This window comes from Paenibacillus graminis (assembly GCF_000758705.1).
Taxonomy (GTDB): domain Bacteria; phylum Bacillota; class Bacilli; order Paenibacillales; family Paenibacillaceae; genus Paenibacillus_AQ; species Paenibacillus_AQ graminis.
On record NZ_CP009287.1, the window covers coordinates 5643413 to 5701083 of the forward strand.

At 51.5% G+C, this 57671-nt stretch carries 49 protein-coding genes, 7 tRNA genes, 3 rRNA genes and 1 other annotated feature (2 of these 60 running past the window's edge); of the genes, 2 read left to right on the plus strand and 57 right to left on the minus strand.

Annotated features, from left to right (window positions below; all coding sequences use genetic code 11):
• The 54 genes from kdpC to PGRAT_RS24615 all read right to left on the minus strand — a co-directional run.
• Positions 1-309, minus strand: partial view of a potassium-transporting ATPase subunit KdpC gene (gene kdpC / locus PGRAT_RS24360; RefSeq protein WP_025703714.1) — the 5' portion only. It extends 264 nt beyond the left edge of the window; the window shows 309 of its 573 coding nt (coding positions 1-309); its start codon is at positions 307-309; its stop codon lies beyond the left edge, outside the window.
• 16 nt (positions 310-325) lie between these two features.
• The gene (gene kdpB / locus PGRAT_RS24365; protein ID WP_025703715.1) at positions 326-2353 is read right to left on the minus strand and encodes a potassium-transporting ATPase subunit KdpB; all 2028 of its coding nucleotides are present in this window, start codon (positions 2351-2353) and stop codon (positions 326-328) included.
• A gap of 23 nt (positions 2354-2376) precedes the next feature.
• Positions 2377-4044, minus strand: a complete 1668-nt coding sequence (gene kdpA, locus PGRAT_RS24370) for a potassium-transporting ATPase subunit KdpA (protein WP_025703716.1) — start codon at positions 4042-4044, stop codon at positions 2377-2379.
• Between the two features lie 32 nt (positions 4045-4076).
• Positions 4077-4157 carry a K(+)-transporting ATPase subunit F gene (kdpF, locus tag PGRAT_RS34990; RefSeq protein ID WP_081758585.1) on the minus strand — a complete coding sequence of 27 codons (81 nt, stop codon included), beginning with the start codon at positions 4155-4157 and terminating at the stop codon, positions 4077-4079.
• 120 nt (positions 4158-4277) lie between these two features.
• On the minus strand, positions 4278-4616 hold the full coding sequence (locus tag PGRAT_RS24375; RefSeq protein WP_025703717.1) for a hypothetical protein: 339 nt from the start codon (positions 4614-4616) through the stop codon (positions 4278-4280).
• Between the two features lie 203 nt (positions 4617-4819).
• Entirely contained in the window at positions 4820-5527 is a 708-nt protein-coding gene (locus PGRAT_RS24380) for a response regulator (protein ID WP_025703718.1), read from the minus strand.
• A complete protein-coding gene (locus PGRAT_RS24385; protein WP_025703719.1) occupies positions 5520-8219 on the minus strand; it encodes a sensor histidine kinase in 2700 nt (899 codons plus the stop codon). The genes PGRAT_RS24380 and PGRAT_RS24385 overlap by 8 nt, the downstream gene beginning before the upstream one ends.
• Positions 8220-8714: 495 nt before the next feature.
• A tRNA-Leu gene (locus tag PGRAT_RS24390) sits at positions 8715-8793 on the minus strand.
• Positions 8794-8815: 22 nt separating this feature from the next.
• Positions 8816-8892, minus strand: a tRNA-Arg gene (locus PGRAT_RS24395).
• Between the two features lie 6 nt (positions 8893-8898).
• Positions 8899-8973: transfer RNA gene (locus tag PGRAT_RS24400), tRNA-Gly, on the minus strand.
• A gap of 51 nt (positions 8974-9024) precedes the next feature.
• Positions 9025-9102 (minus strand) — tRNA-Asp (locus tag PGRAT_RS24405).
• Positions 9103-9177: 75 nt separating this feature from the next.
• A tRNA-Met gene (locus PGRAT_RS24410) sits at positions 9178-9251 on the minus strand.
• A gap of 30 nt (positions 9252-9281) precedes the next feature.
• A tRNA-Val gene (locus tag PGRAT_RS24415) sits at positions 9282-9357 on the minus strand.
• Positions 9358-9434: 77 nt separating this feature from the next.
• A tRNA-Glu gene (locus tag PGRAT_RS24420) sits at positions 9435-9506 on the minus strand.
• A gap of 94 nt (positions 9507-9600) precedes the next feature.
• The gene (locus PGRAT_RS24425; RefSeq protein WP_025704785.1) at positions 9601-10200 is read right to left on the minus strand and encodes an AAA family ATPase; all 600 of its coding nucleotides are present in this window, start codon (positions 10198-10200) and stop codon (positions 9601-9603) included.
• Positions 10201-10692: 492 nt separating this feature from the next.
• Positions 10693-10809, minus strand: a 5S ribosomal RNA gene (gene rrf / locus PGRAT_RS24430).
• 146 nt (positions 10810-10955) lie between these two features.
• A 23S ribosomal RNA gene (locus tag PGRAT_RS24435) occupies positions 10956-13882 on the minus strand.
• Positions 13883-14258: 376 nt separating this feature from the next.
• Positions 14259-15817: ribosomal RNA gene (locus PGRAT_RS24440) — 16S ribosomal RNA — on the minus strand.
• The 16S, 23S and 5S rRNA genes sit together here, the layout of an rRNA operon.
• A gap of 517 nt (positions 15818-16334) precedes the next feature.
• On the minus strand, positions 16335-17957 hold the full coding sequence (locus tag PGRAT_RS34100; RefSeq protein WP_025706164.1) for a LysM peptidoglycan-binding domain-containing protein: 1623 nt from the start codon (positions 17955-17957) through the stop codon (positions 16335-16337).
• A 357-nt stretch (positions 17958-18314) separates the two neighbouring features.
• Positions 18315-19196 carry a branched-chain-amino-acid transaminase gene (gene ilvE / locus PGRAT_RS24450; RefSeq protein ID WP_025706163.1) on the minus strand — a complete coding sequence of 294 codons (882 nt, stop codon included), beginning with the start codon at positions 19194-19196 and terminating at the stop codon, positions 18315-18317.
• Positions 19197-19200: 4 nt separating this feature from the next.
• Positions 19201-20088, minus strand: a complete 888-nt coding sequence (gene pheA, locus PGRAT_RS24455) for a prephenate dehydratase (protein WP_025706162.1) — start codon at positions 20086-20088, stop codon at positions 19201-19203.
• Positions 20085-21065 (minus strand): homoserine kinase, encoded by a 981-nt coding sequence (thrB, locus tag PGRAT_RS24460; RefSeq protein ID WP_025706160.1) that lies wholly within the window; start codon positions 21063-21065, stop codon positions 20085-20087. The genes pheA and thrB overlap by 4 nt, the downstream gene beginning before the upstream one ends.
• A gap of 56 nt (positions 21066-21121) precedes the next feature.
• Positions 21122-22408 carry a homoserine dehydrogenase gene (locus PGRAT_RS24465; RefSeq protein ID WP_025706159.1) on the minus strand — a complete coding sequence of 429 codons (1287 nt, stop codon included), beginning with the start codon at positions 22406-22408 and terminating at the stop codon, positions 21122-21124.
• A 143-nt stretch (positions 22409-22551) separates the two neighbouring features.
• The gene (locus tag PGRAT_RS24470) at positions 22552-22989 is read right to left on the minus strand and encodes an ACT domain-containing protein (RefSeq protein WP_020429271.1); all 438 of its coding nucleotides are present in this window, start codon (positions 22987-22989) and stop codon (positions 22552-22554) included.
• A gap of 350 nt (positions 22990-23339) precedes the next feature.
• On the minus strand, positions 23340-23786 hold the full coding sequence (locus tag PGRAT_RS24475; RefSeq protein WP_025706158.1) for a helix-turn-helix domain-containing protein: 447 nt from the start codon (positions 23784-23786) through the stop codon (positions 23340-23342).
• Between the two features lie 115 nt (positions 23787-23901).
• Complete coding sequence (locus PGRAT_RS24480; RefSeq protein WP_025706157.1) at positions 23902-24315, minus strand: hypothetical protein; 414 nt, start codon at positions 24313-24315, stop codon at positions 23902-23904.
• 2 nt (positions 24316-24317) lie between these two features.
• Entirely contained in the window at positions 24318-24647 is a 330-nt protein-coding gene (locus PGRAT_RS24485; RefSeq protein ID WP_025706156.1) for a hypothetical protein, read from the minus strand.
• 12 nt (positions 24648-24659) lie between these two features.
• Positions 24660-24743, minus strand: a complete 84-nt coding sequence (locus tag PGRAT_RS34995; RefSeq protein WP_420329522.1) for a zinc ribbon domain-containing protein — start codon at positions 24741-24743, stop codon at positions 24660-24662.
• Positions 24740-25069, minus strand: coding sequence for a double zinc ribbon domain-containing protein (locus PGRAT_RS34110; protein ID WP_025706155.1), 330 nt, complete (start codon positions 25067-25069; stop codon positions 24740-24742). Before PGRAT_RS34110 ends, PGRAT_RS34995 begins: the two co-directional genes overlap by 4 nt.
• Before the next feature lie 187 nt (positions 25070-25256).
• Complete coding sequence (gene obgE / locus PGRAT_RS24495) at positions 25257-26567, minus strand: GTPase ObgE (RefSeq protein ID WP_025706153.1); 1311 nt, start codon at positions 26565-26567, stop codon at positions 25257-25259.
• A 15-nt stretch (positions 26568-26582) separates the two neighbouring features.
• Positions 26583-27323: a Spo0B domain-containing protein gene (locus PGRAT_RS24500; protein WP_025706151.1), complete on the minus strand. Its 741-nt coding sequence runs from the start codon at positions 27321-27323 to the stop codon at positions 26583-26585.
• Between the two features lie 182 nt (positions 27324-27505).
• Positions 27506-27817 carry a 50S ribosomal protein L27 gene (gene rpmA, locus PGRAT_RS24505; RefSeq protein WP_019908993.1) on the minus strand — a complete coding sequence of 104 codons (312 nt, stop codon included), beginning with the start codon at positions 27815-27817 and terminating at the stop codon, positions 27506-27508.
• Positions 27818-27835: 18 nt separating this feature from the next.
• Complete coding sequence (locus PGRAT_RS24510; RefSeq protein ID WP_025706150.1) at positions 27836-28171, minus strand: ribosomal-processing cysteine protease Prp; 336 nt, start codon at positions 28169-28171, stop codon at positions 27836-27838.
• 12 nt (positions 28172-28183) lie between these two features.
• Entirely contained in the window at positions 28184-28495 is a 312-nt protein-coding gene (gene rplU, locus PGRAT_RS24515; RefSeq protein ID WP_020429286.1) for a 50S ribosomal protein L21, read from the minus strand.
• A 14-nt stretch (positions 28496-28509) separates the two neighbouring features.
• Positions 28510-28595: a sequence feature (ribosomal protein L21 leader region), on the minus strand.
• Positions 28596-28697: 102 nt separating this feature from the next.
• Entirely contained in the window at positions 28698-29939 is a 1242-nt protein-coding gene (locus tag PGRAT_RS24520; protein ID WP_025706149.1) for an Rne/Rng family ribonuclease, read from the minus strand.
• Positions 29940-30006: 67 nt separating this feature from the next.
• Entirely contained in the window at positions 30007-30849 is an 843-nt protein-coding gene (locus tag PGRAT_RS24525; RefSeq protein WP_025706148.1) for a M50 family metallopeptidase, read from the minus strand.
• Positions 30842-31702, minus strand: a complete 861-nt coding sequence (locus PGRAT_RS24530) for a M23 family metallopeptidase (protein WP_025706147.1) — start codon at positions 31700-31702, stop codon at positions 30842-30844. The genes PGRAT_RS24525 and PGRAT_RS24530 overlap by 8 nt, the downstream gene beginning before the upstream one ends.
• A 322-nt stretch (positions 31703-32024) precedes the next feature.
• Entirely contained in the window at positions 32025-32258 is a 234-nt protein-coding gene (locus PGRAT_RS24535; protein WP_025706146.1) for a hypothetical protein, read from the minus strand.
• A 128-nt stretch (positions 32259-32386) separates the two neighbouring features.
• The gene (minD, locus tag PGRAT_RS24540) at positions 32387-33181 is read right to left on the minus strand and encodes a septum site-determining protein MinD (protein WP_025706145.1); all 795 of its coding nucleotides are present in this window, start codon (positions 33179-33181) and stop codon (positions 32387-32389) included.
• A 5-nt stretch (positions 33182-33186) separates the two neighbouring features.
• Positions 33187-33846 (minus strand): septum site-determining protein MinC, encoded by a 660-nt coding sequence (gene minC, locus PGRAT_RS24545; protein ID WP_025706144.1) that lies wholly within the window; start codon positions 33844-33846, stop codon positions 33187-33189.
• Positions 33847-33927: 81 nt separating this feature from the next.
• A complete protein-coding gene (mreD, locus tag PGRAT_RS24550; protein WP_025706143.1) occupies positions 33928-34458 on the minus strand; it encodes a rod shape-determining protein MreD in 531 nt (176 codons plus the stop codon).
• Positions 34458-35336, minus strand: a complete 879-nt coding sequence (mreC, locus tag PGRAT_RS24555) for a rod shape-determining protein MreC (RefSeq protein ID WP_025706142.1) — start codon at positions 35334-35336, stop codon at positions 34458-34460. The genes mreD and mreC overlap by 1 nt, the downstream gene beginning before the upstream one ends.
• Before the next feature lie 58 nt (positions 35337-35394).
• Positions 35395-36429: a rod shape-determining protein gene (locus PGRAT_RS24560; RefSeq protein WP_042267339.1), complete on the minus strand. Its 1035-nt coding sequence runs from the start codon at positions 36427-36429 to the stop codon at positions 35395-35397.
• Between the two features lie 40 nt (positions 36430-36469).
• Positions 36470-37159 (minus strand): RadC family protein, encoded by a 690-nt coding sequence (gene radC, locus PGRAT_RS24565; RefSeq protein ID WP_025707605.1) that lies wholly within the window; start codon positions 37157-37159, stop codon positions 36470-36472.
• Between the two features lie 15 nt (positions 37160-37174).
• Positions 37175-37768 carry a Maf family protein gene (locus tag PGRAT_RS24570; RefSeq protein WP_036706084.1) on the minus strand — a complete coding sequence of 198 codons (594 nt, stop codon included), beginning with the start codon at positions 37766-37768 and terminating at the stop codon, positions 37175-37177.
• A 55-nt stretch (positions 37769-37823) separates the two neighbouring features.
• On the minus strand, positions 37824-38069 hold the full coding sequence (locus PGRAT_RS24575; RefSeq protein WP_020429308.1) for a DUF4321 domain-containing protein: 246 nt from the start codon (positions 38067-38069) through the stop codon (positions 37824-37826).
• Positions 38070-38355: 286 nt separating this feature from the next.
• Complete coding sequence (locus PGRAT_RS24580; RefSeq protein WP_025707603.1) at positions 38356-39651, minus strand: SPOR domain-containing protein; 1296 nt, start codon at positions 39649-39651, stop codon at positions 38356-38358.
• A gap of 77 nt (positions 39652-39728) precedes the next feature.
• Complete coding sequence (locus PGRAT_RS24585; protein WP_025707602.1) at positions 39729-40904, minus strand: glycosyltransferase; 1176 nt, start codon at positions 40902-40904, stop codon at positions 39729-39731.
• A 191-nt stretch (positions 40905-41095) separates the two neighbouring features.
• Positions 41096-42277: a glycosyltransferase family 4 protein gene (locus PGRAT_RS31860; protein ID WP_025707601.1), complete on the minus strand. Its 1182-nt coding sequence runs from the start codon at positions 42275-42277 to the stop codon at positions 41096-41098.
• Positions 42278-42535: 258 nt separating this feature from the next.
• On the minus strand, positions 42536-43912 hold the full coding sequence (murC, locus tag PGRAT_RS24595; RefSeq protein WP_025707600.1) for a UDP-N-acetylmuramate--L-alanine ligase: 1377 nt from the start codon (positions 43910-43912) through the stop codon (positions 42536-42538).
• A gap of 7 nt (positions 43913-43919) precedes the next feature.
• On the minus strand, positions 43920-45296 hold the full coding sequence (locus PGRAT_RS24600) for a bifunctional folylpolyglutamate synthase/dihydrofolate synthase (RefSeq protein ID WP_025707599.1): 1377 nt from the start codon (positions 45294-45296) through the stop codon (positions 43920-43922).
• 6 nt (positions 45297-45302) lie between these two features.
• The gene (locus PGRAT_RS24605) at positions 45303-47987 is read right to left on the minus strand and encodes a valine--tRNA ligase (protein ID WP_042268326.1); all 2685 of its coding nucleotides are present in this window, start codon (positions 47985-47987) and stop codon (positions 45303-45305) included.
• Between the two features lie 546 nt (positions 47988-48533).
• Positions 48534-49913 carry a LysM peptidoglycan-binding domain-containing protein gene (locus tag PGRAT_RS24610; protein WP_042267342.1) on the minus strand — a complete coding sequence of 460 codons (1380 nt, stop codon included), beginning with the start codon at positions 49911-49913 and terminating at the stop codon, positions 48534-48536.
• Positions 49914-50057: 144 nt separating this feature from the next.
• On the minus strand, positions 50058-51473 hold the full coding sequence (locus tag PGRAT_RS24615; RefSeq protein WP_025703081.1) for a glycosyltransferase family 4 protein: 1416 nt from the start codon (positions 51471-51473) through the stop codon (positions 50058-50060).
• Between the two features lie 163 nt (positions 51474-51636).
• Here PGRAT_RS24615 and PGRAT_RS24620 point away from each other — a divergent pair, with 163 nt between their 5' ends.
• Positions 51637-52878: a GGDEF domain-containing protein gene (locus PGRAT_RS24620; protein WP_036702733.1), complete on the plus strand. Its 1242-nt coding sequence runs from the start codon at positions 51637-51639 to the stop codon at positions 52876-52878.
• 923 nt (positions 52879-53801) lie between these two features.
• On the opposite strand, the gene ypfJ is transcribed toward PGRAT_RS24620, so the two are convergent.
• Positions 53802-54650, minus strand: a complete 849-nt coding sequence (gene ypfJ, locus PGRAT_RS24625; protein ID WP_025703076.1) for a KPN_02809 family neutral zinc metallopeptidase — start codon at positions 54648-54650, stop codon at positions 53802-53804.
• Between the two features lie 456 nt (positions 54651-55106).
• Here ypfJ and PGRAT_RS24630 point away from each other — a divergent pair, with 456 nt between their 5' ends.
• Positions 55107-55340, plus strand: a complete 234-nt coding sequence (locus tag PGRAT_RS24630) for a hypothetical protein (protein ID WP_025703074.1) — start codon at positions 55107-55109, stop codon at positions 55338-55340.
• 373 nt (positions 55341-55713) lie between these two features.
• Here the strand turns inward: PGRAT_RS24630 and PGRAT_RS24635 are convergent, their stop codons facing one another.
• Both PGRAT_RS24635 and hemL read right to left on the minus strand, forming a co-directional pair.
• Positions 55714-56766 (minus strand): RluA family pseudouridine synthase, encoded by a 1053-nt coding sequence (locus tag PGRAT_RS24635; protein WP_042268327.1) that lies wholly within the window; start codon positions 56764-56766, stop codon positions 55714-55716.
• A gap of 23 nt (positions 56767-56789) precedes the next feature.
• A protein-coding gene (gene hemL, locus PGRAT_RS24640) for a glutamate-1-semialdehyde 2,1-aminomutase (RefSeq protein WP_025706547.1) crosses the window boundary here: on the minus strand, positions 56790-57671 show its 3' portion. 420 nt of this gene lie beyond the right edge of the window; the window shows 882 of its 1302 coding nt (coding positions 421-1302); its start codon lies off the right edge, out of view; it ends in the stop codon at positions 56790-56792.

Genomic DNA, 57671 nt, shown 5'->3' on the forward strand with positions numbered 1-57671 from the left:
CTTCCAAGCCTCTACTGATGCCTTCGTGCGTTCAAGCATATCCGGATTAGAAGGCGCATAGTTCGGCGTACCTGAGGAAACCGCGTTATATTCAATACTAGAGATCCGGCCATGGAAGTAACCCGGGGACGTGAAATTCTGTCCGATCCATTTGGAGCCAATGACTTCATGTTTATCATTATAGATCAAGCTTCCATCTGCCTTATCAGGCATGACTGCCTGGGCAATTCCCGTCACAACCAGCTGATACGCCAGAATGACAATCATGAGTGCGACACTTGTTCTTATGGTAACAGCGATAGTCTTCATACCGCATTCATCCTCTCTATACCCAGAATTGGACTAGCAGGTCAATCAGCTTAATGCCGACAAACGGGACAATCACACCGCCCAGGCCATAAATGATCAGGTTGCGGCTGAGGAGCTGTGACGAGCTCATCGGCTTATAAGCCACCCCTTTCATTGCCAGCGGAATCAGCAGCGGAATGATCACTGCGTTAAAGATCAAGGCTGACAGGATGGCTGACAGAGGGGAATGCAGTCTCATCACATTCAAGACTTCCATTTCAGGAATCGCCACCATGAACATCGCCGGAATAATCGCAAAATATTTGGCGATATCATTCGCAATACTGAATGTAGTTAATGCTCCGCGGGTCATCAGCAGCTGCTTGCCGATAGAGACCACTTCAATAATTTTGGAAGGATCGGAGTCAAGGTCCACCATGTTGGCAGCCTCCTTGGCAGCAACCGTTCCGCTGTTCATGGCAATTCCCACATCGGCCTGGGCCAAGGCCGGTGCATCATTGGTACCGTCACCGGTCATGGCTACCAGCTTGCCTTCCGCTTGTTCGCGGCGGATGACAGCAATTTTATCTTCCGGTTTGCTTTCGGCAATGAAATCATCCACTCCGGCTTCAGCGGCGATGGTCGCAGCAGTCAGCGGATTATCCCCCGTACACATAATCGTCTTGATTCCCATCTTCCGCATCTGCTCGAACCGTTCCCGCATCCCCGGTTTTACCGTATCCTTCAGGTAAATGAGGCCGTATATCGTCTGATCAACAGCAACGGCAAGCGGTGTTCCCCCCGCCGAAGCAATCGCATTGCTGTTTGCCTGCAAGTCGTCCGGGATCATCCCGCCCTGGCCGGCGACCCATTGTTTTACCGCATCTACTGCCCCCTTGCGGATATGCCGTCCATCCGGCAGGTCAATGCCGCTCATGCGGGTCTCTGCCTTGAACTCTACAAATTCCGCACCATCAGCAACGGACTCCTGAAAAGACAGATTCTGATTCTTCAGCAGCTCCAGCACAGACCGCCCCTCAGGCGTCTCATCGCGAACCGAACTTAAGGCTGCCCAAGCCGCCACATCCTGCCGGGAGTGCTTGCCTACCGGGATAAATTCACTGGCCATGCGGTTCCCGTAAGTGATGGTTCCTGTCTTATCGAGAATGATCGTGTTGATATCCCCGGATGCTTCCACCGCTTTACCGGACATGGCCAACACGTTGAACTGTGTGACCCGGTCCATTCCCGCAATACCGATGGCCGACAGCAGCCCTCCAATGGTAGTGGGGATCAGGCAGACCAGCAGGGCAATCAGCACAGGCACTTCCAGGCGGATATCCAGATAATCGGCAAAGAAAGGCAGTGTAATGACTACGATCAGAAAAATAATGGTCAGACTGACCAGCACGGTATTTAGAGCAATCTCGTTTGGCGTCTTTTGACGTTTGGCCCCTTCTACCAGAGAAATCATCCGGTCCAGAAAAGACTCTCCGGGATCACTGGTAATGCGGACCTTAATCCGGTCACTGATTACCTTGGTTCCTCCGGTTACAGAGCTGAAGTCACCGCCAGCCTCTTTAATCACCGGAGCAGATTCGCCCGTAATGGCCGATTCATCGACTGAAGCCAGGCCTTCAATAACCTCACCGTCACCCGGAATCATTTCTCCCTGGGCCACAATAACAACATCGCCTTTGCGCAGTTCCGTGGAAGGCACTTGTTTGACTGAGCTTCCGCTCACCTTGTTTGCGGTGATCTCTTTTTTTGATTTTTTAAGGGAATCGGCTTGCGCTTTGCCCCGGCCTTCCGCCAGTGCTTCTGCAAAGTTGGCAAAGAGTACAGTGAACAGCAAAACGAACGCTACCGCAAGATTAAAGCCCGTGGATACATCCCCGCCAAATGCATCAGGCACAAATACAAGAAATAAGGTAATGATGAATCCGAGCTCCACCACAAACATTATTGGATTACGCAGCATAATGCGCGGGTCCAGCTTGATAAAGGACTGTTTGGCAGCCTGCAGGACAATATCTTTATTTATTGCACTCTTCTTTGTACTCATTTTTCTTCCTCCATCCATAGCCTCTAAGGTTTCAGCGTCAAGAATTCAGCAATCGGTCCCAGTGCAAGCGCCGGAAAGAATGTCAATGCCCCTACAATCAGTACCGTACCCAGAAAAACAGTACCAAACAGAGCCTTGTCTGTACGGAATGTCCCTGAGGTTTCCGGTACAGTTTTCTTGGCTGCCAGTGAACCTGCTACAGCCAGCATCGCGATCATGGAGAAATACCGGCCAAGGAACATCACAATTCCGGTGGAGATATTCCAGAATGGCGTTGCATCGCCAAGCCCCTCGAAGCCGGAGCCATTGTTGGCGGCAGCAGAAGTGAATTCATACAGCGCTTGTGTCAGCCCGTGAAAGCCGGGATTCGAAAGGGTATCGGACTGGGTGAGCAGCGCCAGGGCCGTAGGCAGCAAAATAAGCATCGGATTGATAATGAGCGTGACTGCGATCAGTTTCATTTCTTTACCTTCTATTTTTTTACCAAGAAACTCCGGTGTTCGCCCTACCATCAGACCCGATAAAAACACGGCAATCATCGTATACATGAGCACATTGACAAATCCCACTCCGACACCGCCAAATACTGTATTCAGCATCATGTTGCCGATCGTAATCAAACCGCCTATAGGCGTCAGGGTATCATGCATCGTATTGACTGCTCCTGTCTCAGATGCTGTCGTAACAACCGAGTACAGGGCAGACTGGGCAACGCCGAACCTGACTTCCTTCCCTTCCATGGAGCCTTGCTGATGCTGAATACCCAGGGCGTTAACGGCCGGGTTACCTGCATTTTCACTGGCCAGTGAAATTCCCAGGAAAACTATGAACATCATGGCCATCGATACGAACAGCACCCGGCCCTGTTTTTTATTGCCAACCATTTTCCCGTAGGTAAAAGGAAGCCCCGTACCTAGCAGCAGCATGAGCAGAATTTGCAGCAGGTTGCTGACCGCATCCGGATTCTCGAAAGGATGGGCAGAATTGACACCAAAGAAACCGCCGCCGTTGTTGCCCAGCTCCTTAATCGACAGAAAAGAAGCTACAGGGCCGCGCGCGATCTCTTGTGTCATCCCTTCCAGCGTATGGCCCAGAGCAGTAGGCTCCAGCGTTTGCGGCACACCGAGAGCCACAAAAACAAGTGCCAGGACAAAGGAGATCGGCAGCAGAATCCGGGTGATCCCCCGGACCATATCCACGAAGAAGTTCCCCAGGGGCTTCCCGGTTAAACCACGGATAATGGCGATTCCCACAGCAAGCCCGGTAGCGGGGGAGGTAAACATCATAAATACGATAGCCAGCATTTGCGACAGATAAGATAGTCCGCTTTCACCGCTGTAATGCTGAAGATTCGTATTCGCCATAAAGCTGATTGCCGTATTAAAAGCAAGTGTCGGCTCCATCGAAGCGATCCCGCTTGGATTTAACGGCAGCACACCCTGAAATCTGAAAATCAGATAGACCAGCAGCATCATCACTGCATTGCTGAGGACCGCAGCCAGAGCATATTGCTTCCAGCTATAGTTCTCTTTCCGTATGCCGCCAATCGCAAAGACCGGCTTCTCCAGCCAGCCGACCCAGCGGTCTAGCCCTGTTCTCTCATAATTGAAGACTTGAGCCATGTACAGTCCCGCAGGACGGGCAAGCAGCAAGGAGAGCAATAAGGTTACAGCAATTGCGATATAAGAAATCATGGTCACTTAAATCCCTCCTGAAATCGTTACTAGAATTTTTCCGGATTAATCAGTGCGTAAGTTAAATAGACAAAGAGAGCTGCTACGATCATTCCCAGTACCCACATCATCCTTGGTCACTCCCTTTATCGATGGTTCCGGAAGCCCATTGGCCCAGCCCGATCATGAGCAGGGTGAGAATGATAAATGCGGCAATCATATAAATGTCCAACATGTTAATAGACCTCCTTCTATTTAACGTAGTATCTGTCTTCGCCGAGCACCTGGTTCACAGCCTTGAGGAAACCTGCATAACCTCCATCCCTATCCTGCCGGGAGGCAAGCGCCAGCAGCATTGCCTGTCCGATTTGCCTGTCATCCAGCTCATAGCTGCCTGATAGAATTCCTTTAATCTCATCATCAGGCGCTCCCTGGGCGAACATTCGGGCTGCTTTATAAATCTCTTTATTTTCATACCAGCCTTGCATTCCCGCTTTCCGCATGTCGGCAACATCGTATATTTTTTTTATCGAATACAGCACTACCAGCAGAATTGAGATCAGCCCTGTGTTTCTTAACAATCCTTCCATCCCCCACCACCTCTTTCCTGATCAGCCAACCCGACTTATACTTGTGCTTCCGAGATTCAGAGTAACATTTCCCCCATAAGTTTAGGGTTAGGGTTTTCATGAAGGTATTAAGATCATCTAAAGATTCAGATTGTAAGCGCAGCACAAAAAAACCATGCCCTCAAAAGAGCATGGTTGGTCACGCAAGTTGAATTTTTAACCGTTCAGCTATCGTCACCCACCTGAAGCATCCGGTAGCCAATTCCGATATGTGTTTGAATGTACTTGAACTGCGCGGGTGTTTTTTCGATTTTTTTCCTCAAAGTTGCCATAAATACCCGCAGAGAAGGAATATCCACTGTTGGACTGCCCCATATCTCGTGCAAAATATAATTATGGGTTAGCACCTTTCCCACATTTTTGGCCATCAGGCACAGAAGCTTATATTCACTTGGAGTCAGATGGATTTCTTCATCACCGATCCATACGCATCCAGCGGCATAATCAATCTTCAGGTTTCCATTGACGAAGCTGGATGCATCCTTAAGAAGCTTGTCACTGTCATACCGGATTCTCCGCAGACTCACCCGCAGCCTGGCCAGCAGCTCCTCCACACTGAAGGGCTTGGTTAAATAATCATCTGCCCCCGCATCCAGCGCCTCTATTTTGTCCCGGTCTTCGCTGCGTGCACTGACCACGATAATCGGCAGATTTGACCAAGTGCGGATCTTTTTGATAATATCCACACCGTCCATATCCGGCAGTCCCAAGTCGAGGATCATCAAGTCCGGTTGGTTGGATACCGCTTCTAATATAGAGGCCTCGCCCGTCTCAGCCGTATGATATTTATACCCTTGGGTCTCCAGCGTGGTTGTAATCAGCTTGCGGATGGGCTTGTCGTCCTCCACGACAAGAATTAAAGGCTTATTCATGAATATTGACCTCCTCGGCGTGCAGGGTGAAATAAAATACCGTTCCTTTGGGGACATTGTCCATCACGCCTATAGTCCCTCCATGGGCATTCACAATCGACTTGCACAAAGAAAGCCCCAAGCCCAGGCCACGGCGGCCATCCCCGCGTATATTATCCACTGTATAAAACATCTCAAACAGCCTGGCCTTGGCTTCCTCAGAAATGCCCGGACCATCGTCGGAGATTTCCACAATAACTCTTTGTCCATCCTGTTTGGCCGAAACGGTAATGTGGGAACCCTGCTGGGTATACTTAATGGCGTTATCCACAATATTGATCAGAACCTGCACAATCAGCCGGGAATCCATCCGGGCCATAAGCAGCTCATCAGCAAGTTCTGTTTGAATTACATGTTTCTCACTGTTGCGGTTCACGTGAAGAAGAGCTTCAGAGATAACCTCCTCCAGCAATTCCGCCTGAAAGTTAAGATTCAGTGTCCCATTCTCAATCCGGCTAATCGACAGCAAATTTTCCACCAAATGAATCAGCCAGATGGAGTCATCATAAATATCCGTGTACAGTCCTTTTTTCTGCTCCTCGCTCAGGACCCCGGAATTCCCCACAAGTATTCCTGCGTTCCCCGAGATGCTGGTAAGGGGGGTACGCAGATCATGAGAGATCGAGCGGAGCAGATTGGCGCGGAGATGCTCCTGCTGAATTTGCAGGGAAATTTCTTTTTGTTTTTCGTTCAGCTTTTCTTTTTCCAGAGCAAGTGCACATTCCCCCAACATCGCAATCATCAGGCCCTTCTCAAAAACCTCTAATGGCTCTTCCTGTTCCATCACAATAGCGGCCACTGCAAAAACCGTATCGCCTCCGCGCACAGCATGGTACAGGCAATTCGCGCCAAAAAAGGTATCCGTGGTCGCTCCCGCGCGCTTGTTGTTCTTAAATACCCAATCTGCAACCGCACGTTCATTGCTGCCTGTGTACATATGCGGATCAGCTTCAGAGCCTTCCTTTGGAAAAATCAGCGGCTCGGTCAATGCCCCTTCCTGAACCGCATAAAAAATGACCGTCCTATCCAGCAGCTTTACCATCTGATGCGCCATTTCATCAATGATCGCCGGCGAATCTTTCGCCTGCTGCAGCTTCCGGCTGGTTTCCAGAAGAACCTCCGTCCGGTAGGCTTTTTGTGCAGATTGACGGGCCTGCTCGCTTACCCGCATGGTCAGTGTACTGGTTATGAACGAGGCCGTCAGCATCACCAGAAAAGTAACCGGATACCCTGAATCATATGCATTCAGAGAATAGTAAGGCTCGGTAAAAAAGTAATTGAACACAAGCACGCTCATTACCGACGAAACAGCGCTGTACACCCTTCCCTTGGTTACAATTGCGCTTAACAGAACCCCCAGAATATATACAGTAATAATATTGGATTCCAGAAACCCCAGATAGCGAAACCAGATGCCGATCAGTGTGCAAACCAATAAAATGGCAATAGTCTTGTTGGTGTCTGCCAGCGACAGCTTCGGATATCTCACGTATAAAGGTAATCTTTTGTAAAAGGAGGGGTGGGTGTAGGGAATAATATAGATTTCAATATTGGGAAGCAGAGTGGTGAGCTTATCCACAAGATTAGATTTAGCATACCCTCTCTTTTTAAAGGGAGAGCGGCCGAGGACAATTTTTGAAACCCGGCTCGTTTTGACATATTCCGCGATCTGTCCCGGCACATCCTCTCCATATACCGTCGCGATATTCGCCCCCATTTGCTCAGCCAGTCTTAAATTATCCCTCAGCTCGGTTTTGTTTTTGGGGGTTAATTTTTGGGTTTGCGGCGTTTCTACAAAAAGTGCCGTAAACTGTCCATGGAAAGCTTCAGCCATTCTCGCAGCCGCCCTGATCACTTTCTTATTGGAAGCAGCCGAGGATAGGCAGACCAAAATATGATCCTTGGTATCATAATCATTTTTCTTCGCCTGTTCACTGATTTGCACTGCGATCCGGTTTAACTGGCTTGCCGTATTGCGCAGGGCAATTTCACGCAGAGCGGTCAGCTTCTCCTTGGTGAACAACTGCTCAATTCCCTGTTCATCAGCATTTTCACGCTGAATTTTCCCTTTATTCAAACGGTCTATCAAGTCATTAGGTTCAATATCCACCAATTCCACCTGATCCGCACTATCGAATACGCTATCCGGTATGCGTTCCTGAACAGTCATACCAGTAATGGAGTAGACAATATCCGTCAGGCTCTCAATCTGCTGGACATTAATCGTCGTATAGACATGAATTCCCGCGCGGAGAAGCTCCTCCACATCCTGATATCTTTTTTTGTGGCGGCATCCGGCCGTGTTTGCATGAGCCAGATCGTCCAATAAAATAAGCTCAGGGCTGCGCTGGATTGCACGGTCCAGGTCAAATTCCGGAATGACAGAATCTTCATAGGACACTTTCATTGGAGGTACAAGCTCCAGGCCTTCCAGCATCGCCTGGGTATCCGGCCGGGCATGGGTTTCAATATACCCGCCTACCACATCCGTTCCCTCTTTTTGCTCCTCATGGGCCGCATTCAGCATCGCACAAGTTTTCCCTACACCCGGCGCATACCCAATAAAAATTTTCAGCCTTCCTCTTCGTTTTCCTGCCTTCATGCCTGTTAACTGTTCAAGTATGGAACCGTCACCGGTCTGATTGATCTCCATCCCCTGCCCGCTTTCTGTTTATCCCTGTGGTTGTACATGCTTTCATCTACTTAGTATAGCATGTACAAAATCAGCATCGTATTATGACTTTGACTGCCGCATTAAGATGGCATTAAGATTATTAAGAGTCCAACACATCAAATTCTTTGTCTTTAAAGTAATACTTCCGGTCCTCTCCGTAATCTCGCGGACAACCTTGCACGGGTTGTTCCCTTGTATTACAGCTTTAACAGTGTACCACTGATTTACAGCAGCTGTGAAAGAGGTACCGGATTCAAAGGGCATATATACCGATGAACATGAAATTCTGATCGGTCCACCATAACGCGCAATATGCACACAGCGGTTCTTTTGTAAGCGTCCTATAGACAAGGTGCTTACCCCCTCTTTTGCCGGAAACATTCACCAAATAAATAATGCATACCTCTGGTCACGCCACTATTAAAAAAGGCTTCTGAAATTGTGTAAAACACAATTTCAGAAGCCTTATACTAATACCGGCGAGAGGACTCGAACCTCCACGGTTTCCCACTCGATTTTGAGTCGAGCGCGTCTGCCATTCCGCCACGCCGGCAAATTTTGATATTTAAATTAAATGGCGCGCCCTGAGAGATTCGAACTCCCGACCTTTTGATTCGTAGTCAAACGCTCTATCCAGCTGAGCTAAGGGCGCAAATTATGGAGCGGACGACGGGAATCGAACCCGCGACCCTCGCCTTGGCAAGGCGATGCTCTACCGCTGAGCCACGTCCGCACACGGTATGTATAGCAGTTGATGCTTATGTTTCCTGAAGCTGTGCCTAAATGGCGGAACCGACGGGATTCGAACCCGCGATCTCCTGCGTGACAGGCAGGCATGTTAGGCCAACTACACCACGGTTCCAAATTAAGTACTATGAGCCCCCCGAAAAATAACCGGAATATACTACATAGTATATCTTCACTTTTTGGGGATAAATTGCGGGGGCAGGATTTGAACCTGCGGCCTTCGGGTTATGAGCCCGACGAGCTACCGGGCTGCTCCACCCCGCGTCAGTAAAAAAATATTCAATTGGAGCCTCATGGTGGAGGCTGAGGGGTTCGAACCCCCGACCCTCTGCTTGTAAGGCAGATGCTCTCCCAGCTGAGCTAAGCCTCCATGAAAGAAGCAACTTAATTATCATACCACAGTTAACCAGCAAAGACAAGTCAGAAAATCAATAATTCCAGAAGCAATGACCCGTATGGGATTCGAACCCATGTTACCTCCGTGAAAGGGAGGTGTCTTAACCCCTTGACCAACGGGCCATAATACAAGACTATCAATTGACAACAAATAATATTATATCAAACAAAGAAGAGTATAGCAATAGTTTATTTAAAAAACGTTGGGAGATCATCTCTATCTGTTAAAAAAACGGATGTGCTGATATTTCACTTTTAAACGCTGAATAAATTTCCTCATCCTGCCTTGTGCTGCAGGTAACAGCGAAATCTGAAGTTTGGCGGCTATGGCTTCTGCCATCTGCTCAATACTCATATTATCAGTAACCAGTTGCTCTGCAAATATAGGATGCTGGTGCCCTTTCAGGCATCTGTCGATCTGATTGGCCGCCCATGAGTGTTTTCCCTCTCCACGGCTTCTCAGCCGGGCCAGGAGCCTATCCCGCGACACACACAAGGTGTAATGATGAACTTTGATCCCCTCCTCTCTCAGTCGTCCTGCTATTTCCCTAAAGTAATCAGGCTCGACTATCGTCATTGGAACAATAATGATCCCCTCATATTCGGAGGCAATATATAGTAGCATGGAATAATTAAATTCACGCCACTGAGAGTAATTTTGAAAATCATTTTTCTTCAATGTGGAAGGTATATTCTTCTGTATGTAGTAGCCTGCATTTTCCGGGTCAAACACAAAGGAATGCGGGATTCTGCGACTTAGCTCAAAGGCCGTTTGAGTCTTTCCCGAACCAAAAGCTCCATTTAGCCAAAGAATCATAGGTATCACCTCCTGAAAGTTTTCTTCTTATTGCTCCCTCTATTATTAAAAGAACAAAATATCTCCCTCGTCCTTCAATGCTGAACGTAAGCGCTTGAGGTTTTAGTAGAATTTTGCTTCGAGGACCTCCCTGAACCCTAAGCCGATTCCAAGTGGAAAAAGGGTAACTAATTTGCTTCAATACCGTGTGCTCAACAGTTTAAGTGGAAAAAGGAAAACTAATTCGGCTAATTTCGTCTCTGAATCAGTATTATTACCCACCTAAGTTTACTTTTTCCACTTAAATCTCACGATTACTGATTTTCCGGGGAAATAAGTTCCCTTTTTCCATTTAGCCGCTTGCGAGGAGGAAAGATAAACAAGCACAAGCAGGAAAAGCTATCTCATCTGATTACAACTTCCACCTTTAAAGTAAATATCACTTTTATCGAAAATTATAATTTTCCACCAAACAAAAAAGCCATTGTCGATTGCTCAACAATGGCTTCATGTGCTTGGCGGCGTCCTACTCTCCCGGGACCCTTCGGTCCAAGTACCATCGGCGCTGGAGGGCTTAACGGTCGTGTTCGGGATGGGTACGCGTGGAACCCCTCCGCTATCGCCACCAAACGGGCACTTGCGGTACAAATGCGTAATTCAGGTCTCAGCATCGCCAAATGCTGAAAGCAAATCTTCATCATGTGGCCACTTGGACCGCACGACTTACAATTTGATTCCTGAAAACTGAATCCGAAACGAAATCTGCGTTTTACTTTTTGGATAAGCCCTCGACCGATTAGTATTGGTCAGCTCCATGCATTGCTGCACTTCCACCTCCAACCTATCTACCTCGTCGTCTTCAAGGGGTCTTACTAATTGGGAAATCTCATCTTGAGGGGGGCTTCACGCTTAGATGCTTTCAGCGCTTATCCCGTCCGTACGTAGCTACCCAGCCATGCTCCTGGCGGAACAACTGGTGCACCAGCGGTACGTCCATCCCGGTCCTCTCGTACTAAGGACAGCTCCTCTCAAATTTCCTGCGCCCACGACAGATAGGGACCGAACTGTCTCACGACGTTCTGAACCCAGCTCGCGTACCGCTTTAATGGGCGAACAGCCCAACCCTTGGGACCTACTTCAGCCCCAGGATGCGATGAGCCGACATCGAGGTGCCAAACCTCCCCGTCGATGTGGACTCTTGGGGGAGATAAGCCTGTTATCCCCAGGGTAGCTTTTATCCGTTGAGCGATGGCCCTTCCATGCGGTACCACCGGATCACTAAGTCCGACTTTCGTCCCTGCTCGACTTGTAGGTCTCGCAGTCAAGCTCCCTTCTGCCTTTGCACTCTTCGAATGATTTCCAACCATTCTGAGGGAACCTTTGAACGCCTCCGTTACTCTTTAGGAGGCGACCGCCCCAGTCAAACTGCCCGCCTGACACGGTCCCCGTACCCGTTTAGGGTACCAGGTTAGAACCTAGATACGATCAGGGTGGTATCCCAACGGCGCCTCCACCGAAGCTTGCGCTCCGGCTTCTACGGCTCCCACCTATCCTGTACAGATCGTACCCAAATTCAATATCAAGCTGCAGTAAAGCTCCATGGGGTCTTTCCGTCTTGTCGCGGGTAACCTGCATCTTCACAGGTATTAAAATTTCACCGGATCTCTCGTTGAGACAGCGCCCAAGTCGTTACGCCATTCGTGCGGGTCAGAATTTACCTGACAAGGAATTTCGCTACCTTAGGACCGTTATAGTTACGGCCGCCGTTTACTGGGGCTTCGGTTCACAGCTTCGGGTTGCCCCTAACCGCTCCCCTTAACCTTCCAGCACCGGGCAGGCGTCAGCCCGTATACTTCGCCTTGCGGCTTCGCACAGACCTGTGTTTTTGCTAAACAGTCGCTTGGGCCTTTTCACTGCGGCCCCCTCGGGCTATTCACCCTACCGAGGCACCCCTTCTCCCGAAGTTACGGGGTCATTTTGCCGAGTTCCTTAACGAGAGTTCTTCCGCGCGCCTTAGAATTCTCTTCTCGCCTACCTGTGTCGGTTTGCGGTACGGGCACCTTCTCCTGGCTAGAGGCTTTTCTTGGCAGTGTGAGATCATGACCTTCGCTACTATAATTTTCGCTCCCCATCACAGCCCAGCCTTACGGTGTGCGGATTTGCCTGCACACCAGCCTCACTGCTTAGACGGACATCCATCAGTCCGCGTCACTACCCTCCTGCGTCACCCCATCGCTCATAGCGGATTACGGTGGTACAGTAATTTCAAACTGTTGTCCTTCGACTACGCCTGTCGGCCTCGCCTTAGGTCCCGACTTACCCTGAGCGGACGAGCCTTCCTCAGGAAACCTTGGGCTTTCGGCGGATCAGATTCTCACTGATCTTTTCGTTACTCATACCGGCATTCTCACTTGTGTATTCTCCAGCGCTCCTTACGGTACACCTTCAACGTATACACAACGCTCCCCTACCCCAGATACATACGTATCTAGCCATAGCTTCGGTGGTGTGTTTAGCCCCGTTACATTTTCGGCGCAGAGTCACTCGACCAGTGAGCTATTACGCACTCTTTCAATGGTGGCTGCTTCTAAGCCAACATCCTGGTTGTCTGTGCAACTCCACATCCTTTCCCACTTAACACACACTTGGGGACCTTAGCTGATGGTCTGGGCTGTTTCCCTTTTGACAATGGATCTTAGCACTCACTGTCTGACTCCCGGCAAGAAGTCCATGGCATTCGGAGTTTGACTGAGCTTGGTAACCCTTGCGGGCCCCGCACCCAATCAGTGCTCTACCTCCACGACTCCATTCACCGAGGCTAGCCCTAAAGCTATTTCGGGGAGAACCAGCTATCTCCGAGTTCGATTGGAATTTCTCCGCTACCCCCACCTCATCCCCGCATTTTTCAACATACGTGGGTTCGGGCCTCCAGTGCGTGTTACCGCACCTTCACCCTGGACAGGGGTAGATCACACGGTTTCGGGTCTACGTCCACATACTTAGTCGCCCTATTCAGACTCGCTTTCGCTGCGGCTCCGGCTTCTCACCTTAACCTTGCATGTTAAACGTAACTCGCCGGTTCATTCTACAAAAGGCACGCCATCACCCATAGATCGGGCTCTGACTTTTTGTAAGCACACGGTTTCAGGTTCTATTTCACTCCCCTTCCGGGGTGCTTTTCACCTTTCCCTCACGGTACTGTTTCACTATCGGTCGCCAGGTAGTATTTAGCCTTAGCAGATGGTCCTGCCGGATTCATACGGGGTTTCACGTGCCCCGCACTACTCGGGATCCGTCTCGGAGGGAACAGGGTTTAGGGTACAGGGCTTTTACCTCTATCGCGGGCCTTTCCAGACCTCTTCGCCTACCCGGTTCCTTTGTAACTCCATGTGAGACGTCCCACAACCCCAAGGGGCAAGCCCCTTGGTTTAGGCTGTTCCGCGTTCGCTCGCCGCTACTGACGGAATCACTATTGTTTTCTCTTCCTCAGGGTACTTAGATGTTTCAGTTCCCCTGGTCTGCCTCTGCATACCCTATGTATTCAGGTATGAGTAACTGCGAATTACCACAGCTGGGTTTCCCCATTCGGACACCCCCGGATCAAAGCTTGCTTACAGCTCCCCGAGGCAGTTTCGTTGTTCGCCACGTCCTTCGTCGGCTCCTGGCGCCTAGGCATCCTCCGTGTGCTCTTATTAGCTTAACCATGCGTTTTCCCATAGGAAAATCGCTGTATCAACTAATAACTATTTCAACTTGCTTACACAAGTTTCAGCTAAAAGATGTTCTAAAACGCATTTTCGTTTCGGTATCCAGTTTTCAAGGATCAAGTTGCTGAAAGCTTACGGCGATCACTTATCGTGTCGCTGAAGGTTTCAGACAGTTGTTCCGGATTAACTCCGGAAGAAGATCATATCATGTTTCAGACTCGCTTGGCTACAAGCAAGTTCTGGAAACAAATATGCCTCTGAGAGCTTGGACTCTCAAAACTGAGCAACGAGTGAGTGTTCGAACCCAAGGGTTCTAATGGAAGTCAAGCTTCCGATTTGAATGTTTCCATTGCAGGAAACGATTCTCCATAGAAAGGAGGTGATCCAGCCGCACCTTCCGATACGGCTACCTTGTTACGACTTCACCCCAATCATCTACCCCACCTTCGGCGGCTGGCCCCCTTGCGGGTTACCCCACCGACTTCGGGTGTTGTAAACTCTCGTGGTGTGACGGGCGGTGTGTACAAGACCCGGGAACGTATTCACCGCGGCATGCTGATCCGCGATTACTAGCAATTCCGACTTCATGCAGGCGAGTTGCAGCCTGCAATCCGAACTGAGACCGGCTTTGCTGGGATTGGCTCCACCTCGCGGCTTCGCTTCCCGTTGTACCGGCCATTGTAGTACGTGTGTAGCCCAGGTCATAAGGGGCATGATGATTTGACGTCATCCCCACCTTCCTCCGGTTTGTCACCGGCAGTCACTCTAGAGTGCCCAGCCTTACCTGCTGGCAACTAAAGTCAAGGGTTGCGCTCGTTGCGGGACTTAACCCAACATCTCACGACACGAGCTGACGACAACCATGCACCACCTGTCTCAACTTTCCCCGAAGGGCACCTAATGCATCTCTGCTTCGTTAGTTGGATGTCAAGACCTGGTAAGGTTCTTCGCGTTGCTTCGAATTAAACCACATACTCCACTGCTTGTGCGGGTCCCCGTCAATTCCTTTGAGTTTCAGTCTTGCGACCGTACTCCCCAGGCGGAGTGCTTACTGTGTTAACTTCGGCACCAAGGGTATCGAAACCCCTAACACCTAGCACTCATCGTTTACGGCGTGGACTACCAGGGTATCTAATCCTGTTTGCTCCCCACGCTTTCGCGCCTCAGCGTCAGTTACAGCCCAGAAAGTCGCCTTCGCCACTGGTGTTCCTCCACATCTCTACGCATTTCACCGCTACACGTGGAATTCCACTTTCCTCTTCTGTACTCAAGCCACCCAGTTTCCAGTGCGACCCCAGGTTGAGCCCAAGGTTTAAACACCAGACTTAAATAGCCGCCTGCGCGCGCTTTACGCCCAATAATTCCGGACAACGCTTGCCCCCTACGTATTACCGCGGCTGCTGGCACGTAGTTAGCCGGGGCTTTCTTCTCAGGTACCGTCACTCCGGCAGCAGTTACTCTACCGGACGTTCTTCCCTGGCAACAGAGCTTTACGATCCGAAAACCTTCATCACTCACGCGGCGTTGCTCCGTCAGGCTTTCGCCCATTGCGGAAGATTCCCTACTGCTGCCTCCCGTAGGAGTCTGGGCCGTGTCTCAGTCCCAGTGTGGCCGTTCACCCTCTCAGGTCGGCTACGCATCGTCGCCTTGGTAGGCCGTTACCCCACCAACTAGCTAATGCGCCGCAGGCCCATCCTCTAGCAGCAGATTGCTCCGCCTTTCATCCCTAGCCCAGGAGGGTCAGGGAATTATCCGGTATTAGCTACCGTTTCCGGTAGTTATCCCAGTCTAGAGGGTAGGTTGCCTACGTGTTACTCACCCGTCCGCCGCTAACCTACTGGAGTGCAAGCACTCCAGTAAATCCGCTCGACTTGCATGTATTAGGCACGCCGCCAGCGTTCGTCCTGAGCCAGGATCAAACTCTCCAAATAGGTTTTTTCGAGCGGTTACTTCACCCGAATTACTCCGAGAAAATAACCATCCGAAAAAGATATTGAAAAGAGCGATTGCTCATTTTGAAACATCTGACGAGAATAAAATATTCTCTATTTTTGGATCTCACTTGCGTGAAATCCCACTCACTCGTTGTTCAGTTTTCAAAGATCAAGCTCGTCGTCGGTGTCGTTTATCTCGTCACCAGCAACTTTTATAATATATCATGTTCCTCGATCAATTGCAACTCTTTTTTATAAGAAAGTTAGCTTATTTAATCGAACCCCATGACTCCAATCCACAAACTTTCATATAACTTCGTGACTGGATATACAATATACCATGTATCCTCTACGAAATACAACCTCAAATATTACCAATTTAAAACAAATCCATATGCCTTCTTAAGCTTCACTATCCATGACTATTTGCCCAGCAGAAATCACAAGAAGCATGCAGCACTGCATTGTGATAATGCAGGCACTACATGCTTGATGAGCTTAGCTTATAATTAATTCAGTTCGAAATCCATGGATTTTTGCTTTTCTTTGCTGTGTTTTTACGGGCATTTTGATTGGTGCGCTGTTTCGCAGAAGTTTTGCTGCTGGTGTTGGCAGGCAGGCCTGAGGTCTTGACTTTTGCTGTGGACGATGTGGTACCGCCTTTACTGATCACCGCAGGTTCAGAACGTTCTGCCTCTGCAGGTGGAGTTGCCTCCTGCTGAAGAAATTCAGGCTCCTGAATTTCAGGTACCCGGTTATGCGCAAGATTCTCCACTCCTGGGTACATCGGATACGCCGGAATACTGGAGACCATAGGTGCCGCAAACGTAGTTGGCGCTGCTGCATAAGCCTGCGGACTCATATCTAAGCCATATGGAGACATCATGCCTGGCATCGGCTGCATATAGCCGGGATAATTGTTAAACATGGGCTGCTCATAGGAATAGGGTTGAACTGATTGTACCGGCCCCCCTGCACCGCAACCGCATGATGGCCACGGCAAATTCTGGGATGGTCCGCTGTATTGAGGCATTCCATATGGTGAATTTTCACTGACAGGACTGGTGTTCTCATATACCGGCGCTGTGTTCGGATACCAAGCTCCCGGGAACTCCGTTGCCGGATACAGGCCATATGGGGACGGGCACTCCTGCATATAGTTCATCGGCTGTACAAAGTTCGGGGCAGTGTTCATCCCCATTACAGCCATAGGCTCATACTGCGGATATGCCGGTGGAGAATCCATGATATATGGATTTGCGCTTAAACCCGGGTAGCCGAATGAATTATCGCACGGCGATGTCTTATTCTCATGCCAGGAAGCTGGCTGGACCTCTGATTTGGATTTCCCCTGAGGCATCTGATAGGTCATAGCTTCCTGAGGCGGAACTGAAATTTGCACAAATAAGCTTTGGGATTCGTGAATCATTTCATGAACTGGCAACACTTCCGGTGCCTTGTTCACGATAGGCGACACTTCCGGTGCCTTGTTCACGATAGGTGACACTTCTGGTGCCTTGTTCACGATAGGTGACACCTCTGGAGCGTTGTTCACGACAGGTGACACTTCTGGAGCTTTGTTTACGACAGGTGACACTTCTGGAGCTTTGTTAATTACAGGAGCTGCTTCAGGCTCTTTGGTTGGCTCAGGAGCCGGGGCAGGAGCCGGAGCAGGCGGCGTTGTTGAGACAGGTGATACTTCAGCAGGCGGCTGCTCTTTGACTCCGGTATAATCTTTAGCACCCAGCTTTGTTTTGTCAATTATAGCATTGGCATTGGACTGGGGTTCAACAGCAGCGGGACTTCCCTTTTTAGGGATATTGACAATTTCACCAACCATGAGGGCATTCGGATTCTTCAACTGTGTATTGGCATCAATCATATCTTTCAGTGTAATTCCCCATGCTTTGGACAGTTTCCACAAGGTGTCGCCTTGCTTGACAGTATGTTTGTAATAGACCTCATTGTTCTCGGGAACGGGTACTGTAGCCGCAGGAATTTTCACCTTATCCCCAACGGCAAGCACATCAGGATTGCTGATCTGGGGATTTGCCTCGATGATTTTTTGCAGCGGCACTCCGTACTTTTGCGATAGTGCATACAGCGTATCGCCTGATTTGACCATGTGTATTTTCACGCAGCAATAACCTCCTAAAAGTTTTGTTTGTGGGTATCAAAGCTTGCTTGGAAAGCATACGCCGGCGGTGTGGGCTTATACTTTTGTAAACGGCGTTGTACTAAAACAGCGTAGAAGCATATGCTCAAATCCCCTGAAGCCATGCATCCTGTACATCTATGCTGCAAACTCCAGTGCTGAAAGCCTTCCTCAGGTTATTCTGCTTCCAGCTTCTTGATATGCGTACAGCCGCCTCCTTCGTTACTACATCTTATGCAGCCCATAGGCGATTGACATCCCTCAAGCAAAAAAAATCCTCTCATGCAGGGCATGAAAGGATTTTTGCTTTTGAACTTGAGCTTGTACTGCAGTCCAGGATCACTCCCAAACCTTATAGCCGTCCTTATCTACAACGTTGCGGAACTCTTCAAGCAGCTGCAGCGTAATCGGGCCTGCATGCCCTGCGCCGATAATGCGGCCGTCGATTTCACGTGCTGCAATCACTTCGGCTGCTGTGCCGGTGAAGAAAACCTCATCGGCAATATACACGTCATGCATAGTGAACGGCTCTTCTTTCAGAGTCAGCCCCAGTTTGTCGCATAGCTCGATGATCGCCAGGCGGGTAATGCCCTCAAGTGCGCCCAGGTAACATGGCGGCGTGTAGACTATGCCTCTTTTGACAATAAAAATATTATCTCCCGAGCCCTCGGTTACATACCCCTGGGCATTCATCATGATCGCCTCGTCGGCTTCCGCCAGATTGGACTGGATTTTGACGAGGATGTTATTAAGATAGTTCAGTGATTTAATCTTAGGGTTGAGCGCATCCGGAATATTGCGGCGCTGGGAGACGGATACCGCACGAAGTCCGTTCAGATAGGCCTGCTCCGGGTAAATGGCCAGCTGTTCAACAATAATGATGACACTGGCGACAGGACAGCGGCGGGGGTCTAAACCCAGATTGCCAGGGCCGCGGGAAACGATCAGGCGGATATATCCATTGCGCATGTCATTGAGACGTATCGTTTCAGCCATAGCCTCCAGCATTTCGTCATACGTCAGCGGGATATCCAGCATAATGGATTTGGCTGAATCATACAGTCTGTCCAGATGCTCCTTGCATTTAAAAATATTGCCGTTGTAGATACGGATACCTTCAAATATACCGTCTCCGTATAGAAATCCGTGATCAAACACGGATACCTTTGCATTTTCCTTCGTTACATGTTGTCCATCCAGATAGATCCATTGCTCAGCCATGAATTTACTGCACCTCCGCTTTCTCTTCCTCATAGGTGTATGTGGGATAGGAACCCAGAATCCGCACCTGGCAGCCCAAGGCTTGGATCTCTTCAATCGCCGCAGGCAGCAGGACCGATTCGATCGGTTCCATCACATCAATATAAAAATAATAAGTACCCAATTTTTTCTTGGTCGGCCGTGACTCTATACGTGATAAATTCAGCCGCCGCCAAGCAAATGCAGCCAGCACCTGATGGAGCGCTCCGGGAAAATCCTCCGGCAGAGTCACCAGGATACTAGTCTTGTCTCCGCTGCTCTTCCGGGGAAGCTCCAGCTTCTGATGGCCAACAAGCACAAACCGCGTGTAATTGTTATTATGGTCTGTCACCTGCCGCTCTACAACCTCAAGCCCGTGCGTTGCAGCACCAAGAGCTGTGCCGATCGCAGCCCAGCCTTTGCCGGGATTGTTCGAAACAATCTCCACTGCCTCGGATGTGCTTCCGACGGACTCCAATTCGGCCCAGGGGGCGTGGTCGCGGATAAATTGCAGGCATTGCGCCATGGCAACGGGATGAGAAAGGATTTTGACCACTTTACTGTAATCCTTATGGCCCTCAGCATCCGTGAATTCCTTGGGATTACTGATCAGATTCTGTATGGAAGGGAAAATCCACTCTGCCTGCATGGGCAGGTTCACTTCATTAATGAGCCAGTCAATATGCAGACTAACCGAACCCTCGATGGTATTCTCAATGGGAATCACACTGTAATCCGTCACTCCATTGGCCGTAGCCAGAAAAACATTGGAGATTAGCTTATGATGCTCAATATTTACAGGCTCATCACCGAATAGATGCAGCAGCGCTTCATGCGACACCGAGCCCTGCGGCAACACTGCTATTGATTTCATAAATGTTTTTCTCCTTTTATCATATCCAAAAATGATTCGTTTTGCATCTGGTTTATTTCAATCCGTTCTGCGACCACACCTGATGAACTAGGCAGCAGCCAGCAGGTACGCGCGGGAATACCATGCTCCTCCATTGTTTGTTTCAGAAAAAGCTCCAGCTCCGGCTTGCGGCTCTCCTGCCGGTCAACCATGCATAGCAGGGTGGGCCCTGCACCGCTCAGTGCAATTCCCAGTGCCCCATGCCCTGTCGCCTCGGCCAGCAGCTTCTCCATCCCAGGCACCAGCGGTGCCCGGTAAGGCTGATGCAGCCGGTCCTGCATGGCGCGGCCGATCAGATCAAGCCGGCCTGCGGCCAGGGCAGCCGTTAACAGCGAAGTCCGGCTGATATTATGAACAGCATCTCCCACCGTGATCTGAGATGGAAGCACCCCGCGCGCTTTGGAAGTCGACAGCTCGAATTCAGGAATGACTACAAGAATCTCAAGCTCCTCAGGAGGCTCAATCCGGATGTAATCCGTATGCTCACCATCCCAGACAGCTGTGATAATGCCGCCGAAAAGCGAGGCTCCTACGTTATCCGGATGCTTTTCCAGGGCTGTGGCCATATCGAACAGCTGCGCGTTGCTCAAGGGGGAACCAATCATGGCATTGGCCGCCGCCATTCCGCCGACAATTGCTGAAGCGCTGCTCCCCAGACCACGGGTAAGGGGGATATCGGAGTACATGGTGATGGATAGCTCCGGAATGGTTACACCCGCTTCCGAAAAAACCATTTGTGCTACCTGGTAAAGCAAATTGCTTTTATCCTTGGCCACACCTGCCATCTCATCTCCGTAAAGATGAAATTCGGTCTCTGCAGATTCCTCCATTTCAATCCAGGCATATAGTGAAAGCGCCATGCCCAGCGTATCAAATCCCGGCCCCAGATTAGCGGTGCTCGCGGGTACTTTAACTCTAGACCTTCCGTACATACTCATAGCTGGTAAATCTCCTTCATTATTTTTGCGTGGAGCTGTAAGCAGGAATTCAAGGTTTAGCCTTCTACCCGATAGTGGCTCTTAATCCGGTGAATGACCTTAAGCTGCTCCAGATGCCGCATTACTTTATTCATACTCGCCTTGCTGGCATTGTGCGTCACGATAATAATCTCCGCATCCGGATTATTCGGATTGGCTTGCTGCACCACGGAATCAAGGCTGACATCATACTCCGCGAATACCTGTGTAATTTTTGCCAGTACACCGGCCTTATCATCAACATGCAGCAGCAGAAAATTCTTATAAAAGATGTCTTCGTCACGCTTAAGCTTCTTCTGTTTGTAAGGTACAATCTGCTTTAGCCCGTTAACGCCCAGCTTCAGGTTCTTAATAACGGCGACCAGATCCGCTACGATGGATGTAGCTGTAGGCATAGCGCCTGCTCCTGCACCATAGAACATCGTTTCTCCAACAGCCTGACCGTACACGTATACCGCATTATACACGCCGTTGACGGAAGCGATCGGGTGACCGGTCCGGATCATTGTCGGCTGCACGCTGATGCTGAATTCATCCTCATGACTCTCGGCAATGCCCAGCAGCTTCATTTCGTATCCAAGCCTTTTGGCAAAAGCAATATCCTCCTTGCTCACTCCGGAAATGCCGCTGACACTGACATCACTCAGCTCCACATTGGTCCGGAAGCCAAGTGTGCCGAGAATAGCCATTTTGCGTGCTGCATCCAGCCCTTCGACGTCGGAGGTTGGGTCCGATTCGGCATATCCGAGTTCTTGCGCTTCCTTCAGCACATCATGATAGGATGCGCCTTCCTGACTCATTTTGCTCAGTATGTAATTAGTGGTTCCGTTTACGATGCCCATAATCTTCACGATTTTATCAGAGGAAAAGCCTTCGATCAGCGTGCGGATAATCGGAATGCCTCCAGCCACACTGGCCTCATAAAACACATCGCATTGCTTCTCCTGCGCCTTCGCCAGAATCTCCGAGCCATGCAGCGCCATCAAATCCTTGTTGGCCGTCACGATATGCTTGCCGCGTTCCAGCGCCTCCAGGATGTATTCCTTCGTTCCCGCGATTCCACCCATCACTTCTACAATGACGTCAATCTCCGGGTCACGGATGACGTCCCAGGGATCATCGGTGATTACGGCTGCATCCACTTCAATATCCCGGGGTTTCTCAGTATTCTTAACGGCAATGCGTTCAATGAGAATCGGGGAGCCCACCTGGCTGCTCAGATCCTCCTGATTTCCTTCCACGATACGGACTACTCCCGTACCTACTGTTCCCAGACCCAGCAACCCCACTTTGACCGGCTTCATTTGAATCCTCCTAAAAGTTTTGTGAGCATGACTTTCCTGAATTCGCTTCGAACAAAACTACATCGAAAGCATAAGCTTAAGTTTTATGAAGCTGTATTACTTGAAATAACTTAGAATGCAACTTCCTAAGTTGAGAAGCGTCATTACCCTTGCCCGATAATCAAGGCCCGCTTCACTCCGGGAATCGCCTTCAGGCTGTCCAGCATGTCGCCCAGTTCTTCGTTTAAATGTGAAATTTCCACGGAGATAACCACATTGGCCCGCCCCTGCAAAGGAATACTTTGGTGAATCGTCAGCACATTGGCGCCATGAACAGCAACGGATCCCAACACCTTGGACAGCATACCTGATTCATGCTCCAGATCAATGGAGATCGTTACAATACGCTCTCGTTCCAGCTGATGGATTAAATGAATACCATCCTTGTATTTATAAAATGCACTACGGCTAAGCCCAACCTGTTCTACACCTTCATGTACCGTCTTGGCATCACCTGCCTCAAGCAGCTGTTTGACCTGCATGGTCTTCAATACAGCGTCAGGCAGTATATCCTCACGGACCAAATAATAGCGTTCTTTCACGAACGTCCTCACCCCAAAGACTTTTGTGTTTACATAGTGGACATTATACGGGATGACCGCTGTAGATTGCAATAACTTTTCACTTACTGAGCAGAAATACAGCAAAACCCCCGTACATCCGGGGGTAATCCTTTTAATGCACTATTGTCTGATCAGCTATAGGCTATTGTGGTTCCGCAGTAATCACAATTCTTCGCCTGGCCGGGCGAAACGGTATTTTGCGCTCCGCAGCCCGGGCAGCGGACAGATTTAGGCAATTGCGGCGGTGACGGTGCTGCCGGCTGCGGGACAGGCTGTGCCTGCCCGCCGGTTGAACCGAGGAGAGAAGATAAGCCTTCCCGAAAAAGCTCCTAAGGTACCGTTGCAGCGCGCCCTTCAATCATAACCAGACCAGCAGATAACGCACCGTGACTTTGAAGATACAGGAGATCCCGGCGCACATCACTTTCACTTTGTCCGGTCTGTTCGGAAAGATTGCCGAGGTAGCGTATGCCGCCATCATTGATCAGCTGCACATAGGCGTTGGCCAGCTGCGAAAATTTGAACCTGGCCTTAGCCGCGCTGGCAGCGAAGCCGGAAGCAGGGAGCAGCAGAAACACCGCAACCAGTACCAGCATAAAAATAAAGGTAACTGTATCGATAGGCTCCAAAGTTACCGTGTACATCACAAATACCATCATCTGTACAAAGCCGCCCATAAAAACATGGTATAACAGACTGATGTTGACTGGTTTTCGGTAATTTTTAAAGTGGCTGCCCATAAAACGCACTAAGGCAAGAATCAGCCCCAGCGGCATAAGAGGTAACTCATGATGATAATCGCATAATCAAATGTCGTCCGGTCATATTTTGGCAAGCGGAGCATGTCCTGCCCCTCTTCTCCAGTCAACATATTCATGTAGTGCAATCCTCCTATTTCAGTGCCGCAAGCTCCTGGTTACGCCGCTGAAGCGTGCCGGCAATACTCTCGGCCAAGCCTTCCGTCTGTTCTTTCCAGTCTGCCGGGGGTTCCTGCAACACAAGCAGCAGTGCTACATGATCATGCAGCAGGGAGATCTGCTGGCTGATGATATCCTCCGTCTCATACATTGCCGGGTCTGATATGGGGTCGCTGTACTTGAATTGTTCTTCCAGATCCATGAGCAGCTGTTTCAATTCTTCGGCCCCCGGGTTATTCCAGGTCCGGGCGGCCGTTTCAATTTCATTTATCTCCATCAGATGAAGGCGGAGACTTCGGCTGGCATCAGCCGTTCTCTGCTCCTGGACCCCGGCATTCCACCCATACAGCCCAATCTCCCCCAGCGCTATGGCACTCAGGATCAGCACGATCAACTGCCCCCAGCATACCAGTAAGGCCGCAGCGCCAGCATCCAGTCCAGCACAATTGCCGAAAAGAAGACTACTGCCGTATACACGGCCATAATTAAAGCCCCGCTCAAGAGGACTGGCGGAGTCCGCTTGGCGGTCCCGGCCGTCCGCAGCCAGAACAGGCTATAGGCATAGACTGCACTTTCTGCAGTAAGCAGGGCAATCATGGATACCACTGTACGGAATACAGAATCAGCTAAACCCAGCATAACCAGGGACAATAACGTGAGCATGACAACTGCGGCGTAAACCCCTGTAAACCAACTGGCATATTTTCTATTTCTATTCATGATACGCTCCTTTTATCCGGCCCTTGTTCCACATTCCGGACAAAACTTCTGACCCGGCTGCAGCACATGTCCACAACCTGCACAGGGTATAATCACACTGGTTCCGCATGTGGACAGAACTTGGCACCGGGCACGACCTGCTCCCCGCAACTCCGGCAAGACGCGGTGTCAGCTGAAGTGCTTTCTGCCTGCGGTTGCTGAAAGCTGCGGCCGCAGCCGCTGCAGAAACGGGCCTCAGCAGAATTGCCAATGCCGCAGCCTGGACATGCCTTAGCCGTGCTGCCCGCTGCAGAAGTCCCGCCATCCATGATGATGCCTCTGGTCATCCGGTTCATCATCTCGGAAGCCGGTCCGGCAAATCCAAGCCCCATTCCAAGACCCAAGCCTGTATTCATCATACCGGCACCTTCAATGATTGCCATCTGCCTATCCTTCTTTCCTGATCATAGGTATGTAGTTTATATATCGGTTGTTGACTTGGAAATTTCCCTACTTAATTGTATACGACTCAGGCATAATTTGGGTTCTTTTTGCAAAAAAACACCGACCATGCCCTCCCTTATCCGGGAAAGCATAGTCGGCGGTTGGTTCAGTTTCAAATCAGCAGCATCAATAATAACTGCTGTTCTCTACAAACTCGAATTCGAAATCAGCGATCCGGACAATAGTCCCTTCCACAGCACCACGTTTGCGCAGTTCGGCGTCTACACCCATGTGGCGCAGTGTGCGCGCGAGCTTAAGTATGGCATCATGTGTACTGAGCTGCATCCGCTTCAGCATCCGCTCAATCCGCGGGCTGCTGACCACAAAGGCATCGTTGTCCCGCGTAATGGTGAAGGAGTTGTCCTCTTCTGCCTCGAGCTTGTATACCTTGCGTTCTTTGGTCTCTGCTACTTCTTCCACAACCGGCGCCACCGGGATGCTGTCGAGAATATCCGTCGCCCGGTATAGCAGTTCCTGCACTCCCTGACGGGTAAGTGAAGAAATCGGCATAATTTCCAGATCGGGCCGAAGCTCCGCTACCTTCTCGCGGAAAGCAGCCAGATTCGCCTCCGATTCAGGCATATCCATCTTGTTGGCTGCTACGATCTGCGGACGGTCAATGAGACCGGCATTATACTGCCTCAGTTCGTCATTAATCTTCACCCAATCCTCAAAGGGATCGCGCCCTTCGGACCCGGACATGTCCACAACATGGATGATAATCCGGGTGCGTTCCACATGACGCAGGAATTCATGCCCCAGACCTACGCCCTCACTTGCTCCTTCAATAAGTCCAGGCAGATCGGCCATGACAAAGCTGCGGCCATCTCCTACATCCACTACACCTAAATTCGGAGTAATGGTTGTGAAGTGGTACGCGCCGATCTTCGGCTGTGCAGCGGAAACGACAGAGAGCAGTGTGGATTTGCCCACGCTTGGAAAGCCCACAAGCCCCACATCCGCCATCACCTTCAGCTCCATCACGATATAGCGTTCCTGGCCCTCTTCCCCATTCTCCGCCAATTCAGGAGCAGTATTTGCCGCTGTGGCAAAGCGCGTATTTCCCCGGCCGCCCCGGCCGCCGCGCGCAACCACGACCTGCTGGCCGTGACGGGTCATGTCGGCAATTATTTCTTTGGTATCATCATCGATCAATACGGTTCCCGGAGGAATGCGTACGATCATGTGCTCAGCGTTCGCCCCGTGCTGGCTTTTGTTACGCCCTTTCACTCCGCGCTCTGCCTTGAAATGGCGCTGATAACGGAAATCCATCAGTGTGCGCAAGCCTTCATCCACACGGAAGATCACGTCTCCCCCACGTCCGCCGTCACCACCGGCCGGCCCGCCTTCGGGGACATATTTCTCCCGGCGAAAAGCCACCAGACCATCGCCGCCGTCGCCGCCTTTTACATAAATCTTAGCTTTATCTACGAACATTCATGTTCACCTTCCTTACATTCCCAGAGGCAGCCGAAGCTCAACATTGGGATTCCCCCGTCCAGGCTGCTCTGCTTTGATAATTTTCCCCTGCACTATATTATAAATTTGCCCCTGCAGCAGCTCGGGATCGCCATGATCACCCTCGCTTTCGAAAGAGATCAGAATGTCTCCTCCATCCTGTGCAAAACCGAGCAGAAGCTTCCGTGTATCGCCCTCCGGGGCGAGTCCGCTGTACTGATAAGCCCTCACCGTCTGCATGATCACCTGTGTCAGCTCTTCTCCCGTATCCGGGCTGAGCTTGTTCTCCAGCTGCAGTCCTTCTTCGACCTGCACTTCAAGCTCCAGGCTGCTTCTTAAGGTGCGGAAAGACTGCAAATAGAATACAAGCGAAGGAATGCCGAGCTTAGCGATCCGGCTGTCCAAGGCAATCCGCTCCTTTATTCTTCCCACACACTCCAAGGATTTATCAGGCTTGCCGAGCTGGATATATCCGTAAAGCACCTGCAGATCATTCATCCAGTCATGACGATGATGATTGAGTGTCCGGTTCGCCGCCTGCTGTAAAGTCTTCTCCTGTAGGCGCAGCTCCTCTTCAAAATGACGCCGGTTGTAAAAAAAGCTGTAAGCAAGCACTGCAGCTACCCATACGGCAAGCAGCAGGAATGTCAAAAGGGAAGTGTGCCAATACAAGAGACCTAAAGGAAGCATTACGGATAACATGACTGCCCAGATCAACCATTTCCAGGATTTCATTCTTTCTCCCCGTTCCTCAGTTCGCAAAATTCATGCCCATTCAACTGTTTCTCTTCACTGATAATTACCATTTTCCAGTATAACACAGGCTTTCTCGGCAATCACCAGCATTTATTATTCCTGAAAAAAAGCCCCCGGCACTCATGCCGGAGGCTTCTACCTGCAATTTGATTTCCGAAAGCTTACGCTTCCAGTGCCGCTGCTACCGGAGCGACATCAACCGGGTACACGCTCACTTTTTTGCGATCGCGTCCCCAACGTTCGAACTTCACTACACCATCAACCAGAGCAAACAAGGTATCATCTTTACCGATGCCTACGTTTGTGCCCGGGTGGATTTTGGTTCCGCGTTGACGAACCAGGATGTTGCCGCCGGTAACTGCTTGACCGTCAGCACGTTTCACGCCAAGACGTTTGGAATGGGAGTCACGTCCGTTTTTTGTGGAACCTACACCCTTTTTCGATGCGAAAAATTGAAGATCCAATTTCAACATGTTGGTCAACCTCCTTCTTCAAATAATGACTTGCTGTATCTTAATATACTTCCCGTATGATTCTGCAATATTGCCGAGCATCACGACCATCGATTCCAGCAGGAGCTGGATCTTGGCTGAAACCTCAGGATCCTCTACCGGAACCAGAGTTCCGCTTAGAAAACCATCGTCTATCGAGGTGTCCAGAACTACTCCAGTCAGCTCTTCAATCGAATTCACCGTTCCAAATGTAACTGTGGAAACACCGGCGCATACGATATCCCAGCCTTTCCTTGCGTATTCCGCATGCCCTTTTACAGCAAAACCGACAATCGCACCCTGAGCAGAAACCCGAGTAATCCGCACGTTAATCATTAACGCACCTTCTTACGCTTGAATCTTCTCGATTGTTACTTTGGTGTACGGTTGACGATGACCTTGTTTCTTGTGGTAGTTCTTCTTCGGTTTGTATTTGAAAACTACAACCTTCTGACCCTTACCATGCTTCTCGACTTTAGCTGTTACAGACGCGCCGCTTACCAGCGGAGTTCCTGCAGTCAGACCGCCATCGTTGGAAACAGCCAATACACGGTCAAACGTTACGCTTGCGCCGTCTTCAGCATCCAGCTTCTCAATGAACAATACGTCGCCTTCTTGGACTTTGTATTGTTTACCGCCAGTTTCGATAATTGCATACATTGTACTTGCACCTCCTCATGTCTCAGACTCGCCTAGTCTAGGTGGCAAATTCCCGGAGGAACCGCGCTTATGTACCCGATCGGAGCGGTTGCAGCATGTGCAGGATTAGAACAACCAAACACATACTTGAAGATAATATCACACATATTATGTTCAGTCAATGGCAGAGAAAAACTAAAACGGGCTCCTGTAATACCAGGCGCTATTCCAGCCACGCGCCGACTTTGCCCGTGCCTCCGCAGCATTGGCAAATCACCGGGGCAAAGCCCGCTGAGTCATGTCTGGCCTTCTTGCGGGTCATCTCCAGCAGCCCCAGATGGGTCCACCCAAGAATATGCGTTTGTGTGCGGTCGCGGCTGATGACTCTCTCCAGGCGTTCCGTAACCATCTTCCGGTGCTCTTCACGCTGCATATCAATAAAATCAATGATAATAATGCCTCCCGTATCCCGCAAGCGGATCAGACGTCCAATTTCCTCCGCCGCCAGCAGATTTGTGCGCGTTACCGTCTCCTCCAGTGAAGTTCCGCCCGTGTATTGCGCAGTGTTGACGTCAATGACGGTGAGGGCCTCCGTCTCATCCCAGATCAGCGTTGCCCCGCCCTCCAGGGTGAGCTTGCGTCCGAAGCTTCGATGAAGCTGCTCCTGCACCCCGTACGCGGCAAGGATCGACTCCTGTCCTTGATAAAAGCGGACGGGCTTGTACTTCCCAGGAGCCATATCGTTTAGAAAAGCCTCCGCTTCCCGGACCGCCTTCGCCGAGTCAATCATCAGCTCATCCTGCTGCGGATTGAAGGCATCCCTGATGAATCGCTGGACAATGCTGAGATCCGAGTGAAGCAGAGCCGGTGCTGTACTCTCCTGCGCCCGGCGGGTAATCATTTCCCATTGGGAGCGGAGGAAGGAAAGGTCGCCTTCCACAGCTTCCACCGGTTCATCCTCCGAGACGGTCCGCATAATAATTCCTTCTTCCTGCCGCCGCAGACGCTCGCCAATGGCCTTCAGCCGGGCACGTTCAGATTCACGGCTGATTTTTTTGGATACGCCGACATAATCTGCAAAGGGCATGTACACCATCCATCGTCCCGGAAGCGTATAGTGGGTTGTTACACGGGCACCCTTGCCGCCCCGCGGCTCTTTTCTCACCTGGACCACTATTTCCTGGCCGGGCTGCAGCAGCGTCTCGATGGAAGGTTTCACCTCCGGCTGTCGCTCCAGATGGGGATGCAGCACATCATCAACATATAAAAAAGCGTTCTTCTTCTGCCCGATATCAACAAAAGCCGCCTGCATGCCCGGCAACACATTCATGACCCGTCCTTTGTAATAACTGCCGACCAGCCCTTGCTGCTGATCACGTTCGGCTGCATATTCGACCAGACTCCCATTGTCCAGAAGGGCCATCCGGGTAACACGCTGTGTGCAGTGAACGATCATTTGCTTCATGACTTCACCTCTGGTTTCAATCGATCTTTCTCCGTCATCTTAGCAGCGGGATGGTTCAAGTCCATATTTACATTCCAAAATAAGAAGAGATCAGCTTCTGCTCCGGTACAACGGCCACGATGCTCTTATCCTCATTCATCACATAGATAAAATGATACTGGTTACGTTTAAATAGACGCAATATATCATCCAAAGGTTTCGCAGAAAAGGCAACAATTGGACGCGCAGCACTTCCCGATTGCTGGTAGCGTTCATATACAGCTTCTCTGTTCATCAAAAAGGAAACGAAGCGGTAAGGCAAATTACGCTGGTCCGTAAGGTTCGAATAGAGAAGAAAAGCCCCGATCATCAACAGGTTCAGCCGGAGCCCTCCACCTGTGCCGAGCGGCAGCATTGCATACCCGACCATCAGCACACTCGCCGCGATGCTCACTCTGCCGCACCATAGCAAAGTGGCATAGTAGGGAAGCAGCAGACTAAGCATCGCCTGAAAGATTTTGCCGCCATCCAGAGGGAGGACAGGCAGAAGATTAAATAATGCGATAATCGCATTGGCCTGTATAAAATAATCCAGAAACCTACTAGCGCCATATCCGGTCTGCTGGAGTCCGTAGGCCATAACGATCAGCAGCACATTCTGCAGCGGTCCGGCTATAGCGATGCCTATCTCCCGGACAGCGGTCAGACGCCCATGATCCTCCATCACGGCTACCCCTCCGAAAGGCAGCAGCTGCACCGATTTTACATGAACCCCGCAAAGCAGCGCTGCACAGACATGTCCCATTTCGTGAATGAACACAATTGTGAACAGCGTCAGCAGTTCCAGAAACTGGCCTGTGACCACAGAGAGCAGCATGATCAGAACAAACAGCGGGTGCAGCGACAGCTCGATACCCCTGATCCTAATCAAACGATACCACTTCAGCGGGATCAATATAAGTCTTGTCTTTCATAATTGCAAAAAATAGCAGCGGCACTGAAGCATTCTCCGGTTTCTCCAGCCAGCCTACAGCATCTCCGCTTTGTACCCAGTCATCCGCTGCCAGTTTCGTCCCGCTCAGATGCCCGTATTCAGCCGTTATATCCCCGGTATGGCGTACCGTGATCCGAATTCCGCCCTGCGTTTCTCTGGCAACGGACAGCACCCTCCCCGTATCTACACTTCTCACTGTAAGCGTACTGTTTGAATCTTCTGCAGGCATAATCTCCACACCATTCATTGTAGCAGCAAAAGGCCGGACAATGCTGCCTGCAAGCGGGGTGGTCAGGTCATGGGCGGCGGTTACCTTCTCTGCCGGCTGATCCTCACCGCCGAAGATCGGAATAAACGCCGGGGCTCCGCTGAAATGCTCCTCATACCAGACCTGCGCGGCGGCAAAATCCATATCCCTGCTGAGCGCATCGGTAATAAAAGCCTGCGTTTTGAGTGCCCAGGGCTGCTGGATAGTAAAGATTCCCCACACTGCACCAAAAACAACAATGCTCGCAATGGTTCTCCGCATAAAACCCGAAGCAAAACGCGGCTTGTCCCCTCCCCCTTCATCCACCCAGCCCCCGCGCCGCTGCTTCCATAGGGCCTCAGGGTCAGGCTCGCGGTCTGTGGAAAAACCATGGACTGTGCCCTCTCCCCATTCCTTGAACGTAGTTGGCTCGTCAGACCGTGCATACAGCGGCGGCACAGCTGTTTGCGGAGAATCGTCCAGCTCCAGCAGGCTGCGGATGCGTTCCTTGCGGCGGCCTTTAATACCTGATTTCTGTTCCATATTGATCCCTCCGGCGGGCTTGTTTTACTTTTATTTTATGAAAGACTCCAGCCGCTTTAGAACAAGCCCCGCAGGTACAAGGAATAGAAATAGAAACCAAAGATGTACAGTTCAGATACATTTTGTGAGGAACTTCCTATTTGAATCGTAACAAACTCAGGTGGAGCAGTGAACTTAAATTCCTCTTCCCGCTTTCTAGCACCTGACGCTCCTATCGGTGAATTTATTTAAATCAACGCCCTGCATGAATCCTGCGGCAACTCTAAGCAATTTGCCCCAACGTTCTGTTCCCCGCAGATGAAGTGGAATAAGGCACACTAATTCAGTTCATTTCGCCCTTGGTGGAGTAAAATAGACCAAATAAGTATCTTTTTCCACCTAAATTTCGCAATTGTTGATTTTCTGGAAAAATAAGTTCCCTTTTTCCAACTATCGCTTGTTCATCGGCTCCTGTGTCCGAATCATCTAACAAGATGAGCTTTTTTGCAAAATAGCGTCTTCTCTGTCCGCTTGATGCTGCCGATGGACCCGATTGCTCCTGCACCTCCGGCAACATTCAAGTAATCTACATTTTTTTGTATTGTATAATTTCCTAATATAAGCACAAAGATCCCGCCGCAGACGAATCTGCTGGCGGGATCTTTGTGCTGAAGCTTGCAATGCTGGCCGGAACTTTGAGTCCGTTCAACCCATACCGAAAAACTTCTTCAACTTCTTGAAGGCCCCCGGTTTCTTGTCCAGCTGCATGAGTGGTACCGCATCCCCCAGTATCCGCCGGGCGATATTACGGTAAGCGATTGCCGCTGCGGAATCGGGATTCATGACGGTAGGCTCCCCGCTGTTCGCTGCCTTGATCACCAGTTCGTCATCGGGGACAATACCAATCAAATCAATATTCAGCACCTGCAGGATATCTTCAATATCCAGCATATCCCCTGATTTGATAAGTCCAGGCCGAATCCGGTTAACAACCAGTTTAGGCGATTCTACGTGCGACTGCTCCAAAAGGCCGATAATCCGGTCCGCATCCCGCACGGCAGCATGCTCCGGCGTAGTCACCACAATCGCCTTGTCTGCTCCGGCAATGGCATTGCGGAAGCCATGCTCAATCCCGGCCGGACAATCGATCAGGATGTATTCATATTCCTTTTTGAGTTCAAGAATGATATCCTTCACCTGCTCCGGTGTAACGGAGGTCTTGTCTTTGGTCTGGGCCGCAGGGAGCATGTACAGCTCATCAAAACGCTTGTCCTTGACCAGCGCCTGATTCAGACGGCAGCGTCCTTCCGCAACATCGACCAGATCATAAATGATGCGGTTCTCCAGCCCCATGACCACATCCAGATTCCGCAGTCCAATGTCGGTATCGACCAGACATACTTTTTTGCCCTGCAATGCAAGCGCGGTGCCAATATTGGCCGTTGTGGTTGTTTTGCCCACTCCGCCTTTGCCCGAGGTTACGACAATCGCTTCTCCCATGGAGGCTACACCCCTTTAAAAACATTTAAACCCTGACGTAATTTGACTATATTATGAATTTTGTCGATTTGCATAGCACCGCTCGATAGATAGGCAAATTCCATGCTGCTTTCCCGGGTTTCCCATTCATCCGGTGGGCGGCTGATAACGTCAGCAATCCGCAATTGTGTAGGCGACAGCAAGGATGCGGCAATAATGGATTCCTGATTGCCGCCGACCCCGGCATGAGCCATGCCACGCAGTGCTCCAAGAATATAAATATCACCCGTGCAGGTAACCGACCCTCCGGGATTCACATCACCCAGGAACAACAGATTCCCTTCATGGTGCAGGACCTGTCCGGAACGAATCATTCCGCTGACCATAAACAGGGCATCAGTGTCCTTGCCGCCTGGTTCTTCCAAGGCTTCTATGGAACGGATCAGCAGATTCCCCTGGCTCTTCAGAATGTCCAGCACAGCTTCTTTCTCTTCTTCGGACACAGACCGGCTGCCCAGTTTAATGTCCACATGCACAATCGGTCCGGTCAATATATTCTGATGGCTGTGCTCCAGCTTATAGCGAAGCTCGCTTAAGAGATCTTCAAAGGGGCACTTGTCGTCTAGCAGGAATACCAGGCCATCCTTGATGCCCTTTATCCTTACATGCTTGGATTGTACTGTCATTTGCCTGTCCCCCCATTCTCATTCATTCGTGCCGGGCCAGGCAAATTCCTTCTTTCCCATGTAAGAAAATGCAGTCCGGCTTTATGCAGCCTCTTCCTTGTGTGTCTCTTTCTTCAGCCGTTCAATCTGCTTGCGGAGAGGCACGTAGAGGAGCAGGGCAGCAGCAAAATGAAATAACATGGTAGGCAGCATGTGATGCAGCAATGCCCAGTTATAAGGAACCTGGCTTAAATTAAATACGCTATAAATGGCAAAAAGCACACTGTCTTCAAGCAGACTGCCCAGCAGGACTACCGTCATCATCAGCGGCAGCGGCGCACGCGGCAGCTGGAATATTAAGCCGATCAAATAAGCTGACACTCCCATTGCGAAGGAATGGGCACCGAGAATCCGGCCATAAAATACGACATCATGCAGCATCCCAAAGCTCAAGCCCAAGATCAGAGCTGTATGGCGGTGATGATATACCGTTACAAACAGAATCACAATAAATACAAGATTCGGAATAATCCGCATTTCCCAGGCATTCGGGAGCAGCCAGGGCATAATCGTGCCTTCCAGCATAAACAAGACAATTAACAATAGAATTAGGACGGATCTGCGCATCTTCACTATTCGGCACGCTCCTGCGTAAAGACAACAAACAGTTCCTTCCAATCCTGAAATCCCGCCGCAGGTTTGATGATTGCCGTTGAGGTCAACCCGTATTCCCCCACCTTAATACTTTCGACTGTTCCGATGATCATCCCGCGCGGGTAGACTCCCCCAATACCCGAGGATATAATCTTATCCTTCACGGCTATCGGATCTCCTACCGGTATTTTGTTCATCATCAGCATGCCGGATTGCTGGTCATAGGATTCAATCATTCCGAAGGTCTTCCCTTCCTTGTTGAAGACGGTCGCTGCAATCGGCGGCTGGGAGTTCGGATCATTTACATCCATCATGGTCATCAGCTTCACGGTAGAGGTGAAGTTGCTTACCTGGCTGATTACCCCAACCAATCCCTCTACGGAGGTCACGGACATATTCAGTTTAATTCCGTCCTTGGCTCCAAGGTCAATAACCAGTGTGTTGTTGCTCGGCTCGGTCGTCAAGCTGACGACGTTTGCAATCCGGTAGTCATAATTGTACAAATTCTTCTGGGCATTCGTAAACTTAAGATCGATTTGATATTGATCGTATTGTGCCTTGATGAAATTATACTGAGTCTTTTCGCGCGCATACTGGGCCGCGAGGATTTTGAGCCGCTCATTCTCTTCAGCCATCTCATGCAGATTACCGATATCTTGGAACAAGCCCGCTACATATCCAGCGGGCTTGTAGAACAGGTTCTGCACGAAACCGGTCGTATCTCTCAGGAAATTCTCCGGCCAGGACAAGGATTTTCTGGTCCCCAGGCTGAAACCCATGACAACAATAAACATGACCAAGGCAATGAGTAATATGAACAAACGTTTATTATTAAATAGCTTAAACAGTTTCAACACCCTCTAACAAACGTATTTCTCCCATATCAGGGGTTGACGTTCACAGACAAGCCAGGTTCTAACGCTTGGAGCGGAGACTGGAGCCGGTGCGGCTTTTGAAGAGATGAATATTCTCCAGCGCTTTCCCTGTTCCAATGGCAACACAATCCAGCGGATTCTCAGCGACGATCACAGGCATCCCGGTCTCGCGGGCCAGCAGCTTATCCAAATTGCGCAGAAGGGCGCCGCCGCCGGTAAGAACAATTCCCCGGTCCATAATGTCGGCTGCCAGCTCCGGAGGGCATTTCTCCAGCGTGACCTTCACAGCTTCCACAATGGCATTAACAGTATCTGATAACGCTTCACAAATCTCATCTGAGGTAATAGTCAGGGTCTTTGGCAATCCGGTTACAAGATCACGTCCACGAATCTCCATCGTTTCTGTCTTCTCCAGCGGCAGGGCAGAACCCACATCCATTTTGAGCTGCTCCGAGGTACGCTCCCCGATCATGAGATTATATTGGCGTTTGATATATTGAATGATGGACTCATCTGCTTCGTCCCCGGCAACCCGCACCGAACGGCTGGTTACGATACCGCCAAGGGAAATAACAGCTACTTCGGTCGTACCGCCGCCGATATCAACGACCATACTGCCGGTCGGTTCCCATACCGGCAGGTCTGCACCAATGGCAGCCGCAAAAGGCTCCTCGATAATATAAGCCTCACGTGCGCCGGCCTGCTTGGTAGCGTCCTCCACAGCACGCTGTTCCACAGCAGTGATGCCGGATGGCACACACACCATCACATTCGGATGACGCTGGAACATCGAACGCTGCTTCTGCGCCTGACGGATGAAATATTTAATCATAGTTGCCGTCGTATCGAAATCAGCAATAACTCCGTCCTTCATTGGACGAATGGCACGGATATTTCCCGGCGTACGGCCGATCATTTTTTTGGCAGATTCGCCTACCGCTTCAATCGTCTTGGTATCTGTATTAATGGCCACAACGGAAGGTTCTCTGACAACAATCCCCTTGCCGCGTACATAGACGAGCGTATTCGCTGTCCCCAGGTCAATTCCTAAATCTTTCGTAAAACCACCTAACATGCTTGTATTCTCCTTTTCCTTGTATATCTAGCCAATTGTATTACATAAATCCTTTTTCCTTCAAACTTATAAATCTGCTGTCTCCAATGATCAGGTGATCCAGCACATCGATTCCGACAATCTCCCCGGCCTGAAGCAGTCTTGAGGTTAAAGAGATGTCTTCCGGACTGGGCGTAGGATCACCGCTCGGATGATTATGTGCGCATATGATAGCTGCGCTGCTGCATTTCATAGCGGCCCTGAACACCTCGCGGGGATGCACGATGGAGGCGTTAAGGCTGCCCATGGATAATGTCTCCTGCGCAATAACATGATTCTTCGTATTCAGAAAAAGGCAGACAAAATGCTCTTTCTGCAAGTAACGCAGCTGCTCGGTCAATATCTCCGCCGCATCCTGTGGACTGCGGATGATGACCGGCTCGGTCAGCCGGGAGTTTGCCATTCGTCTTCCCAGCTCAATGCCAGCTTTGAGTTGCACGGCCTTGGCAGGGCCGATGCCTTTGATATTCGTCAGTTCTTCAATGCTTAGGTCCGCCAGCCCGCGAAGACTGCCTGCCACCCCCAGCATCCGCTGGGCAATATGAATAGCCGATTCCGCCCGCGTACCTGTACGCAGCAGAATGGCCAGCAGCTCCGCTTGGCTTAATGATTCCGCCCCATAATGCATCATGCGCTCTCGTGGTCGTTCTTCATGGGGGAGGTCCCGCAGCATAAATGATTGCGACTCCATCCCTATCCCTCTTTCCTAATAGATCCCCTGCCGGCCCAGCACCGAGATGCCAAAACCCGACAGCATCTCCCCAAGCAGCGACAACGGCAATCCGACCACGTTGAAATAACACCCCTCAATCCGTTCCACCAGGGTGGCGCCCAGCCCTTGAATCGCATAGGAACCCGCCTTGTCGGCAGGCTCTCCGGTCGCTATGTAAGCGGAGATTTCATCCATGCTCATCGCTCTCATGGTTACAGAGGTTACCCGGTGCTCCACCACGGTCTTCCCTTCCGGCAGTCCAATGCAGGCTACTCCGGTGTATACCTGGTGTGTCCGGCCCTGCAGCAGCTGCAGCATGTCTCTGCTGTCCTGCGTGTCCGCCGGCTTGCCGAGCACTTGGTTTCCCAGCACCACAATCGTATCGCTGCCGACAATAACGGCAGCACGTTCTCCGGCAGAAGGCCGCACAGCCTCCGCTTTGCGGAGCGCAAGGCTGCGAACAATTTCTGCGGGCGTTAAGCCTGGCGGCGTGCTCTCGTCAGCATCGCTTGAGATGACTTCGAAGGGCAAGCCCAGAAGAGATAACAGCTCCCGGCGGCGCGGTGAACCCGAAGCAAGAATAATCATTCGTGAGTTGTCATGCTCCACTGTATACTCGTCCCTTCTCAGTAAACATCGAAAGCTACAGTCTCCGGTAGAGCCAAAGGGCTGTTATGATACCGGCAAGACTGAGCAAGCACAGTTTCAAATGAATAGTGATGTCATAGGTTATGATGTCCAAATCGGCTTGCGGCGACCATTTGAGTACAGTCGAGGCTGTAAGAAAAGACAGACCTTTTACAGGTTCCAGCAGTTTGGCGATCCACGCCCCGGCCAGCCAGCCCAGAATAAGAAATAACAGCAGTATTCCCACATTTTTCTTCTTCATCTAAGTCTTCCCTCGCCATTTTTTGACACCCTAATTATTATACGGTGAAACGGGGTTCAACACAAACGCAAAATCAGGTACGGAAATGATTACCACTCTCCGGCAAGTATAGACTGATGTAAAGCCAGCCGGCTGCAATGGCAGACCCCTTACACTATCTGAGCCCGGAGGCATTGGAAACAGATTTTTTATGAATATTTTACCTTTCAAAAATAACAGCAATCCCCTGCCCGGCAGACAGCCAAAACAGGGGATTGCTGTGTCTAGTATTTATGAATGGAGACGTTCAGGACAAGGCGGAGAGCAGGCCTTTCTGAGTGGTGAGAAAACTCATCATCGCCTCCTGCACCTCCCACAGCAAAGCCTGAGCCTGGTTCTTATTATACTCATTCAATGCGGAAATCCCCCGGCTCATTGATTTCTCCAAACTGGCACAGAGCTTCTGCGCTGCAGCCGGCAATCCCGGCTCCATTGCTTTGACTGCTTCGTTCCACTGCATGTGCAGATTACTGACCTCAGTAGTGTCCACCGCTTCACCCGGTCCGCTTAATTCGGACGCAGACAGCCTGCTTAGCTCGCCGAGCAGCTTCCCGCTGGCGGCGAAGTAGCTGTCTATGGTCTCAGCCGAGCCTGCAAAGGCGGCCTGCTCCGCAGCAGGGAGCGAGACCTCCCTGACGTACAGCTCGATTCCCTGGTTCTTGAGGCCGCTGCTGAGCAGCTTGGCCTGTTCGCGGTCAGGCGACATACCGGCGTACACCCGGTTGCCATCCGCCGGATCAAGTCCGGCGGCCAGTCCGGCGGCCAGCAGTTCCTGCCTGGCCTGCTCCGCTCCCGCAGGAGAGCTGAACACACCGTACTGCAGCAGGTAATAGGTCTGTGCTGCAACCTTCACCGGAATACGGTTCATCCCCGCATTCCCGCCTGCGTCCGGCGGCAGGACAGCGCCAGTGTCCGTCACGCTCTGTACGGCTGGCGAGGTCACACTTGGAGTATTATTGCCTCCCGCGAGGCTTCCACCGCCAATCAATGACAGCGCCGCATATCCAAGCAGGATACCGGTCCCGAGAGCTCCGGCGATGGAAAGTGCGAGCTTCCACCAATGGGAAGGACGCCGGGCATGGTAGGAGCCGCCATAACTGCCCCCACGAAGCGGGTTATCTTCATATTGCCCGTATTCAGCGGACCACTCCGGACCATGGCTGCGTTTTTCCGGCCAATCTTTATAGTCCTCAGCCGGAGCATGAGGGTAACGCGGGGGCTGGTCCCATAGATCAGGCGGATGATCAGAGTGAAAGAAAAATTGCCTTGTATCCTCGCGTGTACTGATCTTGTCCTCCTGATCCTCCAGGTATAGCAAAGCTGAATCATACTCCTCCGGTTCCTTAGAAACCTCTTTGCGCTGGCTCTCTATGCCGGTGTCCGCCGGGCAGCGCTGCTGAAGCAGCTCCACTTCCCGCCGCTGCCCTGCTTCCGCGTAGTCCCTGGCAGTGCCCAGCCCAGACCCCGGCCTGCGGTTGAGCGGCTCAGTTCTTGTATTCCCGGTATCCGTGTCAAACTTGAACGTCATTCTTCCGTTACTCAACGCCCTCACACCTCACTGTCGTCTATTCTATAAGCAATATATGATAGACGAGAGAAAGATATGCTATTTTAATATAATTACACGAGACTAAGCACTTTGGCCTTCACGTTCTTCACCTCATAATGGTTAAGCAGCGTACGGTACGCACGGTCAGATATGAGGGAGACAAGCTCCGGGGTCTGCAGCAGCATGACTGTCTGCTCAGCGATACCCCTGGCGGTTCCGGCCAGCAGTATATCCCTGCCGTTCTCGCAGATTAATGCATCTGCGCCCCGCGGGCTGGTTACGACCGGAGTCCGGAGCGCCCACGCTTCCAGAATCTTCTTCTGGCCTCCGCAGCCTTCATCCAGACAAGCAATCACCGCCTTTGCCCGGCGTATGTATTCCCCGGCAAGGCTGGTATCCTCAATAATCTTCACGGAGGAGTCCGTCTTGAAGAGGGCCTGGATTGCAGAATCTACAGAACTGCCCACAATGTAGCATTGAACATCTGGGACCTCGGCCCGGATCAGCGGGTAAACCTTCTTATGGAATAATAAGGCTGCATTCCGGCCCTGTACGTTATGCATATCCCAGTGAAGCATGATTCCGTTCTCTTTGCAGACCGGCTCGTCATGCTGATATTCCTGCAGATCCACATAAGGCGGAACGACATGCACCTTACCGGCATCGGCAAAGGACAGCGCCTTAAATGACAGGGCATCCTGCTCGTTAGCCGTCAGCAGCAAGCCGGTCTTATTCATCAGCTTCCGCTCATCCCGCCGGGCCTTAGCCTCATTTAGTTTGTGGTAGGGATACCTGATCTTGCGCCGGACAGTCCCACCCTTCTCCACCGCCCTGCTCCAGGTCCGTTGGGCATCCGTAATAATGACCGCTTCAGGAAGCAGGGAAGAGATCATGTCAATACAATTGTTGAGAAATCTGCGGGAAATGAATACATGACTGTAGGTATGCCGGCTGCAGAGCTGCCTGATCTCAGTCCGCAGATCTTTACTGATGTCTTCAAAGGCAGCTATGGAGCGCAGCTTGTCCAGCGGCCTCAGCAGTGCAGTGCGGGGAGCCACTGCCTGTTCTACCCGGTGGACGGTAAGCGCGCAACCGGAATCCGCAACCCGTTCCCGCCCGCACTCACAACACTCAATAAGGTCGATATCAAATTTCTCCAATAGGATTTCAAGAAAACTTTCTGTCCGATGTTCTTCTTCCTTACTGCATTCTTTCCGGACTGAAAGGAACAGCATTCTTTCTCTCATGGCTCTGTCTCCTTGGTTATCTATGAAAAATTCAAACGGGGTGTGCAGACATATGCGCACAAAAAAAGCAAACGGATCACATTCCGCCGCTTTTTATGAACCTTTAGATGTAGATCAATAGTACCGCATTTCTATCCAAAAGATTGTCGATTTATGGGATAAAAAAATCTTTTTTTGAAATACGCAACAATTCAGACTAAACTAAGCAGCTTCTCACGCACACTTCCTGCCTCGTAATTGGCCAGCAGCGTCTCATAAGCACGGTCTGCCAGTACTATTCCGCGTTCGTGATCATGAAGAAGCTGAATCACACTGTCAGCAAAGGTTACCGGATCATCAGCGATCAGTATGTTCCGCGAATGCTCATAGAGCAAGCCTTCCGCTCCTTTCGTGCTTGAGACTACAGGCGTCTTCAGCGCCCAGGCCTCTAGAATCTTCAGCCGGGTTCCGCTTCCTTCCCGCAAGGGAGCGATGACGACCTTCGCTTTGCGCACGTAATCCGCAACACTGTCCACATAACCGGTGATCACTATTGAGGGATCTTTTTCTGCCAGCGCCGCGACCTCAGGGTGCACATCCCGGCCCACAATATACCACTTGATCTCCGGAACCTTGGCCATAATGAGTGGATAAATCTCGCGGTTGAAGTAGGAGGCTGCGTTAATATTCGGAAAGTAGTTCATATTACCCGGTAAAATGATCCAATTCTCTTTGGAGATGCCCGTATTCGCCGGATAGTCTTCGATACGGATAAAGTTGGGGATCACATGGACTTTATGCGAATTTTGGCTGGAAAGCGATTTGAACGCCAGGCCGTCCTGCTCCGAGGTGGTCAGCAGCAAATTTGTTTTGTCCATCAGCTTGAGTTCGTCCCTCTTCGTCCAACCCGCATTGAGGGTATAGAACAGCTTGGCAAGTCCCTTTTTCTTGGCTGCCAGCTGTGCGGACAAGCCGCTCTCAAAATTGTGGGCATCCGTGATGATCACGGTACCCGGCAATACCTCTCGAACAATGTCAATGCAGCTTCCCAGCAGGCTGTGAGAAATAAAAACATGGCCGTAGCTGTTCTGGCGGCACAGTTCCCCGATCTTGCCGCGCATATCTACATCCACATGGCTCATGTAGGAGCTGTTGCGCCTTTTATATAAGGAGCGTAGCATGGCTTTGCGGTAATTCACTGTTCGTTCGACCTCGTGAACTGCAAGCCCCGGCGCCTCATTTTTGTCATCTCCAGGTCTTGAATTACGGTAAGTAAGCAGATCCACATCATATTTGTCCAGCAAAATATTCAGGATATTGCCAGTTCTCAGCTTGCCTCCGCTATCCTGCGGAAAAGGATTCTCCGCAGATATGAATAGCAATTTCTCCCTCATTGTCTTCGTCTCCTACTCTCAAATGGTCTATATCTATGCTGCGTTGTAAAGTGCATAGCATATATTACCCCAAACTTCATGGCGGTTTTGTCGTTTTATGTATTTTTCAAAAATAATTTTCAAAAAATGTATTTCCAAAGCGTATTCAAAACTAAATGAACGCTTGTCACATAATAAAGAAGAAATGGCACAGGACTCTTTAATGCAAAGAGTGCTGTGCCATTTCGATGTGAATTCTGTTAGCTTGCAGGCCCCGGCTCAGTGCTTCTTCAGTCCCTCTGCCAGTGCATACCCAACCTTCCAAATGTCTCCCGCGCCCATGGTAATCACAAGATCACCCGGAGCAATCCGGCCCTGCAAATCGGCTAGTACGGCCTCTTTGGTGGGCAGATGCCTTGCGTTGGCATTGCTGTTCTGTACGATTAATTCCACCAGCTTGGCAGAGCTGACACCTTCGATCTGCTTCTCTCCGGCCGGGGAATAAATATCAGTCAGAATCACCTCATCGGCTTCACTGAAAGCACGGCTGAAGGCATCCAGCAGGAAAAAAGTCCGCGTATAGCGCTGCGGCTGGAACACGGCAATAATCCGTTTGCCCGTGGCCTTGGCTGCGCTGATCGTAGCCTGGATTTCTGTAGGATGATGTGCATAATCATCAATGACCAGAATATCATTGGCCTCGCCGAGCACTTGAAACCGCCGTTTCGCACCGTGGAATTTCAGGATGGACTCCGCAATTGCCTGGAAGGGGATTCCAGACTTCAGGCAGGCAATGACTGCCGCCATCGAGTTGTAGAGATTGTATTTACCAGGGATGGACAGCTCGATGCGCCCCAATACCGCACTGCCGGAGTTCATGGTGTAGGCAACCTGCCGGTCGCCAAGCACAATGTCCGTTGCCGTGTAATCCGCAGAAGGCGAATGAATACCGTAGGTGATTACGCTGCCTTTGACTTCAGGCAGAAGTGAGGCTGCTGTCTCATCATCCGCACATACAATTGCCGTGCCGTCCTCACGCATCTGATTCATGAATTGTACATAGGCAGCCTTCAGGCGTCCGAAATCGCCTCCGTAATTCTCCAGGTGATCCGCTTCTATATTCGTCACAATTCCCAGCCAAGGATGGTACTGCAGGAAGGAGCCGTCGCTCTCATCCGCTTCGGCCACAACGAACTCCCCTTGTCCCGCCTTGGCATTCGTGCCGACATTCATAATTTCCCCGCCGATAATATAGGTGGGGTCCACTCCACACTCTTCCATAATCAGCGCGATCATAGAAGAGGTGGTGGTTTTGCCATGAGCACCCGCAATCGCTACACCTTTGCGCTCATTCAGCAGCCGGGCCAGCATCTGAGAGCGGTGCAAGACCGGAATGTTGAGCCGTTCTGCTTCTACCCATTCCACATTATCACTTGCCAGAGCCGTAGAGTATACGACAAGGTCTGCGCCTTTGACCTGCTCAGCCGTATGTCCGATATACACCTTGGCTCCTTTGGCTATTAATTTCTCGGTCAATTCCTGAGCCGCCACGTCGGAGCCCGTTACCGTATATCCCATTTCCAGCATTACCCGGGCAATCGCGCTCATGCCATAGCCGCCGATCCCTATAAAATGCACACGTTCAGTAGTATCCAACAGTTCGTCACCAGCCTTTTTCAGAATTGGGTTGCCGCAAAAGCGTACTGCGCACATCAGAAATCAAATACAGCGTTCCGGAGACGACCGCAAGGTCCTGCTCCGCTGTGATCGACTGCAGAAGCTGCAGCGCTTGGCCCCAATCATGTTCTACTTTGATTACCAAATTCTCTTTGGCATATTTCTCCCGCAGACGTTCTGCGATGGCCTGCAGATCTTCCGCGTCCATTTTCTTCCGGAAATCCGGTTCGGTCAGGATGAGCGTATCCACTATAGGCAGTATATGCTTGAAGTATGACTCATGATGCTTATTTGCCAGCATCCCCATGAGCAAATTTAATTTATCGTACTTGTAAAACTGGGGCAGGCTTTTGGCCAGACTCTCTGCACCTTCGGGATTATGCGCACCATCCAGCACAATTCGCGGAGAGGTGCTTACTTCCTCCAGACGTCCCGCCCAAAAAGTGCTGCGGAAGCCTTCCAGCACATCCTCGTCCTCCAGCATAAAAGCCATGTACTGACGCAGGACCTCCAGCGCCATCATCGCCCCGGCGCTATTACTAAGCTGATGCTCCCCTTTCATGGCAATGCCAAGCTCAAGGGAACGGAAAGGGCCCTTGAAGGTGAACGTCTGAAGGCCACCGCTGACCACGGCGCTGCCGTAGCTGAAATCTTCTCCGGCAAGATAGAGTGTGGATTTGCAGGCAGCCGCTTTGGCCTTAAGCACCGCTATGGCCTCCGGCTGGCTTACACAGCTGACCGCCGGAACACCGGGCTTGATGATCCCGGCTTTCTCCCCCGCAATCTCCTCCAGCGTATCACCCAGAACATCAGTATGATCGTGGCCGACATTTGTAATGATAGACACAATCGGGGTTACAATATTAGTTACATCCAGCCTTCCCCCAAGACCAGTCTCCCATACGACAACATCGGGATAGCAGACTTCCGCATAATAGAGAATGGCGAGAGCCGTAGCAACCTCGAACATTGTCGGAGAGCCCAACTCGCTCTGCGCAATCTCTTCTACCAGCGGACGAAGCTTGTTCGCAAGTTCTGTAAGGACATCCTCAGGAATGTCCGTTCCATTGTACTGAAAACGGTTCGTGAATTTGGTAATGTAGGGAGACGTGAAGGTTCCCACGCTATACCCGCTTCTGATCAGCACACTGGTCAAAAAAGCGCAGGTCGAGCCTTTGCCGTTCGTACCCGCCACATGAATGAACTTGAGTTTGCGCTGGGGCTGGCCCAGCTTCTCCATCAGCCGTTCAATCCGTTCGAGCCCCGGGCGGATGCCGAAAGGAATGAGGCCGTTAATCCAATCTACTGCTTCTGTATAAGAAGTTAAGGGAGCGGTTCCGCCGCTCCCGGTCCACTCGTCCATAGTCCCTTATCCCCTCAGCTCTGCGATGCGGGCCAGCACCTTTTCACGTTTGGCGGAATAATCCGCCTGCTTCGCCCGTTCCTCTTCGATGACTTTAGCCGGCGCTTTGGCAACAAAGCCCTGATTGCCAAGCTTCTTCTCAACACGCTCTACTTCGCTATTCAGTGTCTGCACTTCTTTTTCCAGACGGATAATTTCCTGCTCGATGTCAATCAGCCCGGCCAGCGGCAGCAGCAGCTCTGCTCCGGTAATCACAGCGGACATCACCTTATCCGGCGTATTCGGCTCAAGTCCGGCTTCGAAGGAAGAAGTGTTACAGAAGCGCCCGATGTAATTATCATTCTTGGCAATGATGCTCAAGGTCTCTTCACTGGCGGCTTTGATGATCAGCTCTACCTTTTTGCTCATCGGAACATTGACCTCAGCGCGGACATTGCGGACTGCACGGATCACATCCATCAGCAGACTCATTTCCGCCACAGCCTGCGGCTGCTCCAGTGCGGCTTCATACTTCGGCCACTCTGCCAGCGTAATGGTATCTCCCTCATGCGGCAGATGCTGCCAGATTTCCTCCGTAATGAACGGCATGAACGGATGAATCAGGCGCAGCGTACGGTCAAGCACATAGGCCAGCACCGATTGCGTCTTAGCTTTGGCAGCAGCGTCCTCTCCGTACAGTGTAAGCTTGGAGAACTCAATGTACCAGTCGCACAGATCATCCCAAATGAAGTTGTACAGGAGGCGGCCTGTCTCACCATACTCGTACGCGTCAATTAGACGCGTAATATCGCGAGAAGTTTCGTTCAGGCGGTGTAAAATCCAGCGGTCTGCTGTCGAAAGCTCACCGGTAATGTCAATATCTGCAAAGCTTACGCCCTCCAGATTCATCAGGGCAAAGCGTGAGGCATTCCATATTTTGTTGGCAAAATTACGCGCCTGCTCTACCTTCTCAATGCGGAACCGCAGATCCTGGCCGGCCGTGATGCCGGTGGAAATCATATAGCGCATGGCATCTGCGCCATACTGCTCGATAACATCCAGCGGATCAATCCCGTTGCCGAGCGACTTGGACATTTTGCGTCCTTCAGCGTCGCGGACCAGGCCATGGATCAGCACATCGGAGAACGGCTTCTTCTCTGTAAATTCAAGTGCGCTGAAGATCATCCGCGCTACCCAGAAGTAGATAATATCGTATCCGGTAACCAGAACATTGTTCGGGTAATACCGCTGATAATCGCTGCTGTTCTCATCCGGCCAGCCCAACGTTGCAAACGGCCACAGGTTGGAGCTGAACCAGGTGTCCAAAACATCTTCATCCTGTCTCAGATCGTCAAGGCCGCTGATTCTGCGGGCATCCTCTTCACTGTCTGCAACAAATACTTCCCCTGTGGATTCGGAGTACCAGGCCGGAATCCGGTGCCCCCACCACAGCTGGCGGGAGATGCACCAGTCGCGGATGTTCTCAATCCAGTTCAGATAGGTTTTCTCAAAACGTTCCGGTACGAAGTTGACGCCGCTGCCGTCTTTTTGGGCAGCAATCGCCTTCTCGGCCAAAGGCTGCATCTTTACGAACCACTGGGTGGACAGATAAGGCTCGACTACAGCACCGGAACGCTCGCTGTGTCCCACCTGGTGCACATGGTCCTCAATTGAAATCAGAACACCCTGTTCCTGAAGATCGGCGATGATATTCTTGCGGCATTCACTGCGGTCCTGGCCCTGATACGGACCGGCTTCCTCGTTCATGGTTCCGCTCTCGTCCATGACATTAATCTGCGGAAGGTTGTGGCGCAGACCTACTTCAAAATCGTTCGGATCATGGGCCGGGGTAATCTTAACCGCACCGCTGCCGAAATCCTTCTCTACATATTCATCGGCAATAACCGGAATCTCGCGGCCGATGATCGGCAGAATCAGGGTTTTGCCGATCAGATCCTGATAACGCTCATCCTCAGGATGCACCGCAACCGCCGTATCCCCCAGCATCGTTTCCGGACGTGTCGTGGCTACCGTAAGGAAGCCGCTGCCGTCCTTCAGCGGATAGCGCAGATGATACAGATGGCCGTTAACCTCTTTGTATTCCACCTCAATGTCCGACAAAGCTGTACGCGCAGCAGGGTCCCAGTTGATGATCCGCTTGCCGCGGTAGATCAGGCCTTTCTGGTACAATTCTACAAATACCTTGCGTACTGCCGCCGCCATCCCCTCATCAAAGGTAAACCGTTCACGTGAATAGTCAAGGGACAGGCCCATCTTAGCCCACTGCTCATGAATAGTCTCGGCATACTGGTCCTTCCAGGCCCATACCTGCTCCAGGAACTTCTCGCGTCCCAGGTCATGCCGGGAAATCCCCTGCTGGCGCAGCTTCTGCTCCACCTTCGTCTGCGTGGCAATGCCCGCATGGTCGGTTCCCGGCAGCCAAAGGGTATCGAAACCCTGCATCCGCTTTGTGCGGATCAGAATATCCTGCAGCGTGAAATCGAGCGCATGCCCAATGTGCAGCATCCCCGTTACATTCGGCGGAGGGATGACAATGCTATAAGGTTCTGCTTCCGGACGTTTGCCGGCTTCAAAGAAGCCATGCTCCATCCAGTAAGCGTACCATTTCTGTTCCGCCGCCTTCGGATCATATGTGGTCGGCATGTCGTTCTGTTTGCTGCCCGGCGTATCAGCTTGCACCGTATCCTGCATATCAGGCAGTTCAGCCGTTTTGTTCTTGTGATCAGCCATTGTTGAACCCTCCATTTGAATAGCATGTTATAAACACAAAAAGACCCTTCGTCTCAAAGGACGAAAGGTCATTCTTTCGCGGTACCACCTTTGTTTCGCGCTATACAAAATAAACCTCCGCCTCAGATCCATACGGTTCCAAAAGCTTAGCGCGACACTCATGCAGATAACGGCTGCGTCCGGCCACATCCTACCCTGGTTTTCATATGATGAATACAGGCTTAGAGGGGCGACTCCGGGGCGACTTCGGGGGCTGCATCCTGCGGAAGTTCACAGCAACTACAAATTCCGCTCTCTGAAGGGCTCACCGCCTACTCTTCCCGTTCCCAGTCTTTTGTTTTTACTTATTCCCATAATACATTCAGTACTATTCCTAGTCAACCAGCATACGCACAAGGAGCCGTATTTATACCATCCTTCAAGCGGACACTGCTTCTCCATGCTTTATTCCGGTACAAAACAAAAAAAAAGACCGGCCGCATCCGGCCGGACTTCTTATCCCATCATTCAGGGAATGTACAGGACCTGGCCTTCCTCCACGTTCTGTCCGGAGAGGCGGTTGTACATGACTAACTCCCTTGCGCTTAGCTGGTATTTCTCAGCAATCGTATCCAGCGTTTCTTCGCGCTGGACAATGCAGAGCCGAACCTTACGGAACAGCTCCGTACCGCCACGGCCTCCGATGAACCGGCTTTTCCATTCGGTATCATTGCCGGCATCCGGCGCTGCCGCCGGGACCGCAGCCTCCTGCTCCTGGGCATGCTGATTCTCTTGTTCTCTGTGGGCTCTGCTGGAGCTGAGCAGAGTAGAGTAAGTAAGAGGCTCCCGTTCCTCAGCCTTCTCTTCTTTTTTGCTGCCTAGCGCAATCTTCAGATCAGGCTTCTCTTCGGGCACCGGCTGGACGTCAGGCGCCGTAAAAAGCTCATTCTCATTGGCTGGCAGGGTTTCCGCAGCAGCTTCAGCAGGCGGGGTTGCCGCGTTCTCCACAGCCTCCGCCACAGCTTGCGGCTCCTCCTTATGCACAGCATGGATTTCCGCTTCCGGCTCACCGGACTCTGCCCCCAGCGCTTCCGTACTGCCTGAAATCCGGGCGGTTTCTGCAGGGTTCAAGTCGTTGGCTGCGAGAAAGTGGCTGGCAACCGGTTCCTGAGGAGCCTTATCCGCCTTCTGCGGGTGTGCGGTTGGTTCTGCGGCAGCATAGCCGGTTGGAGTATCGAGACTGTGGGTCCGCGCCTTGGGTTCCTTGTCCTTTTGCGGCGGTTGGGCCACTGCGGCGGGCCCGGTGTATACCGCTTCATCGGGAAACAGCGGATTCACTGCAGAAGCCGTAGTTTCTGCAGCAATGGCATCCGCTTGCTCATGAGCAGCGATATCCGTTGCTCCTTCACCGTAGGTCCATAGTGAATTCTCATAAAGCGCGTCATTCTCATGCTCATGCTTGGCAGCTGGAGCTTCCTGTCTCTGCTCTGCCTCTTCAGCAGTGTAAGCTACCGTGTACTCCTCCTGCTGCCAGGCCGGCTGGGTTTCACCGCTGCCGATTCCGCGCAGCGAAAGCACGCCGGTGATATTGACCGTGCGCATCGTAAGCAGGTCAATATCGAAATTCTCGATCTCCACCCCTATGTCATCAAGCGAGCTGACCCGTGTCAGCGGAACTGTGATTTCTACGGGAATCGCATGCTCCAGACGCTGGGTCCGGTCATCTTCTCCGCGGTAGAGCCCGGTTAGCAGCAGCTGGCCGTACAGCTCGGCACGATCCTCCCGCTGAATTACCTGAATGTCCGGGATCAGCTCAACCTCTTCCAGCTCAGCGATTCCCGGAAGTTCTGCAGGCAGATGAATGCGTTCATAAATATCAAACCGCAAGCCGTGGGACTGGTCAAACACGGGAAATGTCCTCCTTCTTGGCATAATCTAACCCTGAGACAAGCCCAGAGCATAAGCCCAAAATGTTACTCCCCTCATGTATATGCTTGAATCCTTAAGGCATGACAACTTTGGACTCAGCTTGTATGGAAGGAATTCGTGAACTTACCCGTCAATAACCATCCGGTTGTCGGGAATGCTATACTTCTGTGGAAGTCCCTCCCGCAAGGCAAGGGCCAGCGGATTTCCCGGAATCATGAGCTCAAGCACATCGGCAGGATGAAAGGCATCAGGCAGCCTTGGGGACACTGCACCCTTGCGGCAGCTTCTGTCTGCACTATAGTTGCGCCGTCTCTGATGCAGCGCGGCCGCTTCGTGGTACGCCATCAGTGTGCCCGCTGCCATTCCGTCCAGCGAACGGTTCTGCGCAGCCCAGCTTCGCGCCTGCTTCCCGGTGCGCACCCGAAGCTCATCGTCTCCCAGCAGTTGTTCAAGCTGCTTTGCCAAAGCCGCGCAGTCCTCTGGCGGAACGACAAATCCCGTCACACCCTGCTGCACCATTTCCGGCATCCCTGCCGTTCCGGCCACAATCGGCGCGATCCCGGCAAGCTGGGCCTCCGTCACTGAAAAAGGCTGTGTGTCCTGCAGGCTGGGCTGCACATAAATGTCGGCAGCGGTCAGCGCAGCCGGGATATTGTCTATTTTGCCGGTAAAAAATACCCGTTCCTGAATCCCCAGCACCCGTGCCTGCTCCTGTAATTCTTCCGTAAGGCTGCCAATTCCGGCAATCGCACATACCCAGTCGCGGCGGCTGTGCTGCAGAATTCCCAGAGCGCCTATCAGCACATGCACCCCTTTGATATATTCAAGACGTCCGGCGTACATAATCACTTTAAGCCCGTCTGCGAACTTCAGCGGGGCAGGCATTACCGCCTTGGCATCGTACTGCTTCACATCCATTCCATACGGCAGTGTGTGAATCGCCGCTCCCCCTGCATCCTCCCGGTTCACCAGCTGCCCAATCCAGTTCGAAGAAACCAGAATCAGGTCAGAGGATTGAACGCCCATCCCCTCCAGGCGGCGGAAATACCGCCAGATGGCCCGTTTCTCATATTCTTTGCGGGTAAGCTCCGGTTCAATCCCCTTATATTCGAAGTAGGATTCATAAGCCAGCGCCCCGTGAAAGCTTGCTACCAGCGGTTTCCGCACCTTCATAATCCGCCGGATGGCATAGGCCGAGATCGGGTCCTGCGCATGGATCACATCATACTTCTCCAGGCCGAGAACTGCGGCCCCCCCCTCAAAGACGTAACGGCCAAGCTCAAAGCTGAAAATCCCATGCTCCAGGTGCAGATGGGGAAACCGGCTGATATCGAGCTGAGGCAGCAGCGAGTTGTATAGGACTTTTTTATCAAAGGAAATTCCTTGATCCAGCAGGTAGAGCGTATGATCTTCCGCCCGGGAACCCATCAGCGTCACTTCATGCCCTTGTTCACTCAGCTTGTCAGCCAACTGCTTCATATACGTCCAGATCCCGCCCATATTCGTAAGTCCCCAGTAGGTGACCAGCAGTATCTTCATCAACCTCTCACCCCGGCTCTGAAAAATAAAATGAACAAAGTATTATATGAACAGAAGCCGCGTCCAGACATGGATAAATGATAAACTTTCCAAAATATCTTTTTATCACGGCCCAAAATTTTCAGGTATAATCGGTATAACTCCTGAAAGGAAGTCAACTGTGATGTCCAAAGCAAGGCTGTTTGACCTTTCTCTGTTTGCTGGCTCTCTGGCCATAGCCTTCGGCGCGAGGCACGCTGTGGTGCTGGACCCTGCTTATCTCAAAGCTCTCATTCTCTGCTGGGCTTTCTCCAGTTTTTATTTTCAACTGCGCATTGTTACCCGAAGCGGCAACTCCACGATAGATTATGCGATCAGCTATACTTCATCTTTTGGTATATTTGCAGGACCCCTGGGTACTTTTTGGTTAGAGGTGCTCTACCGGTTCACTGTGTTTTTCTATAAAAAGAAAACGAAAACCGCGGACCCCGGAGAATTCCTGGATACCCTTTACAATATTGGTTCCTTTACGCTAGGCGGTTCTGCCGGGTATTACCTGTACACTCTGCTCTATCCGTATGCCGCAAAACTTCCGCTCGGCTACTGGCTGCTGTTTTTCCTTGTAGTCTGTGTGACGACATTCCTGTCATCCGGTTTCCTGGTGATTACCTGTGCCCTGTCCGGTGACATTACCACCCGCAAAGAGGCCATGAACCTGCTGCTGCACAGCAGAAATCTGCTGGATTTCAGTAAGGTGGCCCTGTCCAATGCCCTGCTCCTGCGCCTGCTGCAGATGGGAAAATGGGAAATGCTGATCGCCCTCTTCCTGCTGAACTACATCGTCAGCATCTCCTTTTATTCCAAATCGCAAAGCGCCAGGCATAAATTTGAACGGGACAAGTTCGAGCAGATGGCCTACCGTGACTTTTTGACCGGCACCTTCAACCGCGCCCATATGGACAAAATGATGAAGGAGCTGAATCACAGCGGGGAACATATCGGCATCCTCGTGGCGGACATCGACCGCTTCAAAAAAATCAATGATACCTATAACCACGCCGTCGGCGACCGGGTGATCACCCACTTTGCCCATACGCTGCAGGCACACATGCAGGATGAGGATATTTTGTTCCGCAGCGGCGGCGAAGAATTTACTATGTTCCTGAGACACAAATCCTTCGGAGAGTGCCGCACGCAGATTCAGGGAATTCTGGATACCATTGCCGGGCACAGCACCACCGCCGAGTATGAGGACCAGTGGATTAATGTTGTATATACGGCTTCTTTTGGACTCTATTATTACCAAGCAGCCCCCGGACAGAAGACCTCTATGGAAAAAGCATATGTCTATGCAGACCAGCTGCTGCTGGAATCCAAGAAGCTTGGCCGCAACCGGCTTAGGTATACAAATGAGCTGGAAGTTTGAGTGGGCAAAAGCATGTGTGGGAGCATGTATGGACAATTGCATAGCTGGAAGCATGCGTGGATAATTGCTTAGCTGGAAGCATGCGTGGACAATTGCTTAGCTGGAAGCATGCGTGGACAATTGCTTAGCTGGAAGCATGCGTGGACAATTGCTTAGCTGTGGTACAAAGGCTGCGCTGTCCTATGAAGGACGCGCAGCCTTTGGAGTGTTCAGTAGGGGAGGGCCGGGATACACCGTAGTTCCGCGAGCCGGGTGAGCCTGTGCTTCTCCCGGCTCTTGGGGCCGCAGTTGGACAGGGCTGGACTGCGGTGGACTGCGTAGCACAAGTGTCCAAGTGGAAAAAGTATCTTAAATTATACAACTCCCGCCCTCCGATGGATGCTAGTTGGAAAAAGTACATTTAATCTGGCCGCTTCTACCAATTACAGCAGAATTGGCTTAAATTAAGTGTCCTAATTCCCACTATTCCCTGTAGTGGGGGCATTTGAGGCCATTTAAGTGTACTAATTCCACCTCGCATCCTGGGGAAAGAAGCATAGTGACAGCTCTACGGCATGACTGAATGCCGGGATAGCAACAGCTCTGTGGCGGTGATTGATTGCCAGCATAGCGGCAACTCTGCGGCATGACTGAATGCCAGCATAGCGGCAACTCTGCGGCATGACTGAATGCCAGCATAGCGGCAACTCTGCGGCATGACTGAATGCCAGCATAGCGGCAACTCTGCGGCATGACTGAATGCCAGCATAGCGGCAACTCTGCGGCATGACTGAATGCCAGCATAGCGGCAACTCTGCGGCATGACTGAATGAGCGTTTGCGGAGCCCCCAAATCTGCAAACGTCGCAGCCTCGCACACGTTGCAGATTTTGCAGTTGTTGTGGTCGTTCCAGTCGTTGCGGACATGGCACCCGCGTTCTTCACCTACAGTTCGGAGGCGTTAAAGGTATCTCCGCCTTCAATGGTGCCGGAATTGAAGCCTTTGTAGAACCAGCGCTTGCGCTGCTCTGAAGTGCCGTGGGTGAAGCTGTCCGGCACCGCATATCCTTGCGCCTGCTTCTGGATCGTATCATCGCCGACCGCACTTGCCGCCGTTAGCGCCTCTTCCAGATCGCCCTCCTCCAGCAGATTCATCCCCTGGGCGTGTTTGGCCCAGACACCGGCCAGATAATCGGCCTGAAGCTCAAAACGCACTTGGTATTTATTGTATTCAGTTTCGCTCAGGCTCTGGCGGAGCGAATCCAGTTTCTTTGTGGTGCCGAGCAGCGTCTGCACGTGATGCCCCACCTCGTGGGCAACGACATAAGCCATGGCAAAATCCCCCGGAGCCTGGAACCGCTGCTGCAGCTCGTCATAAAAGCTGAGATCGATGTACAGCTTGGCATCCCCCGGACAATAAAACGGCCCCACCGCCGACGTTGCCGTCCCGCAGGCCGAATCCACACTGCCGGTGTAGAGCACAAGCGTCGGGTCTTGATAGGCCATCCCTTCTTCCTGAAAAACCTCAGACCACACATCCTCCGTATCTGCCAGCACAACGGATACAAAGTCGGCCAGTTCCTTCTCCTGTGCCGTCTGCTCATAAGGTGCCGAGGAATTGGTCCCCCCGGTCGTGATTCCTCCAAGAATATCTCCAATATTTCCGCCGCTCAGCAGCGTGACAATCACCACAATAATAATTCCGCTTATTCCGCCGCCGATCAGCTTCCCTCCGCCGCCCATGCCCCGGCGGTCCTCCACATTTGAGCTGCCTCTTCTTCCCTGCCACTTCATGTGTAACCCCCCAGTCATATTTACAATTTATTAAGCGATTGGTCTGTAAAGGCTAACCTGTTAAAAATTGATGAAATCCGTGCTAATGCTAATAATCTCAAGTCAGGCAGCATTCTAAAGAAAAAAGTACTAAATACATCAGTATTGATTAAAAGACATTTCCAATTAGCATTCCGGATAGTTCCGGAACTATTCTATTAGTTTCCATTTCAGCAGCAGCTTGTCCCAAAACTAGCCGAAAAACTCAACTGTCTATTAGTGTTATACCCAAAATTTCTTAGCTTGCTTGTCTTCACAGCGTCCAGTTTCTTACAAGTCCTTAGTTATGCCTGCCGTCCCGGGAAAATTGCTTATGTTTTCCACTTCAGGGTGTCACCTTTATGGACTGCCGGGAATATACTGTCTCATTGCTTTATTCAGGGAAATGAACTCCCCCATGAGAAAGGATGCGATAACATGACCCGCATGGATCCAGTGTATCAAACTCTGAAAGTGATGGAACAAGAGCAACAGCCAGAGTTCCGGCAACTAGGTATGGACCCCAGAGATTTCAGGACGGTGCTTAAGCATATTCATGAGGCAGGATATGCGGACGCTAGCGGGCTGACCCCAGCAGGCCAAGAGTACATCCAGGCCTATGAACGCAGACATCAGTCCAATCCGGACGTCGCCCGGCGGGGTCTGGGATAATCCGGGTATACCCAAAATCAGCAATTCAGCCACCCTAGGAATAAAACGGCTGCCGCCGTCCTTTACTGGACAGTGCAGCCGTTTTCCGCTTCACTTCCTCCAACTCCACCATTATCCTACTCTGAAGTTATACTCTCATTTCCTCCTGCAAATGAAGCCACAGGTCCACCATGGTATTCCCTTATTTGTCCTCAGCTTTTTCACCTTATTCATATCAGACAGAAAGCATAGCTTCCTAAATAAAAACACCCCCACAAGACAGTGCCGAAATGCAGCCTTGTGGGGGTGTTGTAATGGAATTGGCAATCCGGCCAGGCGAAGGAAACCACCTGAAGCCCGGCTTCTGATTATCTAAAAGTCACCGTCAGCGGATTTACACCTGCGGCGCTCCTCCCAGCTGTATCCGTAAACGCAGCATATCCTCCGGCCAGGGGTCAGCTATTTCAAGCTGCTCCCTGGTCCATGGATGGCTGAACGCCAGCAGTTCGCCATGCAGTGCCTGGCGGCCCGGACCAATGGAACCGGCGGGACCGGACCTGGCAGGAACAGTCCCGCTGCCGCCGGGGCTATCCTGATCCATGCGTCCTGCGCCGGTGCTCCAGGCAGACTCACTAACCGCGGTCCCGCCGGAATGAGAACGCTGGCCCGCAGCACTCCACGGCGGGCCGCCGTATAGAGCATCCCCATACAGCGGATGGCCCAGGTGGCTGAGATGGACGCGGATCTGGTGCGTCCGCCCGGTCTCCAGCTGCACCTTCAGCACAGTGCTGCCTCGAAGGACCTCGCGGCCCATTATCCGCGTCACCGCAGCCTGCCCGCCCGGCGAGACCCGCCGGCGTGCCGCATGATGGCGGTCGCGGCCAATAGGCACATCGATCAGCTTCAGCTCGGGCGGCACGGTGCCTTTTACGATCGCCGCATACAGTCTTGAGACGGCTTTGGCCCGCATATCCTCGTCGAGTGCAAGCTGCGCATACTCATTCTTCGCGTACAGGACCGGGCCTGTTGTATCCTTGTCCAGACGGTGGATATGGCGTACCGCGATGCCGCTGCCGGCGGCGGCATAATGGGCAGCAACCACATGATCAAGTGTGACCTCATTCCCGCTGCCATCCGGATGGACTGCCATGCCCGCAGGCTTATGGGCAACGAGACAGAAATCATCCTCGAACAGCACCTCAAGCGCCTGCCAGGCCGGCTCGATGCCAGCCTCGCGGTAAGGGAACAGCGCCAGCCGCAGCCGGTCTCCCTTCCACTGAATACCGCCTTCACGGCGCAGCCGCGCATGGAGCTTGGCAGGCATTCCCACGGTAGCAAGCAGCCACTTGTCAATGGCCGCTTCCGGCTCACCGGCGGCGGTAATTACCCGGCCGGGCATAACCTCCAGCCATTCCCCACGGCGGCTCCAGGACCCGCCTCCAGTCACGGACAACGGCTCCTTCGCGGCCGTCACAGGGATTTTAAGGCCTGGTAATGGGCCTCCAGCGTAACATCTATATCCTGCTCGCTGTGTGCGGCAGAGACGAACATGCCTTCAAACTGCGAAGGCGGGACGCTGATGCCCTGGTCAAGCATTTTACCGAAGTACGCACGAAAGTGGTTTAAGTTACTGGCTTTAGCCGTATCGTAATTAGTCACCGGACCTTCGGTGAAGAATGGGCAGACCATGGAGCCCACCCGGTTGATGGTCAGCGGAATACCTGTATCAGCCGCGTTGCGCTGAAGTCCTGCTTCCAGGCGCGCCCCGAGGGTTTCCAGACGGTCATACACTTCAGGGGTCAGGAGATTCAGCGTAGTCAGCCCCGCCGCCATTGCCAGCGGATTCCCGCTGAGCGTCCCCGCCTGATAGATCGGTCCGGTTGGGGCAATCTGCTCCATAATCTCTCTTTTGCCGCCATAGGCACCTACCGGAAGACCTCCGCCGATCACTTTGCCGAAGCAGGTCAGGTCCGGCTCCATGCCGAACAGTCCTTGAGCACAGCCACGGTTCACACGGAACCCGGTCATCACCTCGTCAAAAATGAGCAGCGCACCATAACCCGTAGTCACCTTCCGCAACCCCTCCAGAAATCCAGGAAGCGGCGGCACAACGCCCATATTCCCGGCAATCGGCTCTACAATTACAGCGGCAATCTCGTTGCCAAAGCGTTCGAAGGCGATTTTGACCCCTTCCAAATCGTTGTAAGGCACAGTAATCGTATTCACTGCCACGCCTTCAGGCACGCCGGGGCTATCGGGCAGACCGAGAGTCGCTACACCCGAACCGGCTTTGATCAGCAGACTGTCGGCATGGCCGTGGTAGGAGCCCTCGAACTTGAGGATTTTGCTGCG

Coding starts and splice junctions, on each gene's coding strand:
- kdpB (WP_025703715.1), bottom strand. CDS start 2,353: ATGAGTACAAAGAAGAGTGCAATAAATAAAGATATTGTCCTGCAGGCT.
- kdpF (WP_081758585.1), bottom strand. CDS start 4,157: ATGATGTGGGTACTGGGAATGATCGTAGCAGCTCTCTTTGTCTATTTA.
- PGRAT_RS24375 (WP_025703717.1), bottom strand. CDS start 4,616: ATGGAAGGATTGTTAAGAAACACAGGGCTGATCTCAATTCTGCTGGTA.
- PGRAT_RS24380 (WP_025703718.1), bottom strand. CDS start 5,527: ATGAATAAGCCTTTAATTCTTGTCGTGGAGGACGACAAGCCCATCCGC.
- PGRAT_RS24385 (WP_025703719.1), bottom strand. CDS start 8,219: ATGGAGATCAATCAGACCGGTGACGGTTCCATACTTGAACAGTTAACA.
- PGRAT_RS24425 (WP_025704785.1), bottom strand. CDS start 10,200: ATGATTCTTTGGCTAAATGGAGCTTTTGGTTCGGGAAAGACTCAAACG.
- ilvE (WP_025706163.1), bottom strand. CDS start 19,196: ATGGCTGAGCAATGGATCTATCTGGATGGACAACATGTAACGAAGGAA.
- pheA (WP_025706162.1), bottom strand. CDS start 20,088: ATGAAATCAATAGCAGTGTTGCCGCAGGGCTCGGTGTCGCATGAAGCG.
- thrB (WP_025706160.1), bottom strand. CDS start 21,065: ATGAGTATGTACGGAAGGTCTAGAGTTAAAGTACCCGCGAGCACCGCT.
- PGRAT_RS24465 (WP_025706159.1), bottom strand. CDS start 22,408: ATGAAGCCGGTCAAAGTGGGGTTGCTGGGTCTGGGAACAGTAGGTACG.
- PGRAT_RS24475 (WP_025706158.1), bottom strand. CDS start 23,786: ATGCCGCTGGGGCTGATTCTTGCCTTAGTGCGTTTTATGGGCAGCCAC.
- PGRAT_RS24485 (WP_025706156.1), bottom strand. CDS start 24,647: ATGAATAGAAATAGAAAATATGCCAGTTGGTTTACAGGGGTTTACGCC.
- PGRAT_RS34110 (WP_025706155.1), bottom strand. CDS start 25,069: ATGGCAATCATTGAAGGTGCCGGTATGATGAATACAGGCTTGGGTCTT.
- obgE (WP_025706153.1), bottom strand. CDS start 26,567: ATGTTCGTAGATAAAGCTAAGATTTATGTAAAAGGCGGCGACGGCGGC.
- PGRAT_RS24500 (WP_025706151.1), bottom strand. CDS start 27,323: ATGAAATCCTGGAAATGGTTGATCTGGGCAGTCATGTTATCCGTAATG.
- rpmA (WP_019908993.1), bottom strand. CDS start 27,817: ATGTTGAAATTGGATCTTCAATTTTTCGCATCGAAAAAGGGTGTAGGT.
- PGRAT_RS24510 (WP_025706150.1), bottom strand. CDS start 28,171: ATGATTAACGTGCGGATTACTCGGGTTTCTGCTCAGGGTGCGATTGTC.
- rplU (WP_020429286.1), bottom strand. CDS start 28,495: ATGTATGCAATTATCGAAACTGGCGGTAAACAATACAAAGTCCAAGAA.
- PGRAT_RS24520 (WP_025706149.1), bottom strand. CDS start 29,939: ATGAAGCAAATGATCGTTCACTGCACACAGCGTGTTACCCGGATGGCC.
- PGRAT_RS24530 (WP_025706147.1), bottom strand. CDS start 31,702: ATGGAACAGAAATCAGGTATTAAAGGCCGCCGCAAGGAACGCATCCGC.
- PGRAT_RS24535 (WP_025706146.1), bottom strand. CDS start 32,258: ATGTTGCCGGAGGTGCAGGAGCAATCGGGTCCATCGGCAGCATCAAGC.
- minD (WP_025706145.1), bottom strand. CDS start 33,181: ATGGGAGAAGCGATTGTCGTAACCTCGGGCAAAGGCGGAGTGGGCAAA.
- minC (WP_025706144.1), bottom strand. CDS start 33,846: ATGACAGTACAATCCAAGCATGTAAGGATAAAGGGCATCAAGGATGGC.
- PGRAT_RS24560 (WP_042267339.1), bottom strand. CDS start 36,429: ATGTTAGGTGGTTTTACGAAAGATTTAGGAATTGACCTGGGGACAGCG.
- radC (WP_025707605.1), bottom strand. CDS start 37,159: ATGGAGTCGCAATCATTTATGCTGCGGGACCTCCCCCATGAAGAACGA.
- PGRAT_RS24570 (WP_036706084.1), bottom strand. CDS start 37,768: ATGATTATTCTTGCTTCGGGTTCACCGCGCCGCCGGGAGCTGTTATCT.
- PGRAT_RS24575 (WP_020429308.1), bottom strand. CDS start 38,069: ATGAAGAAGAAAAATGTGGGAATACTGCTGTTATTTCTTATTCTGGGC.
- PGRAT_RS24585 (WP_025707602.1), bottom strand. CDS start 40,904: ATGAGAGAAAGAATGCTGTTCCTTTCAGTCCGGAAAGAATGCAGTAAG.
- PGRAT_RS31860 (WP_025707601.1), bottom strand. CDS start 42,277: ATGAGGGAGAAATTGCTATTCATATCTGCGGAGAATCCTTTTCCGCAG.
- PGRAT_RS24600 (WP_025707599.1), bottom strand. CDS start 45,296: ATGGACGAGTGGACCGGGAGCGGCGGAACCGCTCCCTTAACTTCTTAT.
- PGRAT_RS24605 (WP_042268326.1), bottom strand. CDS start 47,987: ATGCAGGATACGGTGCAAGCTGATACGCCGGGCAGCAAACAGAACGAC.
- PGRAT_RS24615 (WP_025703081.1), bottom strand. CDS start 51,473: ATGAAGATACTGCTGGTCACCTACTGGGGACTTACGAATATGGGCGGG.
- PGRAT_RS24620 (WP_036702733.1), top strand. CDS start 51,637: ATGTCCAAAGCAAGGCTGTTTGACCTTTCTCTGTTTGCTGGCTCTCTG.
- ypfJ (WP_025703076.1), bottom strand. CDS start 54,650: ATGAAGTGGCAGGGAAGAAGAGGCAGCTCAAATGTGGAGGACCGCCGG.
- PGRAT_RS24630 (WP_025703074.1), top strand. CDS start 55,107: ATGACCCGCATGGATCCAGTGTATCAAACTCTGAAAGTGATGGAACAA.